The following is a 47,617-nucleotide window of genomic DNA, read 5'->3' on the forward strand; positions in this document are numbered from 1 at the left end:
TCGCTGCATTTAATATGTTGCATAGCGTAGGATCTGAAACTTTAGATCCGGCTAATTCTTTGGATAAATCAACTATTGATAAGGTAAATAAAACCTTAGCTTTTTATTGCAAGAGAGAAAAAATTGGTAATCCTCTAGAAATAGATGATCAGCCTAAATTAGATCCAACTAAATCTAATTTAAGATTTTCTGATCTATCAAAATCAACTCATTTAAGTTGGGCTAGATTTGCTGAATCTTGTGAACCATTAACTATTGTTTTTGGGAATGGCGATCTATTTCCGGGTATTCCGATGGTTGCCATACCAGATGTTAAACAAACAAACCAAGAGTATATCAACTATGACATTAGGGAGGGACTAAAACCCTTTATAGGAAATAAACGCGAGATTAACATTAGCACTAAAAATGCTAAACAATGGACTAAATCAGATTTTGTTAATCTAGTTAAATTCGTTACTGCAAATAACGGATCAAAAAACAAGATCAATGATTGTCAATTGACTATTAATGGTCAGGATATGTTTGATTTTTTAGCTGATGATTTGATTGATCAGCTAAGTTTGAATAGTTTGGATATATGTCTTGATGGTAGGGAAGTTGATGTTGATCAATTAATAGCGGAAATCGAAAAAAGACATTCTAAAAACATATATTTTGAGGCACCGCACGGGTTAGGTAAAACAACTTTCAGCACTGCTTTGAGTGCTTATTTTTGGGAATTGTTTAATATAGCGACTGTAGTCGTTACACCGACTATTTCGTTAAGAAAAAATTGCGGTGTTGGGTATAAATTACCTCAAGTCGATGAAAGTTTTTGGATGTATCAAAATCCTAAAAACTTTAGGGGTTGCGTCACTTGTCTTGATAGTTTATTTACTAGGGTTATGCCACTTTTGGAGGAACATGATATTAAGTATGTTTTGATTTTTGATGAATGCAGCAAGAATATCAATCACTTACATGAAGGTGACACACACATTAAAAAAGATAGGGCGCTGCACTTATCTAAAGTTGAAAAGTTGCTAAATTGTAGCGAATTGAATATATTTCTGGATGCTGACATCTATCAATCTGTTTTTAATTATGTGCAAAAATCAGCGCCAAGAAATAGTCTAAAAATAGGCACTAGTTTTAGATTTGATCGTGAGTTTGTTTTATGGGACGGATCAAGTCCTAAAGAGATGATCAAAGCAGTTCATTTAATACGATTGAATGAACCGAATGCAACAATTAACGTTAATTCACAATCTGCGAAGTTTGATGCAACATACACCCCAAAAAATATAGCTAACGCTTTGATGGATATGGGTATTTGGTTTGAAGATATCGTTGTACATGATGGTGATACTTTAGAACCTGATCACCCTGGGTTTGATATATTGTCAAAACCTAAACATATCCAAGAAGCGTATTTTTCAAAATTTTGTAAGGGGAAAATTATCATCACTAATCAAAATTTCTTTTCTAGCGGGGTGAGTGTTGCGTCACACTGTTTTGATTATCAATTTAATATTTTCTATAATCAAGGTTTGCCAACAGACGCGCTACAAATCCCGTTAAGGTTAAGAGACAAACCAGGATTACAGCGCCATATATGGGTAGCGAATACGGTTTTAGGATCAAGTACGTTAACAGGCTACACCCCTAAGCAAGTTGAGGAGCAATTAAATCTAAAAATACAATATTTTGATAAGGGTTATGAACGTTTAAGAGGTTATTATAACCCTGCTGATTTGGTTAGAAGTGCTTTGTCAAGCCAATATATGTATGAGATGATAGCTCTTGAATCAAACCTAAAGATCGGATCTATGTTTAGGCGTGCAGTTTTACGGTTGATGCAGCATAAGCAACATTGGACTTTGTTAGATGCTGCTAAATGGATGGATGATTATAAATCTGGGGTAGATAAGTATATTGTTGATAGGGTGTATAACCCAAACAAGGAATTGGGACAAACTGATCTGTATAGTGCGATAAAAAAGTCGCAAGCTGAAACTGTTGATGGGAAGAATGGCGAAGTGGCGATCGCACAATTGATTAGTGACGATGAGTATAAAAAGCTAGTTAGTCAAAACCAGAAATTTAGCAGTGAGGAGGAAATATTGCTTGATCGTTATCAGTTTAATAAAGCTTGTTTAGGGCTAATTCCTGACCCGAATAAAGACGATATTCGATTATGGCGTGATGGTTTTTGGAGGAAATTACAATCAGAATTTTCCTTATTGATTGATAGGTTTTGGTTTACCAGAATTGAGGAGTCGATTAAGTTAGAAAAGTCAGCTAAAAATAAACACTTCTTTGCTTTTGACTGGGTTAAAAAATCGGATCTTCCCAGATCGGTTTATTTACGTGAATTGGGGTTAGATTTTTTGATCCGCGAGAAATACTGGCTAGAAATCGGATCGTTAAAATTTGAATCATCGAAGTTTATTAAGTCACCTAACCAAGAATTTAGCAAGGAAGTTGAGGCTAATGGCGCAAAATTAACCGTTAATTTGACAGGGACTAGACTTGATCTAAGTAAAGGATCTTTGTTACAGTCAATAGCCGAAAAAATAGCTAATGACCCATTAAAAGCTAAGAATTTACTAGGTTTCAAACCGGAAAAAACTACTTTAGCTATTATTCGGCAAGTTTTAGATATCTTTGGCCACAAGATAGAAACTTTAGGGAACGGTAAAGCCACAAAATACATTTTAATTAGGGAGAATAATCAGGAACTTAGAAACCTTTACCATCAAAAAATTCGCAACTTGGTTGGCTTATCTGCGTTTAGTGAAAAAAACCCTTATGCCGACTTTGTTGATGAGTTGCTGATCAGCAATAATGAACCAATAACTTTAGACGCTAAAGCGATAAAAGCAGCAATTCCCCAAGTTGATGTTAAATCTCAATTCAATCTTGCTGATTTAGTTGATATTGGCGAAGCTGCTTTAGAGGGTGAGGTTAGCTTTAAGCTTGTTCCTTCATTCCCTTAGTTAAGTTATAGGGGCTAGTCCCCTATACTCGACACAATGTAAAACTGTAATTTTGTCTTTTAATTTGATTGAAACTGTTTCAAAATCTGGAAATAAAGCTATTAATTTTGATTGATTTTTCATTAGGTTTTTGTATTCTTGGGCATTTGGACATTCAATAACCACATGATTTCTTTTGACGCGAATAGCGCAATTATCTAGCATTTTTCCACCTAATATATGTATATTTCTATTATAATGTGTGTAATTTAGACTTGTTTAGTCGTAATTTAAGGAACTTATAAAAATGCCTAGATCAGCTTGCCAAGAAAAGAAAACCGCTTTCGCCCTTTGGGCAAATGGACATTCTCTTAAATACGTTAGGAAACAGTTAAACGGTATAATCACGGATAAGACGATCTACAGATGGTTTACCGAGTTTAAGCATGAAAATCCTGATTATAGGGAACGATTGGATGATTATGATATTGAGTTGAGTTCTAACAAAATAATAGAAAACCATAGTGATTGGCTTGAGCGTGCTATTAAGACATCTGAGGAAATAGCAGCGCAAAATAGGGAGATCCGGCTAAAGCTGCAAGATAAGTTATTAGTCGAGTTAAATAAGGAATATAAAGAGATAAATTTTAAAAATGTTGGTATCTTGGTTAGCTCACTTTGCAATATCCAGAAAAATGAGTTTATCGTTAATGGCCTGCATTTATTGGATGTCAATAGGGCGGTTGCAATTCTCGATTCACAAGGATATGAGGTGAGTGAAAAGAGTTAATAAAAAAAAATCAGCACTAGTTTTTAGTGCTGTACTTTTTTTAGATTGTTATGAATGGCGTTGTTACGGGTAAAACTGATTTTGCAGCCATTATTTTATGTGCCTGATCGAATAGTTCATTATCTTGGCGCGATCTTTCGTAATAAGGGCTATGTCGTTCCTTATAGTGAATATCTGCTAATTTTTTGGCGAGTGGGGACGGTATACCTAAAGTTTCATAATCTTTGATTATCCCGTTATATTCGTGATTATTCATTGTTTTTTGTGGGGATTTTTGTGGGGACTTATTTTTGATTTTAACACTCTATTTTTGTGAAGCAAAATATTATAGAAACTTTGTTTTAATTGCTGCTGCAATTCAACTATTTTCGGATCTGGTTTTAGTGTTAGATCGGGTATCTCTGTTTCAATGTACAAATATTCGGTTTCCATAATTTGTGTAGAGAGGATTTTTTTTTTATTATAGCTAGGGACTAGCTACTTACATTTTATGAGGTATAAAATAAATTACTTAAATTTTACATTACAGTCCGTATACTGTACTTAAAAATTAAATTGTAAGCTAACTGACTAAGTATATTAAGTAGTAAATACCCAAAGCCTTACACTGTAAGGGTTTTAGTTAAATACTAGATCCCAGAATGTTTTTAATTGTACAAATCAATCTACCAAATTAGTTAAAATTCACTTACAAAATTTTTGTATTTTAAAAAACTCAGTAGCTGATATACTTACAATTTTTTAGGATAAATATCTTACTAAGATGTTTAAGTATTAAATCTTAAAAACCTTATGCAGTAAAGGTTTCAGCAATTTTAAGGATTTGGCTAGGGCTAAACTAGGGAACTATATGGTATTTTCTAAAGTTGCCTTTAAAATCCAATTTAAGGGTTATTGAAAATAGCTAACGATGATTCTGTTATTAGGACTAGCTAAAGCCATTTAAAGGGTGTTTTTTGGCGGGTTTTTGGGGAATGGGTTTTTAACAAACCCTCCCTATTCCTTACTAGGTTTTCCCCAAAATTTAGCTAAAGCCTCACTCACCCTTAACTAATATATATATTATGGGAAAATGTCACCGATGTACACAAAAGTTACATAAAAACTTAAATAAAATACTTAAAAGGGGATTTTACCGTTATTCTATTTGGCATAACGCTTGATATGACTACTGACTAGCAAAAATATAGAGGGGATTTTGTGCGATCGCACAAAATCAGCTAATTTAACTATTTTGAATGCCGAATAATTCGGTATTATGATTCTGTATCAGATTGATACAAAAGTGGATATGGGAAATCCCATAACTGGCTTGTTGTAAGGGTTTCAGCCATTTTTAAGCAGTTCGACAATATCGTACCCCTGCCGAATTTGTTGGTGGGATTGGAAACCCTTACTGGGTATAGGTTTCAGCCATTTTACCGTGATCAAAAGTGGGATTAGCTTGCTTGATATTTGCTAGTTTTCATTAATGGTAATGAAAACTGATCTTAAAAAAAAACCTACTCGGTATATGAGTAGGTGACGTACAAAGTAAGGACAAGGACTAGATTTCTGGTAGTTCTATTGAGTCATTGCTTGCAAGATAGAACTTCATAATTGTTTCAGGTGTGTTCCCACAAATAGTCGCAATTGTTTTTATGTCAATTCCATCCCTGACTAGCCATGTTATGAATGAGTGGCGAAGATCATAAAAGTTTAATTCTTTGCTGATAGCTTTAGACAAGGCTAAATTTTTTACGATAGGTTGCCAATACCGTCGATTAAAATTAGCAAGATCAAGGTATAGTCCAGAGTAGCTTGGAAATACTAGGTTTTTTTCATTAGGAATTTTTGGGATATTGTTGATAAAGTCAATCATCCCTTTATTGCACGGAAATATCCTAGCTGCTATTCCGTTTTTAGTTCCTTGTTGCAATTCTCCGATGACATACCTCTTGTTAAAAATTATCTGCATTTTGTCGCCATTTATTTTGATATCTTCCCAAGTCAGTGCTATAGCTTCGCTAGGCCTGCACCCGGTTCTAATACGAAACTCGACAAAATCAGCATAATATGTGCTGCTGTACGCGCTTGCATCGTTGTCATACCTACCGGATCTGAATGCAGCTAGGATCATCTTGGCTTCGGTTTTTGTGTATATCTGGATGTTTCGATCATCTATTTCTAAGAGGGGGATTAACGCGGCTATGGTATTGCTTGCTTTAGTTTTACCTAGCTTGATTGATAGGTTTACAGCACTCCTAAGTGTCCTTAAACTCGGTTCTAAATATCCATCTGATAGATTTTCCGATCTTAACCATGCAAGCAATTTATCTGCATTCGCTAGATTTAAGCACTCTTTGGGGCATTTTGATAGCCATTTTTCGATAGGTTGCCATTTGGCGCGGATCGTCGATTTAGGTGTATCGGGTTTGAGTGCTTTATAATTCTCCCAGATTTCCTTTAAATCGGGTTCATTGTTTATTGGAAGTGTTGCTATTTCTGTAAGCTTAGGATCAGTTTTTTTAGCTAAACCATATTTGATCAGTGACTGATCAAAACATCCTCTAAAAAAGTCGGTTTCGATCTCTTGTGCAATTTTGACTGTTGCTTTGAGTCCCTGTTTTGTTAATGGGAATGTGTATTTTTCAAAGCTGATTTCTCTTGACCTAGCACGTAACCTTAACCTATAGTTGCCATTTTTATCTTGTTTAGTACCTATGGTGACTATTTCTAGTTCAGTGTTAGCACGTTTAACAGCGTCTAATAAATCAGTGAGGGTTTTTAAATCTTGCATCTTGTCCTACCTACCAAATAGTTAAATCTGGTGATTGGTAGGGTTAGGATTTTTGCCCCAAAATTGCCCCAAAAATAATAGCAAGTGAGGGACAACCAACGGAATTACAAGGGTCGCGGGTATAGCTCAGTGGTAGAGCGCAACCTTGCCAAGGTTGATGTCGCGCGTTCGAATCGCGTTACCCGCTCTGAAAATAATAACATAGAAATAGAATAAGTAACCAAAAAAGTCATTAGGTCTGGGAAATCATGATTAGATTTTCAGACCTAAAATTTTTAATTGTATAAACTCCTGCCTTCTGCCTCCTGCTTCCTATTTTGTCTAATTGAAAATAGCGGCTACAATGCTTGCAGAAATATACTAGAAATAATGCTAAGTGTGGGGATGTTGACCAAAAAGTAATTTTTGGCATTCCCACCCAAAACCGTTAACAAAAACTCGCTCAAGTTATTTAGACTGCTTGTGCCATCTCAAAAACCGGAAAAAATAGACTTCAATACGGATTATACTTGTCCTTGTCGTCGTCGGGGGCGGTTAATTCCCATTACCCTGACAGAAGCATTTGGCTGCGATCGCTGTCAGCAAATATTTGTCGTTGAAGATAATGGATATGTACTGGAGCAACTTTCTACCACTTATCCCTATAAGCGGGCTTGGCGCTGGACAGGGAAAAGCTGGAATCTGATTCAACCAAAATTGGCAGAAAGTTATCTGCCGATAGCGTTGGGCATTATTTTCGTGTTAGTCATTATATGGCTACCGTTAGCATTACGCTTGGCAAATGGTTCGAGTATTATTGCTTGGGCAATAGTGGCGGTGCTATTAACTATTCTGCCAGCAATTATGGTCTGGCTTACTTACAGACGTTAACTGCATCAGCGCCCCGGATTTATCCGAGGAACTAATCCAAAATCTAAAATCCAAAATCGGATGACTGTTGAAGCTTTTGATGATTATCCCGAACCAATGAACAGCGCCAAACGCGCTTATCAAGCTTCCCTGAAGTTAGGAACTACCAAAGGGGCAGACCGAAGTCGCGCTGTGTTGGCAATGGCACGGGCGCTAAAACGCTCCTTTGACGACATTCTCGAAGCCAATACCCTGGATCTAGAAGCTAGTCGGGAAATGGCAGTACCAGAATTAATTTTGGATTGGCTGAAATTAACTCCCTCTCGGTTAGAGAATACTGTTGAGATTCTCCAACGTTTGGGGGAATTATCCGATCCCTTGCGACGGGTGAGAAATGCTGATTATCAACAGGAAGATTCTCAAAGTTATACCCAGTTGATGCCTTTGGGAGTAATTGGGTTTATTTATGAGGCTTTTCCAGAACTAGGGGCGATCACTGCTGGTTTTTGTTTGAAAACTGGTAATACTGTGATTCTCAAAGGCAGTACAGAAGCTAGTCATTCTAATGCGGCGATCGCCGAAGTTCTGCAAACAGCCATTAGTGAAGTTGGTTTACCCCCAGGTTGTATAGAATTAGTCACCACTGAACATGGTACTTCTTTACGGGATTTAGTCACTCAAGACCAGTATTTAAGTTTAGTCATACCCTACGGACGTTCTAGCTTAATTCAGCAAGTAGTCAGACAAGCCACCTGTCCCGTGTTAAAGTCAGCAATGGGCAATTGTTACCTGTACTGGTCCCTCAATGGTAGTTTAGAAATGGTACGCTGGATGATTTTAGATAGCCATAAAAGTGAACCAGATCCAGTCAATGCCATTGAAAAAGTTTTAATTCATCGTCAAGCTTTACCATCTTCCTTGCCTGTGCTGTGGAATAGCTTAAAAGAAAAAGGCTTTGAACTCAAAGCAGATGCAGAATTAGTAGAAGCCTTTCCCCAATTACAATTAGCAAAAGACGGAGAATGGGGAACACCGTATTTAAGTAAAACCGTAGCGTTTAAATTAGTAGATAGCTTAGAAAGTGCGATCGCTTGGATTAATCAATATAGTAGCGGTCATGCGGATGCAATAGTTACAGACTCTTACCAAGAAAGTCGCCAATTTGCATTAGGAGTCAATAGCGCCTCTACTTATATCAATGCTTCCCCTCGGTTTTCTCGTAACCCTTCACGGGGAGATTCCGTATTTTTGGGAATGTCCAATCAAAAAGGACACCGTAGAGGGTTTATTAGTTTGGAAACCTTGACAACGGTGAAGCATATTATTCAGGGGAATGGAAGGTTTTAACAGATGAATTTGCGGTTAATTTTTTATCATCAACAGTAGTATTATAGATAAAATCCATGAATACACTTTACGACTCGGATTTTTATGGATGGACAAAAGAACAAGTTCAACTACTAAGAGAAGAAAAATGGGAAATACTCGATAAGTTAAACTTAATTGAGGAAATAGAAGCCTTGGGAAGACAAGAAAGAAGAGAATTAGTTAACCGTTTAGCCTTGTTATTAGGACATTTACTAAAATGGCAATACCAACCAGAAAAACGCAGTAATAGTTGGTTAGCCACCATTCGAGAACAGCGCACTCAAGTCAAAAGAATATTAACAGATAGTCCCAGTTTAAAATCTTATTTAGAAGAAGCTTTGCAATTAAGTTATGAAGATGGAATTAACTTAGCTGTTAAGGAAACTAATTTACCTTTTGAAAGCTTTCCACAAAGTTGTAATTATACAATTTTACAAATATTAGATAATGAGTTTTTACCAGAATAGTAGTAATTAAATCTTGTCAGAATCAGGATATACAGGATTTAAGGATTTACAGGATTTGTTTTTTGCTATTGCTTGAAGTTCAGGTAAGTCTTGTACATTTAAACTTTTAAAGTGATACAGTTATCTATTTAATATTTAATAATAAGAAAACTAGATGTTGTTCATTGTCCAACTTTATATCCTTTTATTCTTTTCATTATCACAAATATCAAATACTATAGTAGTTTAACTTAAGAATGAGACAAAAAGAGTGTAAGATTGAAGAGAGAAGGTATAGGAGTAGAAATCATGGCTTATAGTTTAGATTTAAGACAAAAAGTAGTAGATTATATAGAAAATGGTGGTAGAGTCACCAAAGCGGCGCAAGTGTTTGGAATAGGAAGAGCGTCAATCTACAGATGGCTGGAGAGAAAGGAACTGGCAGCAACAAAGGTAAAACATCGTCAGCGAACGCTAGATATAAGAGAATTGTCAAAAGATATACAAGAAAATCCAGAAGCTAGATTAAAACAGAGAGCCGAAAAATTCGGCGTAAGTACAACTGCAATTTTTAAGGCACTAAAAAAAATGAAAATAACCAGAAAAAAAAAGAACTACGTTATCGAGAAAGAAGTAGAAAAGAAAGGATAAAATATTATCAGGATTTACGAAAATTAATCAAAATATATGGGAGTAAAAGTTTAGTATTCGTTGATGAATCAGGATTTGAAGAATTTCCAGATTGTATTTATGCTTGGTCAAAAAGAGGGAAAAAGGTTTATGGAGATAGACAAGGAAAGAGGGGAAAAAGAGAAAACTTAGTCGCAGGTAGAAGAAAAGGAAAAAAAAATTTAATCGCACCAATGATATTCACAGGAAGTTTGAATGCGGAAGGTTTTGAAGGCTGGTTATCAATATATTTATTACCATCATTAACCATTACATCAGTTTTGATTATGGATAATGCACCAATTCATCGAAAAACAGTGATTAAACAAATAGTTGAAGATGCAGGTCATCAGGTCATATTCCTCCCTAAGTATTCTCCTGATTTGAACGATATTGAGCATGATTTTAGTGCTTTAAAGAGAGCCAGAATGTATGCTCCTTCAAATACACCCTTAGATGAAATCATCCGTGATTATTGTGCAGCTTAATGTCTCATTCTTAAGTTAAATGACTATATCTATAACAAATATCGAAAATTAAAACAATAACCAAAATCCTGAAAATCCTTAAATCCTATAAATCCTGATTCAGACAAAAAAGCCCGCACTCGGCGGACTTAATAAACATCAAAAACCTAAAAATTACTTCGCATTCTCTTGATAATAAGTGTGATAAACTTTACCACCCTCATCAGGAATAAAACGACAAACCTTAGCAGAATGCAGTAATGCCTTCCAGATAGGAACATCAGACTTATAGTAATAGTCACCCATCACAGGTTTAATTGCTTCCGTTGCCTTCAACAAATTGTAGTGAGGCATATTCAAAAAGATATGATGGGCAACATGAGTACCGATATCATGATGGATATGGTTAAAAATGCCATAATCTCTATCAATGGTAGAAATTGCACCCTTTAAAAAAGTCCAATTATCACCACGATACCAAGGTAAATCTTGTTCTGTATGGTGTAAATATGTCACCAAATCCAACCAAATTACAAACACAACGTAAGGACCAGCGTAGTATTTAATTAACCACATCCAACCCCATTGATAGGTAAGGAAACCTAACAAACCTACCATCCCAATCCAAAGGATAGTGCTAGTGATAATATCCCACTTTTCTGAAGGTTTAAACAAGGAACTTCTGGGGTCAAAATGTGAACCACTTTTACCTGGTGTGCGCTGAAATAAATAGATGGGGTAAGCTAGAGGTAAAAACAGATAATAGCGGATTAGCTTTTGTAGAAAAGGTAATTGCTTATATTGAGATTCACTCAAAGGATACCAGCTTTCATCATTTTCCACACTGCCAGTATTTTTGTGATGGGTTCTGTGGCTAATTCTCCAACCGTGATAAGGTACAAGAATAGGTGTATGGGATAGATGACCAACCAAATCATTTAGCCATTTGTGCTTAGAAAAAGATTGGTGTCCACAGTCATGACCTACTACAAACAAAGCCCAAAACATAGTTCCTTGCATCACCCAGAAAACTGGCCAGAAATACCAAGAATCTAGATAATTTGCCAGTGCATATAAACCAGCAACAATAGCAACATCACGGAAAAAATAATAGAGTGATTTAGCGACACTCGGCTCAAAACATTCAGCAGGAATAGCAGCTTTTAAATCTGCAAGAGTGAAAGGCAGTTTATCTTCATCCTGAGAAGATTTAACAGCAGGATTTTGGTTGAATTGAACTGATTCTAATTGCACTGGATTTGTGAATCTCTAAAACGAAAAGTAATTAAGGTAGGGTGGGCAATGCCCACCAAAACAGGCAAAGTTGAGAAAAATGATTTAATAAATTTTGCTTGATTAAATCATGAGGTTAATTATTGAATTTAAGCTAGAGATTTAGCTTTCTGGGCGTAATATTCATCAAAAGTTGTATAACCAATGTCAGTTTTATAAAGTTGACATTCGTTAGTAATTTGTTTCATTAAATCCCAAGAGAAATTACATTCTTCATGGAGATATTCACCCCAATTTTTCTTAATGCTATCGTAAGCTAACCGCAAATTGTAGGAGGGAATAGCAGTAGAAATATGATGGGGAACGTGAACGTTAATATCGTGACAAAGGATTTCTACCCAACGAGGATAATCACAGTGAATAGTTCCAAATAACTGCGCCATCGCTTCGTTCCATTTGTTAGCGGTTTCAAAAGGAACATCTGCGGTTGTATGGTGAACAATGGTGAAGGTACTCATCCAGAAATGGTAAACCATCCAAGGAATAAACCAGAATTTAATAAAGCCCCAAACACCAGTTGTAATAATCAAAGTGGGAAAAACAATAGCTGCAAAAGCTACTACCACACCTACAGAAAGTTTCACATTAGCCCGATCTTTTGCTTGGAACTTCCGCGCATCAAAATGCACAACTGCCCAATGTCCGATAGAACCTACCCACCACAGACGCTTCCGCATGAATAATTGAAAAGCAGACTGTCTGGTTTTATCCCAACCTGCAAAAACCTCTGGTCTGATGGGATGCCATGCGTTATCCTCATCTAATTTATTTGTATGTTTATGGTGATGATTATGTTTAATTCTCCAACTGTGAAAAGGGTAAATTAAAAACATCATGAAAAAATGCCCAACCAGGTCATTTACCCAACGACGGTTTGCAAAAGAACGATGTCCGCAGTCATGACCTATGACAAAAAATCCTGTTAAAGCCGTTCCTGTAAAAATCCATGCTATGGGTAAAAGAAACCAGGGAGAAATAGCCAAAAAATAATAGCCTAACGCTGCCATAGATAAACTGATAATTACAGTAGTCCAGGCTTTGCGGCTATTTTTCTGAAAACATTCCTTGGGTAGACTTTTGATAATATGTTTTAGTTTGATTTCGTCTTTACTAAGGTTTGTGGCGACGAAAGTTTCCTGGTCTTTGATTAGTGATGTAGTCATGAATACCTGAAAAACAGCAAACTGGGCTGCAAAGTCATAATCAAAATGAGTTTACAGCTAAGTTTTGTAACATTGAATTTCTGAAATTATAGCAACCTAAGAGTAACTTAGGATAGATGAAAATTCAAAATTCAAAATTAAAATTCAAAAATTCATAATTTCTATTTTGAATCTCCGTAATTACACGCAAAAAGCCAATAGTTTCATACCCAAAAAACGACTATAAAACTATTGACTTTAAACATCAATTATGCGTTATGCTCTTTTATCTGCCAGTTTAATATTTGTTGCTAAACCAAGCAGTTGGAGTAATTGAATAGTCATCCAAGTCATATCAATTTCCCACCATTGCAAACCGTGACGGGCTGAATATTGAAAAGCATGGTGATTATTGTGCCAACCTTCACCAAATACCAGTAAAGCTACCCACCAGCAATTGGTAGAATTGTCACCGGAATCTGGATATGTGCGATAACCGAATTTGTGAGTCGCACTATTTACCAGCCAAGTGCAGTGATAAACCCAAACAATGCGGACAAAAATACCCCAAACCACAAAAGACCAACCACCTAAGAAAAACAGTACCAATCCCAGGGCAATTTGTAAGAAAATGAAATATTTCTGTAAAAACTGATAAACTGGGTCATCACTAATGTCTTTTGTGAAGCGAGGAACTTCAGCATGAGCGGGTGAGTGATAAATCATCCAACCAAGATGACTCCACCAGAAACCCTTATTTGAGTCATGGGGATCATTAGCGGTATCGGAATGCAAATGATGGATTCGGTGTATACCCACCCATTCAATTGGTCCACCTTCACAGGTGAGAGTTCCACAGAAGACCAAAAAATACTCCAACCATTTAGGAGTTTGAAAACTGCGATGGGTAACAAGACGGTGAAAACCCAGAGTCACACCTAAACCACCGCTAACCCAGTAGAGGAATAATGCAACACCAACTGCTCTCCAGCTAAAGTTACTGGGAATTAAAGCAAATAAAGCGCCGATGTGCAGGCCAATGAAGAACAGGGTATTAACCCAGTTAATTTTAAGTTTAGTGGAAGTAGCAATTGTCATGCAGTAACCTTTATAGGAATTGTCCAGCCTAATCTGCGTGATTTAGAAATCCGCATATTTAGATTATTTTTTTTAATGAGGAAACAATGAACAGCTTAGAGCAGCTTCGGGAAGCAGAACAGGCACTATTAGAAATTTTTTATGGTATTGACGCTCAGGTCAAGCATAATCTTCAAAGAGTTCTGAATGCCTTTCGGAATCATCGTGTAGGGGCGCACCATTTTGCAGGTGTCAGTGGTTATGGACATGATGACTTAGGAAGAGATACTTTAGATCAGGTTTTTGCTGAGGTCATGGGAGCAGAAGCTGCGGTGGTGCGAGTGCAGATTGTTTCAGGAACTCACGCGATCGCCTGTGCGCTGTATGGTGTGCTTCGTCCTGGGGATGAAATGTTAGCAGTAGTGGGTTCTCCCTACGATACTTTGGAAGAGGTAATTGGCTTGCGAGGGCAAAACCAAGGTTCTCTTATTGAGTTTGGCATAAAATACCGCCAATTGGAACTAACCAAAGAAGGAAAAATAGATTGGCCAGCTTTAAACACTGCCATAACAGAAAATACTCGTTTAGTTCTCATTCAGCGTTCCTGTGGATACTCATGGCGGCCTAGCCTTTCCATAGCCGAGATTGAAAAAATAATTCACATCGTCAAACAACAAAACCCCAACACAGTTTGTTTTGTAGACAACTGCTACGGAGAATTTATAGACACCCAAGAACCAACCCACGTAGGTGCAGACCTCATAGCCGGGTCATTAATCAAAAATCCAGGTGGTACACTGGTTACAGCAGGGGGATACATAGCCGGAAAAGCTGACCTAGTAGAAGCAGCCGCCTGTAGACTTACTGCCCCAGGAATAGGTAGTGCGGGAGGTGCAACCTTTGATCAAAACCGCTTGTTATACCAAGGATTATTTTTAGCACCCCAAATAGTCGGGGAAGCAATGAAAGGAACGTACCTAACAGGGTACGTATTTGATAAGTTGGGTTATCCTGTGAACCCCGCACCCTTAGCACCAAGAGGGGATGTGATTCAAGCGATTAAACTCGGTTCAGCCAAAAAACTGATTGCTTTTTGTAAAGCTATTCAACAAAATTCGCCCATTGGTTCTTATTTAGACCCCGTACCTGATGAAATGCCGGGATACGAAAGCCAAGTTGTGATGGCTGGGGGGACATTTATAGAAGGTAGCACCTTGGAATTATCAGCCGATGGACCTTTGAGAGAGCCTTATATTGTTTATTGCCAAGGTGGTACACATTGGACTCATGTATCTATTGCGTTACAGACAGCTATTGAAGCTGTGGGAGAAGCATGAGATAATTTTTACTCACGCAGAGACGCAGAGGCGCAGAGAGTATGATTGAGAATGAGATTACGGGAGTTATTGTTGATGTGGCTTATAAGGTTCACACAACTTTGGGACCTGGTTTGTTGGAGTCTGTTTATGAGACTGTGATGGATGTTGAGTTGAGACGGCGAAAGTTGCAAGTCAGAAGACAGGTAGTTATTCCTATCACTTATGAGGGTGTGGTTTTGGAGGAGGGTTTCCGTGCTGATTTGATAGTTGAAGACAAGGTGATTGTCGAACTAAAATCAGTAGAAAATCTCAATCCTGTACACCACAAGCAACTATTAACCTATTTACGCCTTGCTGATAAAAAAGTTGGACTAATCATAAACTTCAACGTCAAACTCATCAAAGATGGCATATCACGAGTAGTCAACAACCTCTAAAAACTCTCTGCGTCTCTGCGCCTCTACGTGAGCTTTTATTCCGGTAATTTATACTGCGCTACGATTCGCTTCGCAAACTCCGGTACATGATCTTCTAATTTCTCTGGATGATTCCGTTTAACATACAAGTAGTTTCTTGTAAAGTGGGAATCCATTGAAAATTTCCCATATTCCAATCCTTGTGGTCCGATTTTGTCTATGACGACTCCCATTAATTTGGCTACCCACATGGGTAAGGTGACGGCTTTATCGTAGGCTTCTATTCCTTGTTGTACGGCGGCTTTTCTGTCTCCTTTGGACATCACCGGTTGGGTGTGGAGTTGGTCTTTGACGAGTTCTAGCATTTCTTTGCCGGTATCGTTTCTCACTACTATCCATTGCCAGTTGAAGGGTGCGCCCATGTATCCTACTACTATATCTGCTAAGGAGTTGACGTAATCAAAGCAACTCATACATGATGGGGCGAAGATGTCTTTGAGTACGTTGGTTTTGAGGCCGAAGAAGGGGACTTTTTCTTCTGATCCGTCTTCGTGTTTGAAATGTACCCGGAAGTCTTGCATAAATTCGTAGCTGACTACGGTTTCCGGGGATCTGCTGGTGGTTTCTAGGAATTTTTGCAGTCCGGCGCGGGTAACGTTATCTACGCATGGTGTACCGAGGACGTAGAGTTTTTCTAGTCCGAGTTTTTTCTCGACGGCGCGTAATGCTTGTATTTGACATCCTACTCCGATGACTAATAGGCGTTTCATTCCTGATTTTTCGATTTGTTCTAATACGGAGAGGTTGGGGGATAGGGTGGGTTTATTTACTTTGGCTGCTAGTATTTCTTCGGGGGTGCGGGCGATGATGGGCATGGGTTGAAAGCGGTCTTCTTTGGAGTTTTGCACACAGACGACTCCTTCAACTAAGCCCCGGTTGAGCATTTCTATGGCTATGGTGCTGACTATTCCTGTCCATTGTGCGCCTTCGATGGGTTGTTGTTTGCGGGCGGCTATCATTTCTTGATGTACGCCAAAATAGAGTTCGTTTTCGTCTTCTAGGTTGCGGGGGCGGTTATGGGTGGTGGTTTCTAGTTCGTCTATTCTTTGGGTGATGAAGGCGCACGCTTCTTTGACGTAGTGGATATAGTAGGTGTCGCATAGTCCGCATTCGCTACAGAGTTCTTTTGCGGGGCGCACGCTTCCGGGTTTGAGGGCTTTGGCTTTTTTGTGTTTGCTAGAATCTATGGTAGTCATTTATTTTGTTTGTTTTTCTTGAATATCGCTTTTATTACGATACCGTTACAAGCTATGAACTTGAAGATTGAGATTGAACAAGAGGAAGACGGGCGTTTTATTGCTGAGGTGATAGATATTCCCGGTGTTTTGGCTTATGGAAATACAAGACAGGAAGCGGTAGCTAAGGTTCAGGCTTTGGCTTTGCGGGTATTAGCGGATAAATTGGAACATGGTGAAGTACACTCAGATTTATTTAGTGTTTCTTTTGCAGCAGCATGAGTCAATGGTCTAGTCAAAAAGCAAAGCGCGTTTTAGCCGCATTGTTGCGTATTGGATGGGAAATCAAACGTCAATCAGGTTCACACAAAATTCTGTCACGTCCTGATTGGGATGATTTCGTTTTTGCATTTCATGATAATGAAGAGATAGGTCCGAGAATGTTAGCAAGAATCAGTAAACTTACTGGTTTAACTCCTGATGATTTGTGATGTGGATTCCTTTATAATTGTGTGTATTTTATAGTTTATTGATAAAGGAATTGACATTATCAAGCCTTTTAACTTAGAATTTAGCTTGTTATTTTATTAACCTCTTACAAATGAAAGATAACATTTTTGACTTTCTGAAGGGATACAGTGCAGAAGATATTAGTGAAAGAGTTTCCTTGTACAAGTTATTTGGCGGATTCTTATTTACATTTGCACTTTTCTATGCAGCATTTTGGTTTGTTCCGCACTCAGATACTGTCAATGACATTTTTGGAATGAAAATTAGTAACGCATTCGGAAGTCTTGTATTAGCTACTGTTACTTGTATCATAGTAATACTATTTGTCGGTAAGAAGAACCAGTCTAACCCATAAAATTTATCCACTTATGAATTTTTTATTAATCAGCCCTTCGGTTAATTTATCGAGGGTTTTTTGCTGTTAAAATACATCTTCCATTATCCCACAAAACCGCCTGAGAATTAATTCTCAGTCTCATAGCAAAAGTCTGTTAAAACAGACTCAACGAATTATCATTTCAATAACCGAATATAACCAGCTTGTTCAAAATGATGATCTGTAGTTAATGCTTCTTGAATATCAAATTGTTTCATCACTATAAAAGGTGTATTAGAAGTTGTAAAAGATTTTGATGGAGATACCTATAGAGCTATATATACTGTGAAATTAGCAAAAGCAGTTTATGTTCTTCATGTTTTTCAGAAAAAATCAAAACATGGTATTGCTACACCAAAACAAGATATTGATTTGATTGAAGCAAGACTGAAAAAAGCTAAAGAACACCATGATCAAATAAACCAATAAAACCCAGGAGAATTATGTCAGAAAATATCGAAATTCAAACTAGCAGTGGTAATGTATTTGCTGATTTAGGTTTACCAAATGCTGATGAAATGTTAGCAAAAGCAGAACTAGCTCGAAAAATTAGTCAAGCTATTACCGCACGTGGACTAACTCAAATGGAAGCTGCGGAACTATTAGGAATTGATCAACCAAAAGTTTCTGCTTTAATCAGAGGAAAACTGACAGGATTTTCTTTAGAAAGAATGTTTAGATTTCTCAACGCTTTTGGTAGTGATGTGGAAATTACAGTTAAACCTAAAGCAATTAATTGTAAGGGCGAAGCATTCGGACAGAATATTAATGGTTTCAGCAATAGGTTATCACCCGAATGCTTCGCCCCTACTGAATCGACTCTCTAGAATCAATTTTGATGATCATAGCAACAGAAATTTCTCAAGTTCCCACTTTCTCCAATAACCATTTTACCGCACTTTCCACATCTGAAACTTGTTCCCCTGGTGGTACAGGTGGACGTTTCACCATTACTACTTTTATTCCCATTTCTCGCGCTGCAATAATTTTAGGATAGGTGGCATTTCCACCGCTATTTTTACTCACAATAGTATCTATATTATATTTAGTTAAAATTTCCCTTTCATCTTCTAAAGTAAAAGGTCCCCTATCCAATAACATTAAACCAGGAGGTATTACAACATCAGCAACAGGTGGATCTATCATTCGCATTAAAAACCACATTTTTTGTAAATGAGAAAAAGCAGATATTTCTTGTCTACCAATGGTTAAAAAAACCCGTTTTATTTGATGTTTGAAAAGTTGATGTTCTAAAGCTTGATTTTCTAAAGCTTGGTTTTCTAAAGCTGCTGCTGCTTCTGTATTATTTTCTACCTCAATCCAAATATCACCCGGTTGTTTTTCCCAAGGGGGACGATTTACTAATAATCTAGGAATACCCATTTGTGTAGCTGCTGCGGCCGCATTCCAAGAGATATGATTAGCAAAGGGATGAGTTGCATCAATTAACACATCTATTTTTTGATGTTTTAAATATTCAACCAAACCTGTTACACCACCAAAACCGCCAACGCGAACATTACCAACAGGTGCAACAGGTTCACGGGTACGACCGGCTAAAGATGCGATCGCCTCAATTTCAGTAATATTATTTATTCTCGCGGTTAATTCCGCTGCATCACCAGTACCACCCAGAATTAAAACGCGCAACATAGCAATTTTGGATTTTAGATTTTAGATTTTGGATTGATAACCGTAGACAAGGCCACCAGAACATTAACCAAAACCACAACTTAGAAAATGGAAAGCTTTTACCACTGTCATCGGTCACCAGTCACCAGTCACCAGTCACCTATAAACTGGGAATCCTTGCCAAAATTCCCTTTTTCAAAGGTTCAGGACGTTCTGACCAAGGTAAAACACCATTAGGATGATTGTAATATTTACTTGCACATTCCAACACTGCTTCCGCGCAACCATCAACTGGCAAATCACCGAATAAATAAGTTAACTTACCTTGACCGGCAAAAGCGACTACACAAGAACGACTACAAGCACTCATACAATCAACTTCTTTGATAGGGAACTCATCCCGTAAATGCCAATTTTGCGCGACTTGTTGAATTTCTTGTAATAGTTTTTGACCACCACTTTCACCGACACGCTTACCATCTTGCCAAACACTAGCGCAGGTTTTACACACAAATAAAGTATGAGCAGTTACATCAGCAGTCATTCTTATCCTCGCAGATTCACACAATTTCTAATTATATTGCAATTAGTGGTAAGCTGTTGTGCATTTAATTTGCATAAGTTTAACAGGCAAGATGCCTGTTCCACAAGAGCTAAGAATATTAGGATTATAGAATTTAGCTGCGTAACAGCTTAGCTTCAACAATTGACAATGAACAATGGATAATAGAAAGTTACCTCTTCCTCAAAAGAGAGGTTTTAACCCAAATTAATTGTCAATTATCAATTATCAATTGTCAATTATCAATTGTCCATTGTTCACCTATTTTTAAATCTGCAAAACACGAGCCAAAGCTTCAGGAAGTGGCAGTACAATTAACAATAATAAAGCTATTGCTAGTAAACCTAAAACATCACGTTTGTTGTCTAATTCTGTCACATCATTTAATGCGGGTTCGTCAACCAAGGGAATAAATAGTAACAGAATTGCCCACAACAAAAATTCTTGACGGATAAAAGAAAGAATTAGTAAAAACAACCGAGAAATTTGACCAATTACAACTGCGGTACGTTGTCCAAACATAGCATGAACAATATGACCACCATCTAATTGTCCTACGGGCATTAAATTTAATGCTGTGACAATTAAACCTAAAAATCCAGCAACTGCTACAGGATGCAAATCTAAAGCAGATTTGGTTGTTAATTCACTACCCAAGGCTATTTTTGAAAGTAAAGCTAATAAAATTGAATATTTGGGATTTAAAGCATTGGGATTTAAAAGTCCTGTTTTTTCGCTGATGGGTACTACTTCTGAATTAGCTAAACCCCAAAGCAGTAAAGGTAAAGTAGCAACAAAACCGGCAATTGGTCCTGCGATACTCACATCAAATAAAGCTTTGCGGTTAGGAATTGGACTTCGCATTTGAATAAATGCACCAAAAGTTCCCAAGAAAAAAGGTACAGGAATAAAATAAGGCAGAGTTGAGCGAATTTTATGAAATCGCGCTGTAAAATAGTGACCAAGTTCGTGGATACCCAAAATAGTGATTAATCCTAAAGCATAGGGTAAACCATTGACAATGAGAGAAAAGTCAGTTTTGATTTGTGTTGGTTCAACTCCAGCAATTTGCGAACCTATGAAGGTGGTTGTAACTAAAGTCATTAACAACAATCCTAGTGCTGTTACTGCTTGAGTAAAATTTTCTAAATTGCGGTTTTTTGTATTTTGTCTAGCAGCTTGAGTATTGGGAACTAGAACAAAGAAGGGTTTACCATCCATCCCTTCTTGGAAGATTAACAGAAAGCGATCGCCAAATTGGCCTTCGATATTTGTTTTAATTTGCTGATAAGCTTGCTGCGGTGCAGTTCGCAACTGTCCACGACAAATCACTGCTTGGGGTCTATACTCAATATTTTGAATGTAGTATACAGACCAAGGGAAACAATTTCGCAGATTAGTTTCTTCTGTTGGTTCAATAGGACGCACTGGTAACGGTTCTGCGGTAGGATCATTTGCTGGTTGTGTTCCTGTTGCTTGGGGGTCAGTCCGGGTATTTTCTGGGACTCGATGCCCCGACAGAAATAATATCCAGTATAACAGCAAACTGATAAGCAACGGCCAAATAATCAATTCTGGTGGGGGTGATTGTTGTGTACCATAGATCAGCGTCCAACCAGTGAGGATAATTGCTGGTGTCATTAATACTAGCCACAACAACCACACTGGGGTGCGGGTGATATGAGCAACGCTGCGTTGCACTATCAGATAAGTAGCTAGTCCCAGTAAAAGTAAAAACCAAAATGCCATTTTATTTCAGGAGTTCAAGGATTTCAAGGATTTCAAGGATTTCAAGGAATTCAAGGAGTTCAAGGAGGCAGGAGTTCTAGGAGTCGTAGGGGCGAAGCATTCGGCCAATCAATTATCAATTTTTATGGAAAGCTATTTTCCGAATGCTTCGCCCGTACAGGAGGCAGGAGGTAGAATGTTTGATAAACCTGTAGATTGTTAAATATAGAACTTAGGTAAAAACTCTATTTATTCGGTTATTGATCGCTGTTTTATCGGTTATTTTATTTATGTTTTCCTCAACTCAACAACCAAGTCATAAAATTAAGCCCCCACAAATTATACTTTCTGGACAAATGCCCCAAGGAGAAATTCTCTCTTCTTCGATGGCAACAGGTTCAGTATCTCCCGACTTGGGTATAAACAAAATTCTTGCCTTTCCACCAAATCGGGACACATTGGGGGGAACTTCTTATCTTATTGTAAGAAATGAAGGTAATATTCTCATTGACTGCCCAGCCCTGGAGCAAATTAACCATGATTTTGGGGATGATTTTGGGCAAGACTTGGGTGGGAATCCGCTTAAACACGGTGGTGTGCGTTCGTTGTTTATTACTCATCGTGGTGCTATTGCCAAAGTAGCAGAAATTCAACAAGCTCTTAATTGTGAGATTATCATTCAAGAACAAGAAGCTTATTTGTTACCTGGTTTAACTGTTACTACCTTTTCTCAAGAATTGACTCTTGATGACACCACACAAATTATCTGGACACCTGGCCATTCTCCAGGCTCTTCATGTCTATATTATCGTGAATTTGGAGGAGTTTTATTTTCAGGACGGCATTTAATCTCTAACTTGCAAGGTGAACCTGTGCCATTACGTACACCTAAAACTTTTCATTGGCCTAGACAACTTAAAAGTGTTCAAGCATTGCGCGATCGCTTTTCACCAGAAACTCTACAATACATTTGCCCCGGCGCTAATATTGGCTTCCTCCGTGGCAAACGCATCATTGACCAAGCTTATCAGAGATTAGGGAATGGGGACTGGTAATTGGGAAAGAAGGGAACAGGGAACAGGGAACAGGGAACAGAGTTTTTGACTTTTGACTTTTGAATTGATTCTCCCCAGTCACCAGTCCCCAGTCCCCAGTCCCCAGTCCCCAGTCCCCAGTCCCCAATCCCCAATCACCAATCCCCAATCACCAATCACCCACTACTAGCAAATCTTTGCTCAACAGTTCCATAGCAGCTTGATATTGTCTATCTTCTGCTGTGCCAATTTGCTCCCCTGAGATTGGTTCTTGGGGAATTACTATGTCCGGCTTAATACCTAATTTGTTAATATCTCGGTGGTTTGGTGTTTCATATTTAGCAATTGTTACTGCTAAACCAGAACCATCGGATAATTCAAATAACGACTGAATCAGTCCTTTGCCAAAAGTAGTTTCACCTACTAACTGGGCGCGTCCATTGTCTTGTAAAGCACCAGCTAAAATTTCACTCGCGCTTGCAGTTCCTTGATTGACCAAAATAACTAAAGGAGCTTCTGTCAAAGCCTGACCATAAGCTTCAAAATCCCCTTGAATGCCTTGGCGATTGACAGTATAAACTATTGTGCCTTCATCTAACCACTGACGAGCAACTTCAATTCCCGCTTGTAATAGTCCCCCCGGATTATTTCGCAAATCTAGAATATAGGCTGCTGCGCTTTTTTGTTTTAGAATATGAATAGCGTGTGCTAATTCCATTGGTGCATTAGCATTAAATTGAGTGAGGCGGATATAGCCAATGGGTGTTCCTTGGGGGGATAAACGCACATCAGCTACTACAGGATTCAGTTCAATGCGATCGCGCACCAGTATAATTTCTTTATCCGCTTCTCCCTCTCTACCAATTAAGAGAGTAACAACAGTACCAGCCTGTCCGCGCATCCGCGCCGCAGCTTCATCCAGAGTCAGATTTGCTGTGGATGTTCCTTCAATCTGCAAAATGCGATCGCGTGGTCTTAAACCTGCTTTTTCTGCCGGCGACCCCTCTATAGGTGTAATTACCTCTAAAATACCTGTCTGGGGATTGAGGGCAATTTGTAAACCCACACCTGTCAATTCTCCAGAAGTATTCACCTGTAAACTGCGGTACTGCTCTGGGTCTAGAAACCTGGTAAAAGGGTCATCCAGGCTTTTAAGCATATTCTGAATTACTTTGTATGCTTCTTGGTCATTTCCCAGCGGACTCTTAAAAGCTTTTTGTCGTACCTCTGTCCAATTTTGATGATTAAATGTTTCATCCAAATAAGATCGGTTGACAATTCGCCAAACTTCAGAAACTAACTTTTGCTGTTGAGTTAAAGCATTTGCTGGTGGAATTGAGCCAAAAGTCAAGCCAAAAGCCAATCCAAAAGCTAAAAGCAAGGAAAATCCGCACCGAAAAACCTGTTTATTCATGAAGCCCATCTTACCTTGTATCTTTACCCAAATCACGTATCAATCTCCATTTGGGACGTTGCTGATGAAATATATCTCTAAATTATGTTACTTTTTTTATAGAAGAGGTGCATTTTCTCATCAAGTTGTTAAGCAACTCTGGAGAGGCAAATCCACCTCAAAAACGATAAAATCTCTTTGTAACCAACATTTTTCACGTTGGCTTGCCAAGGGATCGCAATATATTCCATATTTACAGAATGTTAAGTTTCTGAAAAACTTAATAATTCTGTAACAAAGATTCTCTTTGCGAACATCCCAAACAAAATTAATCTTGGGATATTTATCAACCACAAGCAATTTGTAGGAACTTGAGATTGTATGGCCAGCGTTTATGATTGGTTTGAAGAACGTTTAGAACTTCAAGCTATTGCTGAAGATGTAACCAGCAAGTACGTACCTCCCCACGTTAATATCTTTTACTGCTTGGGTGGAATTACCCTAGTTTGCTTCCTGATTCAGTTTGCCACTGGGTTTGCGATGACATTCTACTACAAGCCCACAGTCGCAGAAGCATTTTCTTCAGTGCAGTACATCATGAATGAAGTCAACTTTGGTTGGCTAATTCGCTCCATTCACCGCTGGTCAGCCAGCATGATGGTATTAATGATGATTCTCCACGTTTTCCGCGTTTATTTGACTGGTGGTTTCAAAAAACCCCGCGAATTAACTTGGGTAAGTGGTGTCATCCTGGCAGTAATCACAGTTTCCTTTGGTGTAACTGGTTACTCCTTACCTTGGGACCAAGTTGGTTACTGGGCGGTGAAAATCGTTAGTGGTGTACCAGAAGCAATCCCCGTAGTTGGTGTTTTGATTTCTGACTTACTACGTGGTGGTTCTAGCGTCGGTCAAGCAACATTAACCCGCTACTATAGCGCCCACACATTCGTATTACCTTGGTTAATTGCGGTATTCATGCTTTTCCACTTCTTAATGATCCGCAAACAAGGTATTTCTGGACCATTGTAATCAAAAGTTAGTCAGTAGTGATTCAGTGAATAGGTAAAACAGTTTCCAGATGCAAGTTGTTTGTTTTAAACTGAAGGCACATAGCCTCAGAATAAAAACAAGCACTATTTGCTGAAACCGTAAGCTGTAAACACAATGAACACTTGCTTCAACTGGCAAAGCTGAATCCAGTGTCATAATAAATTTGTGGCTTGCCTAAATAGCTAATAGCTTACACGAATGCTTTAACTTCACTTAAGCAGGAGACCAGATCTAAAAATGTCCACACATAAACCACCAAATCTAAACGATCCAGCTTTAAGAGCTAAACTCGCCAAAGGTATGGGTCATAACTACTATGGTGAACCAGCTTGGCCTAACGACCTGCTCTATGTATTCCCCATCGTAATCATGGGTTCATTCGCTTGTATTGTGGCTCTAGCTATACTAGATCCAGCAATGGTGGGTGAACCAGCAAATCCTTTTGCTACACCTTTGGAAATTTTGCCAGAGTGGTATCTGTTCCCAGTGTTCCAGATTCTTCGCTCACTACCTAACAAACTGTTGGGAGTATTGGCAATGGCTTCCGTACCCTTGGGATTGATCCTCGTTCCCTTTATTGAGAGCGTTAACAAGTTCCAAAACCCCTTCCGTCGTCCAGTAGCGACAACAGTATTCTTGTTTGGTACTTTTGTCACCATCTGGTTAGGTATTGGTGCTGCATTACCCTTAGACAAATCTCTGACTTTGGGACTGTTCTAAATTAGTTGCCACTAATTTTTAGTTTCCATAAAGTGCTGTGACACCTGTGAGTTTCAAGAGCATATACCGAAGTTATGAGTCTAAAGACTGTCCGCAAGGAATATACAGCCCATTAGCTACTCATACTTCTAGTGAATATGCTTTTGAAAACTCACAGGTGTCAATTTTCATAGGTCTATTTTGAAGATCGGATTTTTAGTTTTGGGTGTAAAATATAAAAATATAGCAGTTGCCAGAGTAACTAGGAATATTTTAAATTCTGGGATCTTGGTTCAAACAAGATTTTGAAACAGCTAACTGCTAATTGCCATAAAAGCTATTCCAAAATCTAAAGCCACCAAAAAACAAACACAAGTTACGTTTTTTACTTACTTAATATTCTAGTCACGGTCAATGCTTACTACAGTGCAGCAAGACCATCTGACGGTGAAGAGCGATCTGAAGCTCCAAAACCAAGTGCAACAATGGTTTGAAAACTTTTCTCTACAATATTTAGCTCAAAGAGGTTGGTCAGAAAGCCAACTCTATCGTCTCAATTTAGCATTAGCAGAAGGCTTTACTAATGCAGTTCGTCATGCTCATCGGACTTTACCGCCAGAAACAAATATAGAAATTGAATTGAGTCTGTGGGTAGACAGACTGGAAATAAGAATTTGGGATTACGGCAAGCCTTTTAATCCTGATCAGATACCTGAACCAAAACCAGGTACTTTACAAGATCATGGATATGGATGGTTTCTAATTCGGCGTGTGGCAGATCATGTTGTTTATAAACGTGATTCTGATAACAGAAATTGTTTGTTGATTGTTAAATACCTTATAGAAGCACAACATTAATTTAAGAAAAAAGCCCCATTCCGTTAATAAATTTTTTTATGAATAACGGCACGCTACGCGTTAGCCAAGCTTTATCTGTTTTCGATACAGCAAACCCTATTTAGGGGTTGCTGAGAAAGTCTTTCCGTGAGGGCATAGGAGTCAGGAGTCAGGAGGAGATTTGAAAATTTCTTTGCCATCTCTTGAAATCCCAAAAAATGCACACTTTTTCCGGTATACCCTTCAAAACCCTTGCACTAATTTCTGTGTTTATCAGCCTCTAACCTTTGATATATCAAGGTTTTAGGTTTATTCAGCAACCCCTATTTAAGCCAAGTCAAAAAGTAAAATTTCCGCGTTCTGATTTGTACTCAGTTCTATTTTCTGCTCTCCAGTAATTTGCACTCCATCACCTGCTTGGAGTTGTTTTCCATTAAAGATTGCTTCACCTGTAGCTATTTGCAACCAAGCATAACGATAGAGTTGAACATAATAATTAATCACATCACCTTTTTCTAAGATAGAGGCATATAAATCAATATCTTGATGAATAGTGATAGATCCATCACGACCATCTTGAGAACCAATTAACCTTAGTTTTCCCTTTTTATCTTCTACAGAAAAAGCTTTTTGTTCATATCTTGGTTTTAAACGTTGTTGATCCGGCAAAATCCATATTTGCAGCAGGTGTAATTCTTCAGTTTGGGAATGATTAAATTCACTGTGCATGATTCCTGTACCAGCACTCATAATTTGAGCATCACCTGGACGAATCACCGAACCTGTACCCAAACTATCTTTATGTTCTACTGCACCTGATAAAACATAGGTGAGAATTTCCATATCTCGATGTCCATGAGTTGGAAAACCAGCACCAGCAGCAATACTGTCATCATTAATGACTCTGAGGGAACGGAATCCCATGCGGTCGGGATCATAAAAATGACTAAAGGAAAATGTATGATAACTATCCAACCAATCAATTTTACTATGACCCCGTAAATTGGATTTATGAATCATGTAGTTAATGGTATTTTGAGACATAATTTCACCTCTTAAAATAGGAGTCAGGAGTCAGGAGATCAAGGATAATTTAACCCAGTCCCCAGTCCCCAGTCCCCAGCGATGCACTGAGCTTGTCGAAGTGTCCCCAGTCCCCTATATTTGCTGATACCTTGCTTGTAAATCCTGAATAGAAAAGAGCGCATCAAACTGTAAACCAGCAGATTTATATAATTCTGCGCCTCCTTGAAGTCTGTCGATCAAAGAAATTACCCTATCAACGGTATAACCTGCTGCTTGTAAACGTTCAACTGCTTTCAGTGCAGATTGGCCAGTTGTCACTACATCTTCCAGGACTACAACTTTTGCACCCGTGGGTAAAGTAGGACCTTCAATGTAAGCCATTGTGCCATGCCCCTTAGCTTCTTTGCGAATAATTAACGCTGGTATGGGGCGATTTTCATAGACAGAAACCACACTGACAGCGGAAACAATAGGGTCAGCACCCAGAGTTAAACCTGCGACAGCCTGTGTATCTACTGGTAGAATATGTAATATCAACCTACCTATAGCTAAAGCTCCTTGGGGGTGGAGTGTAACCTGTTTACCATTAATATAGTAAGAACTACGTTGTCCAGAGGAAAGAACAAAATCACCTTCTTGATAAGCAAGTTGGCAAAATAAATTTAGTAACTTCTGACGCAGGGTGGTTAAATCAGTAGTGGTTGCCCAAATATCCGATGGGTTGGATGTTTCAGTAGAATACGACATTACAAACCGTTAAAAGTTGTGCTACACCAAAGGTTGAACTAATGAAAGTTCTGAAATTAAGCATAAATTAAGAGTTGCCCAAGTTTGCCTAAAAATTGAGGAGTTGTAAACTTGAGTATAAATTTGCCTGGATTGGGTGGGTTGATGGTACTACTTGCTACTACTACATTTCCTGTAGTTGCAGTTGCTGAGATGCAAACAGAAAATTATGAATCAACCAGCAATGCTTTCGATAGAGCTTATTTTCGCAATCATCCTAATTTTTATGACAATGGCAGTTTACAGCGTCAGGTAGATTCTTTATTAGGTCCTGGGGGTAAGTTCGGAACTACTTTTCCTGATAATGAAATAGCTAAAGATGGTCAGTTAGTTAACATTGTGTATCATGATGTTATCATGCAGCAAGCACAGAATGATCCTTATCTTCGTACCCCTGATTTACCCAATCCTTACAATTCTTCGCTGTTGATGTCTCCTGAGTACAATGCTAATAGACTCAGGGTTGGTACTGAATATCGCTTTGATAGTTTAACTTCTCGTTAATTATTAGGGAACAGGGAATAGGGAACAGGGAATAGGGAATAGACAAAAATTAATATTATCCTCCTGTCCCCAGTCACCTATCACCAGTCACCTATCACCAGTCACCTATCACCAGTCACCTATCACCTATTTCACTTTTCCCCAACTCGTAAACCCAGAATAATTAAATCTCTTTCTACGCCGGCTAAATCAGCTATTTTGGGTAAATATCCCCAGTTTTGAAAACCCAATTTAGCAAATAGTTTTAAACTAGGTTGATTGTGAGCAAAAATAAAACTAACTAAAGTTTTTAACCCCAAACTTGGACTTTCATTAATTGCTTTTTCTAAAAGTAACTTTCCTAAACCACGTTTTTGAAAGTTTGGGGAAATGTAAATACTAATTTCGGCGGTGGAATGGTAAGCTGGTCTACCATAAAAGGATTGAAAACTCAGCCATCCGGCAATCATCCCATCTATTTCTACTACCCACAGGGGACGTTGTGAAGGTACTCTTCCCTGAAACCAGGCAATGCGACTTTCTACGGTTACGGGTTCTAAATCGGCTGTTGCCATGCGTGTGGGAACAGCAGCGTTATAAATGGCTACAATTTCTGGTAAGTCTGTTTCTGTGGCATGGCGAATAATCATTGCGGCTTTTTGGGCAAAATTCAAATTATCGGTACAATCTTCACAAATCATACACTGTCACCGCAAAATTTATGAGCATTTTTAATCAAGATTTATTGTTTCATCATTAGATAGTTTAGTTCACTAGAAACTTACGTTGTGAATTAGTATTAATTTACAGTCATGAGAGACTTTTAAAACATCCTCTTAGGTTTATTGTAGTAATGTTAAAAAGCAAGAGGTTGAATAAGTGAAATTTTAATGAACTTTTAAAATCTGATTTTGTACAATTCAAATAATTCTCCTAATTGCTTTTTAACTATTTTCGCACCTGCATTTTTAATTGTTTTTTCCCAATCGGATGCAGTTTCTAAAAACACTTCTGCACCTAAATAGGTTTCTAAAACTGCCCAATCTTCCGCTAATGGTTGTTCTGAGTTAAGAATATCAAATACAAAATATCCACCTGGTTTTAATACTCTTTTGACTTCTGATAAAACAGATTGCCAATATTCTAGGGGAAAATAACAACTAAATCCTGTAGCTATAACTAAATCAAATTGTGCTGCATCATAGTTTAATTGGTGTGCTGGACCTAATTCAACACCTTTGAATAGTTTTGAATTTAGTTGTGAACCACGAGAATTTAGTGTATCTCTGGCTATATTACTAATTTCTTGACCATAAAAATATGTTTGCCAATTTCTCCAAGGATAGATTAAAAAGCTGACTCCGCAACCAATGTCTAAACAACGTTGGTTTTTTTGCGGTTGGGCAATTTCCCAAAATGGGGAAGCAATTTTATAAGCTAAAATGCCATTTTTCCATTCTTTATAGATTGGCATTTCTTCTACTTCTGCGGGTACTTCAAAGGGTTCTTTTTGATATTCTTTATTGAAACGATAGGCGATTTGTGCTATTCTCTCTTGCCATTTATCCAAGGAATAGTTTTTATTTTTAAATGAATTTATCGGTTGATTTTTAGACATTATTTAATTTGGTAATGGGTAATGGGTAATGGATAATAATGATATTAAACTCTAGCTAATGATGGTGCAGCAGCTAGTAAAGTTTTTGTGTAGGGATGTTGGGGATGAGCAAAAATTTCTTTTGTATTTCCTAGTTCTACAATTTTACCACCATTCATAACGGCTATGCGATCGCACAAAAAACGAGCTAACCATAAATCATGGGTAATAAATAAATAGGTTAACTCAAATTCGTCTTTTAATTGTAGCATTAAATCTAAAACTTGTGATTGTACACTGGCATCTAACATACTCACTGGTTCATCACATATTACTAATTTAGGACGAGTAATTAAAGCCCGTGCTATGGCTACCCTTTGTTGTTGTCCTCCCGATAAATCTGAGGGATAACGTTGATAATACATTTCTGCTGGTGTTAATCCCACTTTTTCCAACATCCATAAAACCTTTTCTTTGGCTTTTTCAGCATTAGCTAAGTTGTGAATTAATAGGGGATCTGCTATACTTTGTCCCACTGTCATGGCAGGATTTAAACAAGCATGAGGATCTTGAAATACCATTTGGATTTGTCTGCGGGAAGCGCGAATTTCTTTACGGGATAATTTAGTTAAATCCTGTCCTAAAAATTCCACTTTTCCCCCAGTGGGAGGAATTAATTGTAAAATAGTCCGAGAAAGTGTACTTTTCCCACAACCAGATTCTCCCACTAATCCTAATATTTCCCCTGGATATAATTCTAAATTAATACCATCTACAGCTTTAATTTGTTGTCCTTCACCTTTAAATATTCTTTCAATAAAATTCGGTTCTATGGTATAATGTTTTTGCAGTTCTGTAAGTTTTAAAATTGGTTTTTCTTTAATTACTGTTCCCTGTTCCCTGCGATGCACTGAGCTTGTCGAAGTGTTCCCTGTTACCTCTTCTTGTTGAATATGTAATGCTGCTTTTAATAAAGATTGGGTGTATTCATGTTGAGGATTTTTAAAGACATTTTCTGTTTTCCCTGTTTCTACCATTTTACCTTGATACATGACCCCAATGCGATCGCAATATTCCCCTACCATTGCTAAATCATGGGAAATTAATAATAATCCCATATTGTCTTCTGCACATAACCGCGTTAGTTCTTGTAAAATCTGAGCAGAAACGGTAACATCTAAGCTAGTCGTGGGTTCATCAGCAACAATTAATTTAGGATTCAACAGTAAGGCTAACGCAATAGCAACTCTTTGACGCATCCCTCCGCTAAACTCATGGGGGTACTGACTCCAACGACTTGCAGGAATTTTCACCTTTTCTAAAGTTGCTAAAGCTTTTTCTTTCGCTTGTTGTTTAGTTAATTCTGGTGAATGCGCTGCCAAGGTCTCTAAACAATGATTACCAATAGTCATTAAAGGATCTAATCTTGTCATGGGATCTTGAAACACCAAAGCTACTGCTTCACCGCGAAACTTTTGCATTTGCACAGGTGTTAAATCTAATACGGAATCATCACGAAAAATTATCTTACCTTCAACTCGACTAGAGGCAGGTAACAAACGCATAATTGCCCTGCCAATAGTAGATTTACCACAACCCGACTCACCCACCAAGCCCATTTTTTCCCCTGGTTGAAGTGCAAAAGATACATCATTAACCGCCCAGATTGGTGCTTCTTCGTCAAATTGGGGATAAGCTACGCGGAGATTTTCAATACTAAATAAGGTTTCACTCATGGTTAATTATAGTTAATTATCGTCTATTTATTGTCTACTGATCCAACGTCTTGTATCTGACTAGAATTTTGCTCAGTTCCACAATGATAACAATAAGGTAACTTTTTGTAAGTTAAATTATGGCAATTGTGACACTCTATATATTGATAATAACCGCAATGAGGACAATGGGCATTATTGGATTTAAGAGTTTTTCCACAATTGATACATTGTGATTTTTGAACTCTCTTAGCAGCTTGAACTTTGCTATTAAATACTACTCCTTGAAAGAACTTGATAATTCCAAAACCTATGAGAGGAATTAGCAAGATATAAACATAACTAATTAAGAATAGTAACCCACCCAATAGTTTGTTAACAACACTTAATAAGAATTGAAAGACTACACCAACTTGCAGAAATTCTAAGACTTTGAGAACAAGAGGAATCAAAAATATTACCAGTAAGTGCCAGCTAATTAATCCAATAAGTCCATATCCTCGACTTTGACTTATTCTATAGACTAATAAAGCAATAATAATTAAAGGTAGTAGAAAGATAGATTGAAATGTAAGCTGGATACTAGGATACCAAAACGAGGCTCTTTCATAACCTTGTTTAACTGCCGTGAATTTATTCTCATCTTTGATAAAAGATAGAAAATTAAGACTTTCTGGTTTAGTAAGAAGTTGGTTTTTAAGATTATTAATTTCTTGTTTAATTTGTCCAATTTGTTGTTGATTTTTATCTAAGTCTTGTTTAGCTTTTTCAGCACTGACTTGATTGATAGATTTTTCAGATGACTGTCCCGCAATTTTTTCCAACAGCGTTGAATCATATTGATTGCGAATATTTATATTCGCTTGTTCTAATTGATTAATTTTCTCCTGGCGTAGATTTATATTTGTAATATTTTTTTGATTTAGGTTATTATTCAGTCTGTCTTTTAACTCGGCATAATTTATACATATTTCTGAAACTTTCCCTAAATGTCCAATTTCTTGCTGTTGATATTCTGCTTGAAACTGCGGTTGATTATTGTTCAATGGTACTGAGCTTATGATCATGTCATAATCTTTATTTTTATCACTTTGCTTTTGATAATTCTCCCATTCTGAATAACACGGATAGGCTTGGTAGGGGCTTAGATGCCATCTACTAATATCCTCTAAACCTGTAAAAACATTGATTAAAATGAAAATATCTACTATAATGATTACAATCAAACTCACTTTATTTAGTGGTTCGTTGTTGATTGTTCTGGAGTTGTTAAAAAATTGAGCTAAAATGTTACGTATTTTAGTAAACATACAGAATATTTTATACCAAAATGAGTGTGTTTGTCATGTAGTTGCAACCAACCTACCATGAAAACTATTGCCTTGATAGCAGATTCATATTAGTTAATATTCTCCCTTCTCATCTGGGTGTAAAATAGTCTCACAGAATCGAATTAAAATATTAATGCGCTCTGTAATTGTTTTTAATCGTGCCTGTATTGTAGTAGACTGTCTTGCGCCTTGTAAAAAAATTACATCTACTTCTAATAAACGAAGTTGCTTGCTAATTTCCGTTTGATAAGACTGCTGGCGGTAGTTTAAATCAGTGAAGGGAGCGATTTCTTGTAAAAAAAAATGCTGTAAATCGGCTAGATGCGATCGCAAGGTAGGAATATCTAATAGAGTTTTGTTAACATTGGAGCGTAATTCCTCCAGTAATGTTGTCAATTCCTGATATTTTTGCAGATTTAAAGACATTTGGTGCTAGTTGAGATAGTATAAACTACAAGAAAATTTATTTCTAGAATAAACCTTTTTCCCAACTCATTCCTAAGAATAGCCTTAAAACCATCTGTGAGACTTGGTTGATTCTTATGGATAGTCAGGCTGATCAGTCATGAGATCATCAGGTAATCAGAAAATCATTCTGACAAAATTTTTCCCACCCGTCTGTAGGGCAGCATCATCAATAGAAGATGCTGTCATTTTCATCTATATCTCACCGATCCACGAAAAACTTATCATTTCTCTTGTATGAGCAGCTTACTTGTTGATTCCTCCGTTGATGTTAGTCTCCCGGAATGGCTTAAAAAATGTTTACGAGAAACATTAGCGAAAAGCAACACGGGAGAAGATGACCGAACGCACAATGATGCCACTTTGATTTGTAATGCCTTTAAATTTGCCTATCAACTGCATCAAGGACAGTATCGTAAATCTGGAGAAGGGTATATTGCCCATCCTGTAGCCGTAGCTGATTTACTACGAGACTTAGGTGGTAGTGCTGCTATGATAGCAGCTGGATTTCTTCATGATGTAGTTGAAGATACAGAAGTTACAATTGAACAAATAGAAGAAAATTTTGGGGCAGAAGTGCGCCAACTGGTAGAAGGTGTCACCAAGCTTTCTAAAATTAATTTCACCAGTAAAACCGAAAGTCAAGCGGAAAACTTCCGGCGAATGTTTTTGGCAATGGCGCAGGATATTCGGGTAATTGTGGTGAAATTGGCGGATCGTTTGCATAATATGCGAACATTGCAATATATGTCAGAAGCCAGCCGTCGCCGCAGCGCCCAGGAAACACGAGATATCTTTGCACCTTTAGCCAATCGTTTGGGGATTTGGCATATTAAATGGGAATTAGAGGATTTAGCCTTTAAATATTTAGAACCTGATGCTTACCGAGAAATTCAACAGCACGTTGCGGAAAAAAGGACAGCACGGGAAGAAAAATTGACTAAAGCTAAGGAAGTGTTGCGGGAGAGAATGCAACAAGCGGGTATTAAATGTTTGGAGGTTAGCGGTCGCCCCAAACATCTGTATAGCATTTATCAAAAAATGCAGCGACAGCAAAAAGAATTTCATGAAATTTATGATTTGGCTGCACTGAGAATCATTGTCCAAACAAATGAAGAATGTTATCGGGCTTTGGCGGTGGTTCATGATGCTTTTCGTCCTATTCCCGGCAGATTTAAAGATTACATTGGTTTACCTAAACCTAACCGTTACCAATCCTTGCATACAGGGGTGATAGGTTTGACTGGTCGCCCGTTGGAAGTGCAAATTCGCACAATGGAAATGCACCATGTTGCGGAGTATGGGATTGCTGCCCATTGGAAGTATAAAGAAACAGGTGGTTCTACCAGTCAGGTAACAGGAGCAGATGAAAAATTTACTTGGTTGCGGCAACTATTGGAATGGCAGAGTGATTTAAAAGACGCGCAAGAATATTTAGATAGTATCAAAGATAATTTATTTGAAGATGATGTTTATGTTTTCACTCCAAAGGGGGATGTGGTACCTCTAAGTCCGGGATCTACAAGTATAGATTTTGCTTATCGAATTCATACAGAGGTCGGAAACCATTGTGCAGGGGCGCGGGTAAATGGGCGCATTGTGCCGTTATCCACCCGATTACAAAATGGGGATATTGTTGATATTATTACGCAAAAAAATAGCCATCCGAGTTTGGATTGGTTGAATTTTGTCAGGACTTCGGCGGCGAAATATCGGATTAAACAATGGTATAAGCGATCGCGCAGGGAAGAAAATCTAGCGCGGGGAAGGGATTTATTAGAGAAGGAACTAGGGAAAACAGGTTTTGATCACTTGTTGAAATCAGACGCAATGCAAACTGTGGCAGAAAAGTGCAATTATCACAGTGTGGAAGATTTACTGGCAGGTTTAGGTTACGGGGAAATTACCTTAAACTTAGTGTTAAACCGCTGGCGAGAAGTGGTAAAAGCACAACAACCTGTAGCTGATGTGATTCCATTTATCCCCAAAGAATCAACATCAAAAACTACACGGGAAACCTCACCCAGTACATCCCGTGCTAGTGATTCACCGATTATTGGCGTAGAAGGATTGGTTTATCATATAGCTGGATGTTGTACGCCGATTCCTGGTGAAGCTATTATTGGGGTGGTAACGCGGGGACGGGGTATATCCATTCATCGCCAAGGATGTCATAATGTGGACAATGTGGAATGTGAGCGCCTAGTACCCGTAAGATGGAATACAGCAATAGAACATCATGGCCGTCCTCACACTTACCCCATAGAGATTCAAATTGAAACTTTGGATCGAGTGGGAATCTTAAAAGATATTTTATCGCGGTTGAGTGATCAAGGCATCAATGTGCGTCATGCTAATGTGAAAACAGCTTTGGGACAACCAGCATTGATGGATTTGGGTATTGAGATCCGCGATCGCAATCAATTAGAACATCTGTTTGTGCAGATTAGAAAAATGAGTGATATTCTTAACATTCGCAGAGTTGGTCAAATGGAAGAGTCAAAGTAATTGAAAATTGACAATTGAAAATTGATAATTGTTTCATTCAAGGTTTAAAACCTCCCCTTTCCAGGGGAAAAATCAAAAATCCGCTTTTTCAATCCTCTCCCTTCAAGGGAGAGGTAATTGTCAATTGTTCATTGTTAATTGTCAATTATTGAAATTTCCTCAACTTTCAGCTTTGATCTTCCAACCTGGTTTAACTACCTGACGACTCCGGGCAATGACTAAAGCTTCATTTTCCACATCTTCTGTCACCGTTGAACCTGCGGCAATATAAACATCATTACCGATGGTAATAGGTGCGACTAAAACACTATTAGAACCGGTTTTGGTGCGATCGCCTATTCTGGTTCTATGTTTTTTCACTCCATCATAATTAGCGGTAATTGTTCCTGCACCAATATTTACCTGAGTTCCCGCAGTTGTATCACCCAAATAAGAAAGGTGTGCAACATTAGAACCATCTCCTAATTGAGTATTTTTCAACTCTACAAAATTACCAATTCTGCAATTTTCACCCACTTCCGCATGGCCACGCAAATGAGCATAAGGACCAATACGAGTTCCTGCGTCCACAAAACTATCTTTGACTACAGAATATTGCACAGTGACATTTTCACCCAACTGGCTATTTTCAATTAAACTTCCAGGTCCTATGCGACTACCAGATTTAATCAATGTTTTACCCCGTAAATGAGTTTGAGGTTCAATAATCACATCTGGCTGTAATTCTACAGTTTCATCAATTGTCACACTAGCAGGATCAATAATCGTCACACCTGCCAAAAGCCATTTTTCCTGAATACGTCTTTGCAAAATCTCGTAAGCTGTGGCTAATTGCAATCTATCATTAATTCCCAGAATTTCTTGGTCATCTTCCACATCTACAGCCATCACCTTACCTACTTGGGTAACAGCATCAGTGAGATAATATTCTTTTTGGGCATTATTATTTTGTAAATGTGGTAAAAATTTTGCTAAATCAGACCAGCGGAAACAGTAAATACCAGCATTAACACGGTGATTTTTTCTTTGTTCAGGAGTGCAATCTTTATCTTCAACTATTTCCTGCACAATGCCGTTTTCATCACAAAAAACTCTTCCGTAACCTTGGGGATTTGATAAATGTGCTGTGAGAATAGTACAGGAATTTTGATTTTCTTGATGAATTTGTAATAAGTTTTTCAGAGTTTTAGTTTGCAACAAAGGCACATCACCATTTAAAATTAACAAATCCCCAGTGTAACCTTCTAAATGAGGAAGTAATTGTTGAATAGCGTGTCCTGTGCCTAATTGTACAGTTTGTTCCACAAATTCCAATTCAGAATTTCCACCTAAAGCAGTTTTTACTTCTTTAGATTGATACCCAACAATTACTAACCTGCGTTCAGGTGCAAGGGGTTCTAGACTATCAATAACTCTCTCGACTAGAGATTTTCCACCCAAAGAATGTAAAACTTTAGGTAGATGAGATTTCATTCTTGTGCCTTTTCCAGCGGCGAGAATTGCTACAACAACCATAATTAATTATCAGTAAATGACAATAAATGCTTTTTTGACTGGGAGATTCAAGGCTAAATCATATCAGTTAATTATCTAGAGTTGACAAAGTCTTTCTGTGTGGGTGAGCAGTCAGGAGTCAGGAGTCAGGAGTAGCTCCTTCAAATTCATAATTTCTAAGGTACAACCACAACTTGGTTACGCCCAGCAGCTTTAGCAAGGCAAAGAACAGCATCAGCAGTTTGAATTAATGCTGTACCACTAGCACTATGTTGGGGAAAACCAGTAACTCCCAAATATACTGTGATCTCCTGACTCCTTGATAGCGACTTGTACTGAGCCTGTCGAAGTAAGCGTGGCGTTAGCCATACTCCTTAATATTCACAAAAGGACTTTTTCAGCAAACCCTAATTAGGTGCATTTCTAAGATTGGTAAGAATACCTTATAATCTTCATAAGTTCTATCGTTGGTAATAGGGATATTCTGAGTTTTTACTTTTTTCCCCTGTTCATCAACTACATAGATTGTTAATAATTAAGGTCATTTGAGCGTTACTAAAACATTACCTACTGTTAATATTTCTCTTTTTCTACAACTATGTCTTTTTGTCTTGGGATGCCAATAACCTTTGGTTTGATTTATTGCTGTTTCATGAGCCACTTCTGATTGAGAAAGCTTATGCAATAACATTGCAATACATTGATCCGCTAACACTAATGCCGCTTCTCTTATTTTTTCTTCTCTTTCTTTTACAGTTCGTCCATCCCACTCTTCGATTTTTGTCAAATCTAAAAGTTTCTTCACATTTTCTTGAAATTATGATATGGAATCTGTTAAACTTAGATTTGCATATATAGCATTTACCAATTACCAATTACCAATTACCAATTACCAATTACCAATTACCAATTACCAATTACCAAAAAAATATGAAATTACAACAAAGAGAGATAACATTAAAAAAAATAAATCCACAACAGCAAAACCAAACTGAGCCACATTTAGGTTTGGTTTGTATCACTATTGATAAACAAGTGCGTTTTCGGACTATTACCCGGACCCGTTATTTAAAACTTTCTCCTCAACAAAGAGAAGATACCCTAAAAGAACTTTATCAAAATAATTTGCGCTGCTTGGATGGGGCGTTAACTTTCTGTCAAAAGCAAAATATTCGCCTTTATCGCATGACTTCGGCTTTATTTCCGATGAGTGATATGGAAGATAAAATTGGTGGAAATATATTAGAAGAAATGAGGGAAGATTTATCTAAAATTGGACAAAGGGCAGAAAATTTAAACATCAGAATGGTTTTACATCCTGATCAGTTTGTAGTCTTGAGTTCTGATTCTGATGAAGTCATAGAAAATAGTATCAAAATTTTAACAAACCACGCCTACACTTTAGATTTACTTGGTTTACCTCAGTCACCTTGGGCGTTAATGAATATTCATGGTGGTAAATCTCAACGTGGGGAAAAATTGGTAAAAGTAATTTCTGAACTACCACCAGGTATTAAAAACCGCTTAACTTTAGAAAATGATGAATATGCTTATAATGCTCAGGAGATTTTAGAGGTATGTCAACAAGCTGGTATACCGATGGTTTTTGATGCACATCACCATATTTGCTATGAAAAGTTAGATTCTTATGATCATCCTAGTGTAGAATCTATGGTTTTAGGGGCGCGAGAAACTTGGGAAAATCCAGATTGGCAGTTAGTACATATTTCTAATGGGGAAACAGGTTTTAATGATAGAAAACACAGTGATTTAATTACAGCCATGCCTCAAGCTTACCACCAAGTACCCTGGATAGAAGTAGAAGCCAAACACAAAGAAAAAGCGATCGCCCATTTGCGGGATTGGTGGTTAATGCAGAATAATTAACGTTATATTAACTTTACTTAATTAGTTGATCAATAATAAATTGAGAAATGGCGATCGCGATTGATTTTGGTACTAGCAACACAGTTATTACTCGCTGGAATCCCGTTACCCAGCAACCGGAAACTTTGACTTTACCGGGTTTATCCCTGCAACAAAGTCTTAATCCCCCACTGATTCCCAGTTTAGTATATGTAGAAGCAGCGAGTGAAAGTAAAGTTTTAGTTGGACAGCAAGTGCGCGATCGCGGTTTGGATCTCAAAGATGATAACCGATTTTTCCGTAGTTTTAAACGCGGTATTGGCGCAGATATTCAGGGTTTTTTACCAGAACTAGATGGAGAAATCGTCACCTTTGAAAAAATAGGTAAATGGTTTTTAACCAGGGTAATCGAAGAATTAACACTAATAGAAGGTGGTTTAGATTCTTTGGTTTTAACAGTACCTGTAGACAGTTTTGAAGCTTATCGTCACTGGTTAGGCAAAGTTTTTCAAGCACTTCCAGTAGAACAAGTTAGGATGTTAGATGAACCTACTGCCGCAGCTTTAGGTTATGGTTTAACAGCACAAGAAAATTTGTTAGTAATTGATTTTGGTGGTGGAACATTAGATTTATCTTTGGTACGTTTAGATCAACAGGCACAAACTAATACTAAACCAGTAGGATTTTTATTAAAGTGGGGTAATAAATCTTTAGCGGAAGATTCCAAACAAAAGGTAAAAACAGCCCGTGTATTAGCAAAAGCGGGGCAAAATTTAGGTGGTACAGATATTGATAATTGGATAGTTGATTATTTTGTCAAAACTAAAGGGTTGCCAGTTAATTCTATAATTACTCGGTTAGCAGAACGGGTAAAAATTCAATTATCTACCCAAAATAAAGCCAGTGAAGTTTATTTTAATGATGAAACTTTTGAAAGTTATGAATTGGATCTTGACCGTCAAACTTTAGAGAATATTCTCAAAGATCATGGATTTTTTGATAAGTTACATGATACCATGATGACCTTGTTACAACAAGCCCGTCGTCAAGGTATAGAACTAGATGATATTAATGCAGTTTTGTTAGTGGGTGGAACTGTACAATTACCAGTAGTAAATACATGGGTACAGCAATATTTTGAACCAGAAAAAATCCGTTATCAAAAACCTTTTGAAGCGATCGCTCAAGGTGCATTACAAATTACCCAAGGTTTAGAAATCAAGGACTTTTTGTATCATAGCTATGGAGTGCGGTACTGGGATAGACGCAACCAACGTCACAGTTGGCAACCAATAATTAAAGCCGGACAAGCTTATCCCATGAGTCAACCAGTAGAATTAGTTTTAGGTGCTTCTAGGGAAAATCAGCCGAGTATTGAGTTAATTTTAGGAGAATTAGGAGCAGAAACCGGAGGTACAGAAGTTTATTTTGATGGCGATCGCTTAGTAACTCGCAAACTTGAGTCTGTGACAACTACAGTTAAACCGCTGAATGATACAGAAGAAGCCAGAAAAATTGCTAAACTTACACCCCCTGGTTTTCCGGGGAGCGATCGCATTAAAGTCATGTTTCAAGTTGATGAACAACGATTTTTAAGAATTACCGTTGAGGACTTATTAACAAATAATACCCTGGTAGAAAATCAACTTGTGGCACAATTGAGTTAAGGAGGCAGGAGTCGTAGGGGCGAAGCATTCGGGCGACCAATTATCAATTTTATGAAAAGGCTATTTTCCCAATGCTTCGCCCTTACAGGAGTCAGGAAGAACGGATTTTATTTTCCCTGTTCCCTATTTTTTCAAGCCTTGCTACTGACAATTACCTGTAAACTACCACCAGCATATAAAATTGGTTTACCAACATCAAAACCAGATTCTCTTAATAAACCAGGTAAATCAGTTTTTAATAACTGCCAAGCTGTTTCCGTTTCAAACAACCAAAAAAACACTGATAAACCAGGCCAAAATATAGGATTTGTGGGAGGATGAAAATCTACTAAAGTAAAAATTCCCCCTGGTTTTAATACTCTATAAACCTCTTGGATGATTTTTCTTAATTGTTCAGGTTGCATTTCATGTAAAGCGGCGCTAGTATGCACCACATCAAACTCATGATCTGTAAAAGGCATATTTTCCGCATAAGCTTCTACATAAGTAGCATTCGGCACATTCTTTTTTGCCCGTTGTAAAGATAAAGGCGAAGCATCCAATCCTGTAACATTTTGTGATAATTTCACCAAAAAAGCCGTAGCTTGACCACTACCACAGCATAAATCTAGAATTTTAGTATCTGAGTTGAGGTTTAAACCTTGTAAAGCGAGTTGACGAAAACGCCCCTCACCGCCCACACTCAGGGCTGCTAACCGGGATATGGCATCATATAACCATTGATAGCGGTAACTCAAGTCTCGAAAAATTGTTGCCATTGCATATTTCCTTAACGTTAAGCTTTATATTGAATAAAGATATATTGTTAACATTAGTAAAAAAATTGTAAAGATTGGGGGAAAGTAACTGCTATGGGTCGTGTAGGCGTATTATTACTCAATCTAGGTGGACCTGATAAATTAGAAGATGTGGGTCCATTCTTATATAACCTGTTTTCAGATCCCGAAATTATTCGCCTACCATTTCGATGGATGCAAAAACCATTAGCTTGGTTTATTGCCACACGGCGAGAAAAAACATCACAAGAGAATTATAAGCAAATTGGTGGGGGTTCACCATTGCGAAGCATCACAGAAGAACAGGGGGAAGCGTTAAAAACCCAATTGGATGCTATGGGTAAAGAAGCAAATATCTATGTGGGAATGCGTTATTGGCATCCCTACACAGAAGAAGCGATCGCCCAACTGGCACAGGATAACATTGACAAGTTGGTAATTTTGCCACTTTATCCCCAATTTTCTATTAGTACCAGTGGTTCTAGTTTCCGGTTGTTAGAAAAACTTTGGCAAGAAAACCCAAAACTTCAACCTTTGGAATACACTGTGATTGCTTCCTGGTACAAACAACCAGGTTACTTGCAAGCAATGGCGGAACTGATCATTGAGCAACTAAATCAATTTCCCAACCCGGATCAGGCACACATCTTTTTTAGCGCCCACGGTGTACCAAAAAGCTATGTTGTAGAAGCAGGCGATCCTTATCAGCAGGAAATTGAGGAATGTACTCAATTAATTATGCAAACTCTTAATCGCCCCAACGCCCACACCTTAGCTTATCAAAGTCGTGTCGGTCCGGTGGAATGGCTACAACCTTATACTGAGGATGCCTTAAAAGAACTGGGTGAAAAAGGCGTTAAAGATTTGGTAGTAGTACCCATTAGTTTTGTTTCTGAACACATCGAAACTTTGCAAGAAATTGATATTGAATATCGGGAAATAGCCGAAGAAGCAGGAATTGAAAACTTCCGACGTGCTGCTGCTCCCAACACTCATCCAGTATTTATTCAAGCACTGGCAGATTTGGTAATTGAGTCTTTGGAAAAACCGGATCTCAAACTTTCCCAAGTTACCCAGATGAAAAAAAAGGTGAAAATGTATCCTCAAGAACGTTGGGAATGGGGAATGACAACTAGCGCCGAAGTCTGGAATGGTAGAATTGCCATGCTTGGTTTCATTGCCTTGATCATCGAAATTATCACCGGTCGAGGCTTACTCCATGCTATAGGGCTTTTACAGTAGGTGACAGGAGGCAGGAGGCAGGAGAATTTTAGATTTTAGATTTTAGATTTTAGATTGGATTCATGAAATACAATCCAAAATCCAAAATCCAAAATCCAAAATTGTATACCCAGTCACCAGTCACCAGTCCCTATTCCCTATTCTTACGATTTTCCCAATACCAGTGATACCACTGTGCAGCACTACGAACTGCAAACCAGAGCAGAATTAAAGCTATTAATCCTCCTTGTTGGGTGCTATATACAAAGTTGTAATCTATAGTTCAGATGTTTGGGTAGATATATAGGAATTTAAATTGAAAATTTTTGCACATCAATTAGCAGATTCTTCACTAAATCAGTAATTTTATGGATTCAAGTTATCTTAATATACAAGTATCATGCAAGTAGGATTTGCTGAAAAAGTCTTTTCGTGAGGGTTAGGAGTTCAGGAGTCAATCGATTTTGGATTGACGATTTTTCCGTTATGAAGGATCAGAACCTGTACCAAATTGTCAAAAATACAGGAGTCAGAAGCAATTAAGATGTGAAAAGTTCATATTTCCACAGGTAGATCCGGGAACAGTTTCTCACTTCTAGTTTTGACTCCTGATTCCTGAATTTTAAATTCCCAGTCTTTGATAAACTTGATCTAAATGTCTCAGATGGTTTTGTGGATCAAAACAAGCATCTATTTCTGCTGCTGACAAGTTTGCAGTTACACGGGGGTCTTTACTAATCAAATTACGGAAATTACCTTCTGGTTTATTCCAAGCAGTATGGGCATTTTGCTGAACTATGCTATAAGCTTCTTCCCGGCTAAGTCCTTTATCTACTAAGGTTAAGAGAACCTTTTGACTAAAGACGACTCCACCATAGCAGTTAAGGTTGCGTTCCATGTTCTGGGGATATACCAGCAAATTTGTCACCAAGTCGGTGATCTCATGGAGCATAAAGTGTGTTAAAATGCAAGCATCTGGTAAAATTACCCGTTCGACGGAACTGTGAGAAATATCTCGTTCATGCCATAAAGCTACGTCTTCTAAAGCTGCTCCTGCATGACTTCTTACCAGTCGCGCCATTCCTGTCAGTCTTTCTGAGCGGATGGGGTTGCGTTTGTGAGGCATGGCACTAGAGCCTTTTTGACCTTTGGAGAAGTATTCTTCAACTTCTAAAACGTCGGTTTTTTGCAAGTTGCGAATTTCTACGGCAAAGCGTTCTATAGATGCCGCCAGTAAAGCTAATTGTTGCACAAAGTCGGCATGAAGATCACGGGAAATAACTTGAGTGGAAGCGGTATCGGGTTTAAGTCCGAGTTTTTGACAAGCGATCGCTTCTACACGGGGTTCAATATTTGCATAAGTTCCCACCGCCCCGGATATTTTACCAACAGCGACATTTTTTTTCAGGACTTGCAAACGTTCTTGATGTCGCAATACTTCCGCTAACCAACCAGCTAATTTAAAACCAAATGTGATAGGTTCAGCGTGGATACCATGCGATCGCCCAATCATCACAGTATAACGGTGTTCTCTGGCCTTGTTGCGAATTGCCCCAATTAAATCTTCTAATCGTTGTAACAAGATATCCAAACTAGCAACTAATTGTAGTGCTAATGCCGTATCCAGTACATCGGAACTGGTTAAACCCAGGTGAATATAACGTCCAGCATCACCAACATATTCATTGACATTTGTCAAGAAAGCAATCATATCATGGCGAACTTCCGCCTCAATTTCTAACACCCGCTTGGGGTCAAAATTCGCCTTGGCTTTAATTTCTGCTACTGCTTCTTTAGGAATATAACCTAGTTCTGCCTGAGCTTCACAAACAGCAATTTCTACCTGTAGCCAGGTTTGTAACTTATAGTTTTCATTCCACAGATTGCCCATTTCGGGCAAAGTATAACGCTCAATCACATTCGGGCATATAATACAACTGTCATATTTTACAAGGGAATTGGTGATTGGTGATTGGTGATTGGTGATTGGTGATTGGGGACTGGTGACTGGGGACTGGGGACTGGGGACTGGTGACTGGGGAAAAATATTTCCCTTCTGCCTTCTGCCTTCTGCCTCCTGCCTCCTGCCTCCTGCCTCTTCAGCAAACCTTTGTTAAGCAATAGTAAAATTACGTAAGTATGCGTTCAATTTGATTTAAAATTCAGTAAAACAACGATAGCTTATTTAGTACGGACTGAGGAAAATAATTAAAGATTTAAAGAAATTATACTAACCCCATTGTGCAGAACAAGGGATTACTACAAAGGAATTGATATGGCAAAAAGTGAAACCTCTATCCAACCTGATGGTATGGAGTTATTACACTTATACCACCAAAATCCTTCGATTCAACTGCGTAACCGACTGGTAGAGATACATAAGGGTTTGGTGCGGAAGATGGCTTATAAGTTTACCCATCAATGCCATGAACCTTATGAAGACTTAGAACAAATTGGTTATTTGGGGTTGATCCGGGCTATTGAGCGTTTCGATCCCTCTCAAGGATATGCTTTCAGTTCCTTTGCTGTACCTTATATTCGCGGCGAAATATTGCATTTTTTACGCGATCGCTCGACTTTAGTTAAAATACCCCGCCGTTGGCAAGAACTTTACAATCAGGGGCAACTTCTTTGTAAAGAATTAACATTATCTTTGGGTCGTCCTGTCAAAGATACGGAAATTGCTGAAAAACTGCATATTTCTGTACAAGAATGGCAAGAATGTAAGTTAGCAAATCAAAACCGGATGCCTTTAAGTTTAGATGCTACCCCAACTAACAGCGTAGATTATCAAATGACCTTGGGTGATATACTTCCTTGTCCCCATACTACGATGCTTCAGCAACAAGAGGAAGAAAGACTACAGCTACAAGGGGCGATGAGGATGTTAGATGATAAACCCCGGATGGCTGTAGAGTTGGTATTAGTTAAGGAACTAACTCGCAAGGATGCAGGTAAAAAAATTGGTGCTAGTCCGATGACTGTTACTCGCTATCTGCATAAAGGTATTCAACAATTAATTTGCTATTTGCAACCGCAAGGTGAGACAGATGTAATGAGTGCTTAGTTTTGGTAACTGGTGACTAGGGACTAGGGACTGGGGACTGGTGACTGGGAAATAAATTTTATTTTTTCCAATCACCTATTACCTAGATTTTATATCGGCGATCGCTATCAGGCAATCATTCAAAGGAAGTAGAGAAATAAATTTACTATCATTCAAGATGATTAAAGTTAATTCAATATTTCTCTACCCCTGGGTTTTTCTAATCTTCTGATCTTGGTAATTTAGAATTGACTAAATTGGTAAATTCTGCCAAAGAAGTAATCGTAATTGATGATACAAATAATTCTTCTAAAGCGGTTAGATCATCAATCTTCTGAATATTTTTGCTCAGTATTTCGGGAACATCACCAAACTTGACTTGTAGAAGTTTAATGATATCTTGTTGGCGAGTTCTTGCAATAAATAATTCTTCAGTAGGGGTTAAAAAAGGCATTTCTCTCTCCTTTTCATACTCGGTTATTTTGGTGAGCAATTTCTGTTGTAATTCCTTAGTTAATGACATCATTTTGTCAATAAATCTAAAGAGGTTTTCAATGTCATATCTGTTTAAACCTCGCTCATATAAACTTCTAATTAATATCCATTTCCACTGCTCCCTATCTGCGAGTTTGTTGGTAGTAGTTTTGGTTTTTAAATGTGCCATTACTAATATAGCAAATAGATTGCTGCTTTGCTCTAGTGCTTCCCATTTGTAATCTATGAGTTTGACTGTATCAAACTTACACACAACCTCACTCTTACCTAAACCATATTGATAACTATTAGGTCGCCATGTTTTGCTTTCATCTCCTAATATGGCTAAACTAACTACTGGTTTATGGTATAAATCAAAGGATCGGTAGTTATAGATATACATTCTTTGGGAAAATTCTTCATCGTATTGACTTTGTACTTCGATGTGAATTAATATCCAAATTTCTGTGTTATCTAGTAACCACACTTGATATAATTTATCAGCATAGCGTTTTTCTGTGTTAGAGGTAG

At 37.9% G+C, this 47,617-nt stretch carries 41 protein-coding genes, 1 tRNA gene and 4 pseudogenes; 23 read left to right on the forward strand and 23 right to left on the reverse strand.

Annotation, left to right across the window (positions count from 1 at the left end):
- Together H6F45_RS20640 and H6F45_RS20645 are read left to right on the forward strand one after the other, a co-directional pair.
- Nucleotides 1–2,981: DEAD/DEAH box helicase family protein (locus tag H6F45_RS20640; RefSeq protein ID WP_190348261.1), on the forward strand; the 2,981-nt coding region annotated here is incomplete at its 5' end.
- Nucleotides 2,982–3,267: 286 nt separating this feature from the next.
- The gene (locus H6F45_RS20645) at nt 3,268–3,750 is read left to right on the forward strand and encodes a hypothetical protein (protein ID WP_190348262.1); all 483 of its coding nucleotides are present in this window, start codon (nt 3,268–3,270) and stop codon (nt 3,748–3,750) included.
- 1,546 nt (nt 3,751–5,296) lie between these two features.
- Here the strand turns inward: H6F45_RS20645 and H6F45_RS20650 are convergent.
- On the reverse strand, nt 5,297–6,529 hold the full coding sequence (locus H6F45_RS20650) for a tyrosine-type recombinase/integrase (RefSeq protein WP_190348263.1): 1,233 nt from the start codon (nt 6,527–6,529) through the stop codon (nt 5,297–5,299).
- A 115-nt stretch (nt 6,530–6,644) separates the two neighbouring features.
- Here H6F45_RS20650 and H6F45_RS20655 point away from each other — a divergent pair.
- The 5 genes and pseudogenes from H6F45_RS20655 (at nt 6,645) to H6F45_RS20675 (ending at nt 10,349) form a co-directional block, all read left to right on the forward strand.
- Nucleotides 6,645–6,716, forward strand: a tRNA-Gly gene (locus H6F45_RS20655).
- A 275-nt stretch (nt 6,717–6,991) separates the two neighbouring features.
- The gene (locus tag H6F45_RS20660; RefSeq protein WP_190348264.1) at nt 6,992–7,399 is read left to right on the forward strand and encodes a hypothetical protein; all 408 of its coding nucleotides are present in this window, start codon (nt 6,992–6,994) and stop codon (nt 7,397–7,399) included.
- A 60-nt stretch (nt 7,400–7,459) separates the two neighbouring features.
- Nucleotides 7,460–8,725 carry a glutamate-5-semialdehyde dehydrogenase gene (locus tag H6F45_RS20665; RefSeq protein WP_096568906.1) on the forward strand — a complete coding sequence of 422 codons (1,266 nt, stop codon included), beginning with the start codon at nt 7,460–7,462 and terminating at the stop codon, nt 8,723–8,725.
- Between the two features lie 56 nt (nt 8,726–8,781).
- Nucleotides 8,782–9,213, forward strand: coding sequence for a DUF29 domain-containing protein (locus H6F45_RS20670; protein ID WP_096568903.1), 432 nt, complete (start codon nt 8,782–8,784; stop codon nt 9,211–9,213).
- 288 nt (nt 9,214–9,501) lie between these two features.
- Nucleotides 9,502–10,349, forward strand: a pseudogene (locus H6F45_RS20675) (IS630 family transposase).
- 153 nt (nt 10,350–10,502) lie between these two features.
- Here H6F45_RS20675 and H6F45_RS20680 read toward each other — a convergent pair.
- The 3 genes from H6F45_RS20680 to H6F45_RS20690 form a co-directional block, all read right to left on the reverse strand.
- On the reverse strand, nt 10,503–11,582 hold the full coding sequence (locus H6F45_RS20680) for a DUF3474 domain-containing protein (protein ID WP_096568901.1): 1,080 nt from the start codon (nt 11,580–11,582) through the stop codon (nt 10,503–10,505).
- 128 nt (nt 11,583–11,710) lie between these two features.
- Complete coding sequence (locus H6F45_RS20685; protein WP_190348265.1) at nt 11,711–12,784, reverse strand: fatty acid desaturase; 1,074 nt, start codon at nt 12,782–12,784, stop codon at nt 11,711–11,713.
- 255 nt (nt 12,785–13,039) lie between these two features.
- Nucleotides 13,040–13,861: an acyl-CoA desaturase gene (locus H6F45_RS20690; protein WP_096568895.1), complete on the reverse strand. Its 822-nt coding sequence runs from the start codon at nt 13,859–13,861 to the stop codon at nt 13,040–13,042.
- Nucleotides 13,862–13,947: 86 nt separating this feature from the next.
- Here H6F45_RS20690 and H6F45_RS20695 point away from each other — a divergent pair, with 86 nt between their 5' ends.
- On the forward strand, nt 13,948–15,177 hold the full coding sequence (locus H6F45_RS20695) for a methionine gamma-lyase family protein (RefSeq protein WP_190348266.1): 1,230 nt from the start codon (nt 13,948–13,950) through the stop codon (nt 15,175–15,177).
- Between the two features lie 41 nt (nt 15,178–15,218).
- A complete protein-coding gene (locus H6F45_RS20700) occupies nt 15,219–15,596 on the forward strand; it encodes a GxxExxY protein (RefSeq protein ID WP_190348267.1) in 378 nt (125 codons plus the stop codon).
- 35 nt (nt 15,597–15,631) lie between these two features.
- Here H6F45_RS20700 and H6F45_RS20705 read toward each other — a convergent pair whose 3' ends face one another.
- Nucleotides 15,632–16,831 (reverse strand): Coenzyme F420 hydrogenase/dehydrogenase, beta subunit C-terminal domain, encoded by a 1,200-nt coding sequence (locus tag H6F45_RS20705; RefSeq protein ID WP_190348268.1) that lies wholly within the window; start codon nt 16,829–16,831, stop codon nt 15,632–15,634.
- Between the two features lie 54 nt (nt 16,832–16,885).
- Between H6F45_RS20705 and H6F45_RS20710 the strand changes: the two genes are divergently transcribed.
- From H6F45_RS20710 to H6F45_RS20725, 4 genes and pseudogenes are all read left to right on the forward strand, one after another.
- Nucleotides 16,886–17,092, forward strand: a complete 207-nt coding sequence (locus H6F45_RS20710) for a type II toxin-antitoxin system HicB family antitoxin (protein WP_096568883.1) — start codon at nt 16,886–16,888, stop codon at nt 17,090–17,092.
- Complete coding sequence (locus H6F45_RS20715) at nt 17,089–17,301, forward strand: type II toxin-antitoxin system HicA family toxin (RefSeq protein WP_096568882.1); 213 nt, start codon at nt 17,089–17,091, stop codon at nt 17,299–17,301. Before H6F45_RS20710 ends, H6F45_RS20715 begins: the two co-directional genes overlap by 4 nt.
- A gap of 623 nt (nt 17,302–17,924) precedes the next feature.
- Nucleotides 17,925–18,125: pseudogene (locus H6F45_RS20720) on the forward strand (type II toxin-antitoxin system RelE/ParE family toxin); the annotation flags it as partial.
- Between the two features lie 14 nt (nt 18,126–18,139).
- On the forward strand, nt 18,140–18,523 hold the full coding sequence (locus tag H6F45_RS20725) for a helix-turn-helix transcriptional regulator (RefSeq protein WP_190348269.1): 384 nt from the start codon (nt 18,140–18,142) through the stop codon (nt 18,521–18,523).
- A 34-nt stretch (nt 18,524–18,557) separates the two neighbouring features.
- Here the strand turns inward: H6F45_RS20725 and H6F45_RS20730 are convergent, their stop codons facing one another.
- From H6F45_RS20730 to H6F45_RS20740, 3 genes are all read right to left on the reverse strand, one after another.
- On the reverse strand, nt 18,558–19,349 hold the full coding sequence (locus H6F45_RS20730; RefSeq protein ID WP_190348270.1) for a cobalt-precorrin-6A reductase: 792 nt from the start codon (nt 19,347–19,349) through the stop codon (nt 18,558–18,560).
- 139 nt (nt 19,350–19,488) lie between these two features.
- Entirely contained in the window at nt 19,489–19,872 is a 384-nt protein-coding gene (locus H6F45_RS20735; protein WP_137666725.1) for a DUF1636 domain-containing protein, read from the reverse strand.
- 285 nt (nt 19,873–20,157) lie between these two features.
- On the reverse strand, nt 20,158–21,639 hold the full coding sequence (locus tag H6F45_RS20740; protein ID WP_190348271.1) for a site-2 protease family protein: 1,482 nt from the start codon (nt 21,637–21,639) through the stop codon (nt 20,158–20,160).
- A 269-nt stretch (nt 21,640–21,908) separates the two neighbouring features.
- Between H6F45_RS20740 and H6F45_RS20745 the strand changes: the two genes are divergently transcribed.
- Complete coding sequence (locus H6F45_RS20745) at nt 21,909–22,673, forward strand: MBL fold metallo-hydrolase (RefSeq protein WP_137666723.1); 765 nt, start codon at nt 21,909–21,911, stop codon at nt 22,671–22,673.
- A 148-nt stretch (nt 22,674–22,821) separates the two neighbouring features.
- Here the strand turns inward: H6F45_RS20745 and ctpA are convergent, their stop codons facing one another.
- Nucleotides 22,822–24,075: a carboxyl-terminal processing protease CtpA gene (gene ctpA / locus H6F45_RS20750; RefSeq protein WP_137666743.1), complete on the reverse strand. Its 1,254-nt coding sequence runs from the start codon at nt 24,073–24,075 to the stop codon at nt 22,822–22,824.
- Nucleotides 24,076–24,426: 351 nt separating this feature from the next.
- Here ctpA and petB point away from each other — a divergent pair, with 351 nt between their 5' ends.
- From petB to H6F45_RS20765, 3 genes are all read left to right on the forward strand, one after another.
- The gene (gene petB / locus H6F45_RS20755; protein WP_096568852.1) at nt 24,427–25,074 is read left to right on the forward strand and encodes a cytochrome b6; all 648 of its coding nucleotides are present in this window, start codon (nt 24,427–24,429) and stop codon (nt 25,072–25,074) included.
- Nucleotides 25,075–25,332: 258 nt separating this feature from the next.
- Entirely contained in the window at nt 25,333–25,815 is a 483-nt protein-coding gene (petD, locus tag H6F45_RS20760) for a cytochrome b6-f complex subunit IV (protein ID WP_096568849.1), read from the forward strand.
- A gap of 393 nt (nt 25,816–26,208) precedes the next feature.
- The gene (locus tag H6F45_RS20765) at nt 26,209–26,652 is read left to right on the forward strand and encodes an anti-sigma regulatory factor (RefSeq protein WP_096568846.1); all 444 of its coding nucleotides are present in this window, start codon (nt 26,209–26,211) and stop codon (nt 26,650–26,652) included.
- A 306-nt stretch (nt 26,653–26,958) separates the two neighbouring features.
- Here H6F45_RS20765 and H6F45_RS20770 read toward each other — a convergent pair whose 3' ends face one another.
- Together H6F45_RS20770 and pyrE are read right to left on the reverse strand one after the other, a co-directional pair.
- Nucleotides 26,959–27,675 (reverse strand): pirin family protein, encoded by a 717-nt coding sequence (locus tag H6F45_RS20770; RefSeq protein WP_277877007.1) that lies wholly within the window; start codon nt 27,673–27,675, stop codon nt 26,959–26,961.
- Nucleotides 27,676–27,789: 114 nt separating this feature from the next.
- Nucleotides 27,790–28,404 (reverse strand): orotate phosphoribosyltransferase, encoded by a 615-nt coding sequence (pyrE, locus tag H6F45_RS20775; RefSeq protein WP_096568840.1) that lies wholly within the window; start codon nt 28,402–28,404, stop codon nt 27,790–27,792.
- A 144-nt stretch (nt 28,405–28,548) separates the two neighbouring features.
- On the opposite strand from pyrE, the gene H6F45_RS20780 reads away from it, so the two are divergent.
- Nucleotides 28,549–28,947 carry a hypothetical protein gene (locus H6F45_RS20780; RefSeq protein ID WP_096568837.1) on the forward strand — a complete coding sequence of 133 codons (399 nt, stop codon included), beginning with the start codon at nt 28,549–28,551 and terminating at the stop codon, nt 28,945–28,947.
- Between the two features lie 131 nt (nt 28,948–29,078).
- Here the strand turns inward: H6F45_RS20780 and H6F45_RS20785 are convergent, their stop codons facing one another.
- The 5 genes from H6F45_RS20785 to patD all read right to left on the reverse strand — a co-directional run bounded on the left by H6F45_RS20785 (nt 29,079) and on the right by patD (nt 33,995).
- Entirely contained in the window at nt 29,079–29,576 is a 498-nt protein-coding gene (locus tag H6F45_RS20785) for a GNAT family N-acetyltransferase (RefSeq protein ID WP_096572713.1), read from the reverse strand.
- 248 nt (nt 29,577–29,824) lie between these two features.
- Nucleotides 29,825–30,544: a class I SAM-dependent methyltransferase gene (locus tag H6F45_RS20790; RefSeq protein WP_137667699.1), complete on the reverse strand. Its 720-nt coding sequence runs from the start codon at nt 30,542–30,544 to the stop codon at nt 29,825–29,827.
- A 44-nt stretch (nt 30,545–30,588) separates the two neighbouring features.
- Nucleotides 30,589–32,259, reverse strand: a complete 1,671-nt coding sequence (locus tag H6F45_RS20795) for an ABC transporter ATP-binding protein (protein WP_190348272.1) — start codon at nt 32,257–32,259, stop codon at nt 30,589–30,591.
- Nucleotides 32,260–32,282: 23 nt separating this feature from the next.
- On the reverse strand, nt 32,283–33,548 hold the full coding sequence (locus H6F45_RS20800) for a hypothetical protein (protein WP_190348273.1): 1,266 nt from the start codon (nt 33,546–33,548) through the stop codon (nt 32,283–32,285).
- Nucleotides 33,549–33,641: 93 nt separating this feature from the next.
- The gene (patD, locus tag H6F45_RS20805) at nt 33,642–33,995 is read right to left on the reverse strand and encodes a heterocyst frequency control protein PatD (protein ID WP_137667702.1); all 354 of its coding nucleotides are present in this window, start codon (nt 33,993–33,995) and stop codon (nt 33,642–33,644) included.
- Between the two features lie 276 nt (nt 33,996–34,271).
- On the opposite strand from patD, the gene H6F45_RS20810 reads away from it, so the two are divergent.
- A complete protein-coding gene (locus H6F45_RS20810; protein WP_190348274.1) occupies nt 34,272–36,542 on the forward strand; it encodes a bifunctional (p)ppGpp synthetase/guanosine-3',5'-bis(diphosphate) 3'-pyrophosphohydrolase in 2,271 nt (756 codons plus the stop codon).
- A gap of 159 nt (nt 36,543–36,701) precedes the next feature.
- Here H6F45_RS20810 and glmU read toward each other — a convergent pair whose 3' ends face one another.
- Together glmU and H6F45_RS26715 are read right to left on the reverse strand one after the other, a co-directional pair.
- Complete coding sequence (gene glmU / locus H6F45_RS20815) at nt 36,702–38,057, reverse strand: bifunctional UDP-N-acetylglucosamine diphosphorylase/glucosamine-1-phosphate N-acetyltransferase GlmU (RefSeq protein WP_190348275.1); 1,356 nt, start codon at nt 38,055–38,057, stop codon at nt 36,702–36,704.
- A gap of 388 nt (nt 38,058–38,445) precedes the next feature.
- Nucleotides 38,446–38,904, reverse strand: a pseudogene (locus H6F45_RS26715) (hypothetical protein); the annotation flags it as partial.
- Between the two features lie 62 nt (nt 38,905–38,966).
- Between H6F45_RS26715 and uvsE the strand changes: the two are divergent.
- A complete protein-coding gene (gene uvsE, locus H6F45_RS20825) occupies nt 38,967–39,923 on the forward strand; it encodes a UV DNA damage repair endonuclease UvsE (RefSeq protein WP_190348276.1) in 957 nt (318 codons plus the stop codon).
- A gap of 47 nt (nt 39,924–39,970) precedes the next feature.
- Nucleotides 39,971–41,569 carry an Hsp70 family protein gene (locus tag H6F45_RS20830; RefSeq protein ID WP_137667708.1) on the forward strand — a complete coding sequence of 533 codons (1,599 nt, stop codon included), beginning with the start codon at nt 39,971–39,973 and terminating at the stop codon, nt 41,567–41,569.
- A gap of 131 nt (nt 41,570–41,700) precedes the next feature.
- On the opposite strand, the gene H6F45_RS20835 is transcribed toward H6F45_RS20830, so the two are convergent.
- Nucleotides 41,701–42,327, reverse strand: coding sequence for a class I SAM-dependent methyltransferase (locus H6F45_RS20835; protein ID WP_190348277.1), 627 nt, complete (start codon nt 42,325–42,327; stop codon nt 41,701–41,703).
- 93 nt (nt 42,328–42,420) lie between these two features.
- On the opposite strand from H6F45_RS20835, the gene hemH reads away from it, so the two are divergent.
- Nucleotides 42,421–43,587 (forward strand): ferrochelatase, encoded by a 1,167-nt coding sequence (gene hemH / locus H6F45_RS20840; protein ID WP_096568808.1) that lies wholly within the window; start codon nt 42,421–42,423, stop codon nt 43,585–43,587.
- Nucleotides 43,588–43,717: 130 nt separating this feature from the next.
- Here the strand turns inward: hemH and H6F45_RS26720 are convergent.
- The 3 genes and pseudogenes from H6F45_RS26720 to H6F45_RS20850 form a co-directional block, all read right to left on the reverse strand.
- Nucleotides 43,718–43,816: pseudogene (locus tag H6F45_RS26720) on the reverse strand (DUF4126 domain-containing protein); the annotation flags it as partial.
- Nucleotides 43,817–44,188: 372 nt separating this feature from the next.
- The gene (purB, locus tag H6F45_RS20845; RefSeq protein ID WP_096567980.1) at nt 44,189–45,484 is read right to left on the reverse strand and encodes an adenylosuccinate lyase; all 1,296 of its coding nucleotides are present in this window, start codon (nt 45,482–45,484) and stop codon (nt 44,189–44,191) included.
- Between the two features lie 29 nt (nt 45,485–45,513).
- Nucleotides 45,514–45,687: a hypothetical protein gene (locus H6F45_RS20850; protein WP_190348282.1), complete on the reverse strand. Its 174-nt coding sequence runs from the start codon at nt 45,685–45,687 to the stop codon at nt 45,514–45,516.
- 154 nt (nt 45,688–45,841) lie between these two features.
- On the opposite strand from H6F45_RS20850, the gene H6F45_RS20855 reads away from it, so the two are divergent.
- Entirely contained in the window at nt 45,842–46,633 is a 792-nt protein-coding gene (locus tag H6F45_RS20855) for an RNA polymerase sigma factor SigF (protein ID WP_190348278.1), read from the forward strand.
- Between the two features lie 199 nt (nt 46,634–46,832).
- Here H6F45_RS20855 and H6F45_RS20860 read toward each other — a convergent pair.
- Nucleotides 46,833–47,617: hypothetical protein (locus H6F45_RS20860; RefSeq protein ID WP_199301869.1), on the reverse strand; the 785-nt coding region annotated here is incomplete at its 5' end.

The organism is Sphaerospermopsis sp. FACHB-1194 (assembly GCF_014696235.1).
GTDB lineage: Bacteria > Cyanobacteriota > Cyanobacteriia > Cyanobacteriales > Nostocaceae > Sphaerospermopsis > Sphaerospermopsis kisseleviana.

Bases quoted from the DNA above. Each gene is read 5' to 3' on its own strand.
- H6F45_RS20645 (WP_190348262.1), top strand. From the start codon at position 3,268: ATGCCTAGATCAGCTTGCCAAGAAAAGAAAACCGCTTTCGCCCTTTGG.
- H6F45_RS20650 (WP_190348263.1), bottom strand. From the start codon at position 6,529: ATGCAAGATTTAAAAACCCTCACTGATTTATTAGACGCTGTTAAACGT.
- H6F45_RS20665 (WP_096568906.1), top strand. From the start codon at position 7,460: ATGACTGTTGAAGCTTTTGATGATTATCCCGAACCAATGAACAGCGCC.
- H6F45_RS20670 (WP_096568903.1), top strand. From the start codon at position 8,782: ATGAATACACTTTACGACTCGGATTTTTATGGATGGACAAAAGAACAA.
- H6F45_RS20685 (WP_190348265.1), bottom strand. From the start codon at position 12,784: ATGACTACATCACTAATCAAAGACCAGGAAACTTTCGTCGCCACAAAC.
- H6F45_RS20690 (WP_096568895.1), bottom strand. From the start codon at position 13,861: ATGACAATTGCTACTTCCACTAAACTTAAAATTAACTGGGTTAATACC.
- H6F45_RS20695 (WP_190348266.1), top strand. From the start codon at position 13,948: ATGAACAGCTTAGAGCAGCTTCGGGAAGCAGAACAGGCACTATTAGAA.
- H6F45_RS20700 (WP_190348267.1), top strand. From the start codon at position 15,219: ATGATTGAGAATGAGATTACGGGAGTTATTGTTGATGTGGCTTATAAG.
- H6F45_RS20705 (WP_190348268.1), bottom strand. From the start codon at position 16,831: ATGACTACCATAGATTCTAGCAAACACAAAAAAGCCAAAGCCCTCAAA.
- H6F45_RS20710 (WP_096568883.1), top strand. From the start codon at position 16,886: ATGAACTTGAAGATTGAGATTGAACAAGAGGAAGACGGGCGTTTTATT.
- H6F45_RS20715 (WP_096568882.1), top strand. From the start codon at position 17,089: ATGAGTCAATGGTCTAGTCAAAAAGCAAAGCGCGTTTTAGCCGCATTG.
- H6F45_RS20725 (WP_190348269.1), top strand. From the start codon at position 18,140: ATGTCAGAAAATATCGAAATTCAAACTAGCAGTGGTAATGTATTTGCT.
- H6F45_RS20730 (WP_190348270.1), bottom strand. From the start codon at position 19,349: ATGTTGCGCGTTTTAATTCTGGGTGGTACTGGTGATGCAGCGGAATTA.
- H6F45_RS20735 (WP_137666725.1), bottom strand. From the start codon at position 19,872: ATGACTGCTGATGTAACTGCTCATACTTTATTTGTGTGTAAAACCTGC.
- H6F45_RS20740 (WP_190348271.1), bottom strand. From the start codon at position 21,639: ATGGCATTTTGGTTTTTACTTTTACTGGGACTAGCTACTTATCTGATA.
- H6F45_RS20745 (WP_137666723.1), top strand. From the start codon at position 21,909: ATGTTTTCCTCAACTCAACAACCAAGTCATAAAATTAAGCCCCCACAA.
- ctpA (WP_137666743.1), bottom strand. From the start codon at position 24,075: ATGGGCTTCATGAATAAACAGGTTTTTCGGTGCGGATTTTCCTTGCTT.
- petB (WP_096568852.1), top strand. From the start codon at position 24,427: ATGGCCAGCGTTTATGATTGGTTTGAAGAACGTTTAGAACTTCAAGCT.
- petD (WP_096568849.1), top strand. From the start codon at position 25,333: ATGTCCACACATAAACCACCAAATCTAAACGATCCAGCTTTAAGAGCT.
- H6F45_RS20765 (WP_096568846.1), top strand. From the start codon at position 26,209: ATGCTTACTACAGTGCAGCAAGACCATCTGACGGTGAAGAGCGATCTG.
- H6F45_RS20770 (WP_277877007.1), bottom strand. From the start codon at position 27,675: ATGTCTCAAAATACCATTAACTACATGATTCATAAATCCAATTTACGG.
- pyrE (WP_096568840.1), bottom strand. From the start codon at position 28,404: ATGTCGTATTCTACTGAAACATCCAACCCATCGGATATTTGGGCAACC.
- H6F45_RS20780 (WP_096568837.1), top strand. From the start codon at position 28,549: ATGGTACTACTTGCTACTACTACATTTCCTGTAGTTGCAGTTGCTGAG.
- H6F45_RS20785 (WP_096572713.1), bottom strand. From the start codon at position 29,576: ATGATTATTCGCCATGCCACAGAAACAGACTTACCAGAAATTGTAGCC.
- H6F45_RS20790 (WP_137667699.1), bottom strand. From the start codon at position 30,544: ATGTCTAAAAATCAACCGATAAATTCATTTAAAAATAAAAACTATTCC.
- H6F45_RS20795 (WP_190348272.1), bottom strand. From the start codon at position 32,259: ATGAGTGAAACCTTATTTAGTATTGAAAATCTCCGCGTAGCTTATCCC.
- H6F45_RS20800 (WP_190348273.1), bottom strand. From the start codon at position 33,548: ATGTTTACTAAAATACGTAACATTTTAGCTCAATTTTTTAACAACTCC.
- patD (WP_137667702.1), bottom strand. From the start codon at position 33,995: ATGTCTTTAAATCTGCAAAAATATCAGGAATTGACAACATTACTGGAG.
- H6F45_RS20810 (WP_190348274.1), top strand. From the start codon at position 34,272: ATGAGCAGCTTACTTGTTGATTCCTCCGTTGATGTTAGTCTCCCGGAA.
- glmU (WP_190348275.1), bottom strand. From the start codon at position 38,057: ATGGTTGTTGTAGCAATTCTCGCCGCTGGAAAAGGCACAAGAATGAAA.
- uvsE (WP_190348276.1), top strand. From the start codon at position 38,967: ATGAAATTACAACAAAGAGAGATAACATTAAAAAAAATAAATCCACAA.
- H6F45_RS20830 (WP_137667708.1), top strand. From the start codon at position 39,971: ATGGCGATCGCGATTGATTTTGGTACTAGCAACACAGTTATTACTCGC.
- H6F45_RS20835 (WP_190348277.1), bottom strand. From the start codon at position 42,327: ATGGCAACAATTTTTCGAGACTTGAGTTACCGCTATCAATGGTTATAT.
- hemH (WP_096568808.1), top strand. From the start codon at position 42,421: ATGGGTCGTGTAGGCGTATTATTACTCAATCTAGGTGGACCTGATAAA.
- H6F45_RS20855 (WP_190348278.1), top strand. From the start codon at position 45,842: ATGGCAAAAAGTGAAACCTCTATCCAACCTGATGGTATGGAGTTATTA.